54 protein-coding genes and 2 tRNA genes (2 of these 56 running past the window's edge) are annotated in these 57671 nt (G+C 54.8%); 29 read left to right on the top strand and 27 right to left on the bottom strand.

The genetic code is table 11. The annotated features are described in order from the left end of the window. Positions 1–5457, bottom strand: the 5' portion of a protein-coding gene (locus SERAS12_RS17370) for a GH36-type glycosyl hydrolase domain-containing protein (RefSeq protein WP_013813876.1). Its footprint begins 3186 nt before the window's first position; only the first 5457 of its 8643 coding nucleotides appear in the window; the start codon lies at positions 5455–5457; its stop codon lies beyond the left edge, outside the window. Between the two features lie 288 nt (positions 5458–5745). Between SERAS12_RS17370 and menF the strand changes: the two genes are divergently transcribed. From menF to menE, 6 genes are all read left to right on the top strand, one after another. After that, a complete protein-coding gene (menF, locus tag SERAS12_RS17365; RefSeq protein WP_013813875.1) occupies positions 5746–7038 on the top strand; it encodes an isochorismate synthase MenF in 1293 nt (430 codons plus the stop codon). Positions 7039–7290: 252 nt separating this feature from the next. Then, complete coding sequence (gene menD, locus SERAS12_RS17360; RefSeq protein ID WP_013813874.1) at positions 7291–8964, top strand: 2-succinyl-5-enolpyruvyl-6-hydroxy-3-cyclohexene-1-carboxylic-acid synthase; 1674 nt, start codon at positions 7291–7293, stop codon at positions 8962–8964. Continuing rightward, positions 8961–9731, top strand: coding sequence for a 2-succinyl-6-hydroxy-2,4-cyclohexadiene-1-carboxylate synthase (gene menH, locus SERAS12_RS17355; RefSeq protein ID WP_013813873.1), 771 nt, complete (start codon positions 8961–8963; stop codon positions 9729–9731). Before menD ends, menH begins: the two co-directional genes overlap by 4 nt. Before the next feature lie 10 nt (positions 9732–9741). After that, complete coding sequence (menB, locus tag SERAS12_RS17350) at positions 9742–10599, top strand: 1,4-dihydroxy-2-naphthoyl-CoA synthase (protein WP_013813872.1); 858 nt, start codon at positions 9742–9744, stop codon at positions 10597–10599. Next, entirely contained in the window at positions 10599–11582 is a 984-nt protein-coding gene (gene menC, locus SERAS12_RS17345) for an o-succinylbenzoate synthase (protein ID WP_013813871.1), read from the top strand. Before menB ends, menC begins: the two co-directional genes overlap by 1 nt. Next, positions 11570–12955, top strand: a complete 1386-nt coding sequence (menE, locus tag SERAS12_RS17340) for an o-succinylbenzoate--CoA ligase (protein WP_013813870.1) — start codon at positions 11570–11572, stop codon at positions 12953–12955. Before menC ends, menE begins: the two co-directional genes overlap by 13 nt. A 41-nt stretch (positions 12956–12996) precedes the next feature. Here menE and katA read toward each other — a convergent pair whose 3' ends face one another. Next, positions 12997–14433 (bottom strand): catalase KatA, encoded by a 1437-nt coding sequence (gene katA / locus SERAS12_RS17335; protein ID WP_013813869.1) that lies wholly within the window; start codon positions 14431–14433, stop codon positions 12997–12999. A gap of 335 nt (positions 14434–14768) precedes the next feature. On the opposite strand from katA, the gene SERAS12_RS17330 reads away from it, so the two are divergent. Next, positions 14769–15311, top strand: a complete 543-nt coding sequence (locus SERAS12_RS17330; protein ID WP_041416254.1) for a YfaZ family outer membrane protein — start codon at positions 14769–14771, stop codon at positions 15309–15311. Positions 15312–15360: 49 nt separating this feature from the next. Here SERAS12_RS17330 and tyrP read toward each other — a convergent pair whose 3' ends face one another. Continuing rightward, positions 15361–16569 carry a tyrosine transporter TyrP gene (gene tyrP, locus SERAS12_RS17325; RefSeq protein ID WP_013813867.1) on the bottom strand — a complete coding sequence of 403 codons (1209 nt, stop codon included), beginning with the start codon at positions 16567–16569 and terminating at the stop codon, positions 15361–15363. A 242-nt stretch (positions 16570–16811) separates the two neighbouring features. Here tyrP and SERAS12_RS17320 point away from each other — a divergent pair, with 242 nt between their 5' ends. Then, positions 16812–18008, top strand: coding sequence for a nicotinamide mononucleotide deamidase-related protein YfaY (locus SERAS12_RS17320; protein ID WP_013813866.1), 1197 nt, complete (start codon positions 16812–16814; stop codon positions 18006–18008). Between the two features lie 227 nt (positions 18009–18235). Beyond that, positions 18236–18388 (top strand): Hok/Gef family protein, encoded by a 153-nt coding sequence (locus SERAS12_RS17315; protein ID WP_013813865.1) that lies wholly within the window; start codon positions 18236–18238, stop codon positions 18386–18388. Positions 18389–18447: 59 nt separating this feature from the next. On the opposite strand, the gene yfaE is transcribed toward SERAS12_RS17315, so the two are convergent. The 4 genes from yfaE to ubiG all read right to left on the bottom strand — a co-directional run bounded on the left by yfaE (position 18448) and on the right by ubiG (position 23354). Continuing rightward, positions 18448–18708 carry a class I ribonucleotide reductase maintenance protein YfaE gene (gene yfaE, locus SERAS12_RS17310; RefSeq protein WP_013813864.1) on the bottom strand — a complete coding sequence of 87 codons (261 nt, stop codon included), beginning with the start codon at positions 18706–18708 and terminating at the stop codon, positions 18448–18450. A gap of 3 nt (positions 18709–18711) precedes the next feature. After that, positions 18712–19842 (bottom strand): class Ia ribonucleoside-diphosphate reductase subunit beta, encoded by a 1131-nt coding sequence (gene nrdB / locus SERAS12_RS17305; protein ID WP_013813863.1) that lies wholly within the window; start codon positions 19840–19842, stop codon positions 18712–18714. Between the two features lie 68 nt (positions 19843–19910). Next, positions 19911–22199 (bottom strand): class 1a ribonucleoside-diphosphate reductase subunit alpha, encoded by a 2289-nt coding sequence (nrdA, locus tag SERAS12_RS17300; RefSeq protein ID WP_013813862.1) that lies wholly within the window; start codon positions 22197–22199, stop codon positions 19911–19913. Positions 22200–22628: 429 nt separating this feature from the next. Further along, positions 22629–23354 (bottom strand): bifunctional 2-polyprenyl-6-hydroxyphenol methylase/3-demethylubiquinol 3-O-methyltransferase UbiG, encoded by a 726-nt coding sequence (gene ubiG / locus SERAS12_RS17295; protein ID WP_013813861.1) that lies wholly within the window; start codon positions 23352–23354, stop codon positions 22629–22631. Between the two features lie 212 nt (positions 23355–23566). Between ubiG and gyrA the strand changes: the two genes are divergently transcribed. Beyond that, entirely contained in the window at positions 23567–26218 is a 2652-nt protein-coding gene (gyrA, locus tag SERAS12_RS17290) for a DNA topoisomerase (ATP-hydrolyzing) subunit A (protein ID WP_004947160.1), read from the top strand. A 170-nt stretch (positions 26219–26388) separates the two neighbouring features. Continuing rightward, positions 26389–29259 carry a two-component system sensor histidine kinase RcsC gene (gene rcsC / locus SERAS12_RS17285; protein WP_013813860.1) on the top strand — a complete coding sequence of 957 codons (2871 nt, stop codon included), beginning with the start codon at positions 26389–26391 and terminating at the stop codon, positions 29257–29259. A gap of 53 nt (positions 29260–29312) precedes the next feature. Here rcsC and rcsB read toward each other — a convergent pair whose 3' ends face one another. The 3 genes from rcsB to SERAS12_RS17270 are packed head-to-tail and all read right to left on the bottom strand — an operon-like array spanning position 29313 to position 33834. Further along, positions 29313–29963, bottom strand: coding sequence for a response regulator transcription factor RcsB (rcsB, locus tag SERAS12_RS17280; RefSeq protein WP_004947156.1), 651 nt, complete (start codon positions 29961–29963; stop codon positions 29313–29315). Continuing rightward, positions 29956–32658, bottom strand: coding sequence for a phosphotransferase RcsD (rcsD, locus tag SERAS12_RS17275; RefSeq protein ID WP_013813859.1), 2703 nt, complete (start codon positions 32656–32658; stop codon positions 29956–29958). Before rcsD ends, rcsB begins: the two co-directional genes overlap by 8 nt. 21 nt (positions 32659–32679) lie before the next feature. After that, positions 32680–33834, bottom strand: a complete 1155-nt coding sequence (locus tag SERAS12_RS17270; protein WP_013813858.1) for an MFS transporter — start codon at positions 33832–33834, stop codon at positions 32680–32682. An 841-nt stretch (positions 33835–34675) separates the two neighbouring features. On the opposite strand from SERAS12_RS17270, the gene SERAS12_RS17265 reads away from it, so the two are divergent. Then, on the top strand, positions 34676–35794 hold the full coding sequence (locus tag SERAS12_RS17265) for a porin OmpC (protein WP_013813857.1): 1119 nt from the start codon (positions 34676–34678) through the stop codon (positions 35792–35794). A 157-nt stretch (positions 35795–35951) separates the two neighbouring features. After that, positions 35952–36368: a VOC family protein gene (locus SERAS12_RS17260; RefSeq protein ID WP_013813856.1), complete on the top strand. Its 417-nt coding sequence runs from the start codon at positions 35952–35954 to the stop codon at positions 36366–36368. Here SERAS12_RS17260 and SERAS12_RS17255 read toward each other — a convergent pair. Continuing rightward, positions 36362–36940, bottom strand: coding sequence for a TetR/AcrR family transcriptional regulator (locus SERAS12_RS17255; protein WP_013813855.1), 579 nt, complete (start codon positions 36938–36940; stop codon positions 36362–36364). The two genes, SERAS12_RS17260 and SERAS12_RS17255, sit on opposite strands and share 7 nt — an antisense overlap. A gap of 113 nt (positions 36941–37053) precedes the next feature. Between SERAS12_RS17255 and SERAS12_RS17250 the strand changes: the two genes are divergently transcribed. Continuing rightward, positions 37054–37521, top strand: coding sequence for a nuclear transport factor 2 family protein (locus tag SERAS12_RS17250; RefSeq protein WP_013813854.1), 468 nt, complete (start codon positions 37054–37056; stop codon positions 37519–37521). 148 nt (positions 37522–37669) lie between these two features. On the opposite strand, the gene SERAS12_RS17245 is transcribed toward SERAS12_RS17250, so the two are convergent. Beyond that, positions 37670–38110, bottom strand: a complete 441-nt coding sequence (locus SERAS12_RS17245; RefSeq protein ID WP_239440945.1) for a DUF2946 domain-containing protein — start codon at positions 38108–38110, stop codon at positions 37670–37672. Positions 38111–38278: 168 nt separating this feature from the next. Between SERAS12_RS17245 and SERAS12_RS17240 the strand changes: the two genes are divergently transcribed. The 4 genes from SERAS12_RS17240 to SERAS12_RS17225 all read left to right on the top strand — a co-directional run bounded on the left by SERAS12_RS17240 (position 38279) and on the right by SERAS12_RS17225 (position 40415). Next, positions 38279–39700 carry a PepSY domain-containing protein gene (locus tag SERAS12_RS17240; protein ID WP_013813852.1) on the top strand — a complete coding sequence of 474 codons (1422 nt, stop codon included), beginning with the start codon at positions 38279–38281 and terminating at the stop codon, positions 39698–39700. Between the two features lie 58 nt (positions 39701–39758). Further along, entirely contained in the window at positions 39759–40088 is a 330-nt protein-coding gene (osmE, locus tag SERAS12_RS17235) for an osmotically-inducible lipoprotein OsmE (protein ID WP_006317915.1), read from the top strand. Between the two features lie 157 nt (positions 40089–40245). Then, positions 40246–40333: transfer RNA gene (locus SERAS12_RS17230), tRNA-Ser, on the top strand. Between the two features lie 6 nt (positions 40334–40339). Beyond that, a tRNA-Thr gene (locus SERAS12_RS17225) sits at positions 40340–40415 on the top strand. 158 nt (positions 40416–40573) lie between these two features. On the opposite strand, the gene SERAS12_RS17220 is transcribed toward SERAS12_RS17225, so the two are convergent. Further along, entirely contained in the window at positions 40574–41731 is a 1158-nt protein-coding gene (locus SERAS12_RS17220) for an acyltransferase (protein ID WP_013813851.1), read from the bottom strand. 442 nt (positions 41732–42173) lie between these two features. On the opposite strand from SERAS12_RS17220, the gene SERAS12_RS17215 reads away from it, so the two are divergent. Then, complete coding sequence (locus SERAS12_RS17215) at positions 42174–42383, top strand: hypothetical protein (protein WP_013813850.1); 210 nt, start codon at positions 42174–42176, stop codon at positions 42381–42383. A 32-nt stretch (positions 42384–42415) separates the two neighbouring features. Here SERAS12_RS17215 and SERAS12_RS17210 read toward each other — a convergent pair whose 3' ends face one another. From SERAS12_RS17210 to SERAS12_RS17145, 14 genes are all read right to left on the bottom strand, one after another. Then, on the bottom strand, positions 42416–43594 hold the full coding sequence (locus tag SERAS12_RS17210) for a phage integrase Arm DNA-binding domain-containing protein (RefSeq protein ID WP_013813849.1): 1179 nt from the start codon (positions 43592–43594) through the stop codon (positions 42416–42418). Beyond that, on the bottom strand, positions 43594–43812 hold the full coding sequence (locus tag SERAS12_RS17205; protein ID WP_013813848.1) for a hypothetical protein: 219 nt from the start codon (positions 43810–43812) through the stop codon (positions 43594–43596). The genes SERAS12_RS17210 and SERAS12_RS17205 overlap by 1 nt, the downstream gene beginning before the upstream one ends. A gap of 48 nt (positions 43813–43860) precedes the next feature. Further along, positions 43861–44439, bottom strand: a complete 579-nt coding sequence (locus SERAS12_RS17200) for a 3'-5' exonuclease (protein WP_013813847.1) — start codon at positions 44437–44439, stop codon at positions 43861–43863. After that, positions 44436–45317, bottom strand: a complete 882-nt coding sequence (locus SERAS12_RS17195; RefSeq protein ID WP_013813846.1) for a DUF551 domain-containing protein — start codon at positions 45315–45317, stop codon at positions 44436–44438. Before SERAS12_RS17195 ends, SERAS12_RS17200 begins: the two co-directional genes overlap by 4 nt. Next, positions 45314–45880, bottom strand: coding sequence for a helix-turn-helix domain-containing protein (locus SERAS12_RS17190; protein ID WP_013813845.1), 567 nt, complete (start codon positions 45878–45880; stop codon positions 45314–45316). Before SERAS12_RS17190 ends, SERAS12_RS17195 begins: the two co-directional genes overlap by 4 nt. Next, the gene (locus SERAS12_RS17185) at positions 45867–46061 is read right to left on the bottom strand and encodes a hypothetical protein (RefSeq protein ID WP_013813844.1); all 195 of its coding nucleotides are present in this window, start codon (positions 46059–46061) and stop codon (positions 45867–45869) included. Before SERAS12_RS17185 ends, SERAS12_RS17190 begins: the two co-directional genes overlap by 14 nt. Continuing rightward, positions 46058–46357 carry a hypothetical protein gene (locus SERAS12_RS17180; protein WP_013813843.1) on the bottom strand — a complete coding sequence of 100 codons (300 nt, stop codon included), beginning with the start codon at positions 46355–46357 and terminating at the stop codon, positions 46058–46060. Before SERAS12_RS17180 ends, SERAS12_RS17185 begins: the two co-directional genes overlap by 4 nt. Next, a complete protein-coding gene (locus tag SERAS12_RS17175; protein ID WP_013813842.1) occupies positions 46354–46536 on the bottom strand; it encodes a DUF1482 family protein in 183 nt (60 codons plus the stop codon). The genes SERAS12_RS17180 and SERAS12_RS17175 overlap by 4 nt, the downstream gene beginning before the upstream one ends. Further along, positions 46536–47069: a hypothetical protein gene (locus tag SERAS12_RS17170; protein ID WP_013813841.1), complete on the bottom strand. Its 534-nt coding sequence runs from the start codon at positions 47067–47069 to the stop codon at positions 46536–46538. Before SERAS12_RS17170 ends, SERAS12_RS17175 begins: the two co-directional genes overlap by 1 nt. 84 nt (positions 47070–47153) lie before the next feature. Beyond that, complete coding sequence (locus SERAS12_RS17165) at positions 47154–47975, bottom strand: YfdQ family protein (protein ID WP_013813840.1); 822 nt, start codon at positions 47973–47975, stop codon at positions 47154–47156. Positions 47976–48029: 54 nt separating this feature from the next. Beyond that, entirely contained in the window at positions 48030–48401 is a 372-nt protein-coding gene (locus SERAS12_RS17160; RefSeq protein WP_013813839.1) for a hypothetical protein, read from the bottom strand. A 365-nt stretch (positions 48402–48766) separates the two neighbouring features. Beyond that, positions 48767–48922 (bottom strand): DUF3927 family protein, encoded by a 156-nt coding sequence (locus SERAS12_RS26285; RefSeq protein WP_041416246.1) that lies wholly within the window; start codon positions 48920–48922, stop codon positions 48767–48769. After that, positions 48919–49344, bottom strand: a complete 426-nt coding sequence (locus SERAS12_RS17150) for a tellurite resistance TerB family protein (protein WP_013813838.1) — start codon at positions 49342–49344, stop codon at positions 48919–48921. Before SERAS12_RS17150 ends, SERAS12_RS26285 begins: the two co-directional genes overlap by 4 nt. A 320-nt stretch (positions 49345–49664) precedes the next feature. Further along, the gene (locus SERAS12_RS17145; RefSeq protein WP_239440944.1) at positions 49665–50279 is read right to left on the bottom strand and encodes a helix-turn-helix domain-containing protein; all 615 of its coding nucleotides are present in this window, start codon (positions 50277–50279) and stop codon (positions 49665–49667) included. Positions 50280–50367: 88 nt separating this feature from the next. On the opposite strand from SERAS12_RS17145, the gene SERAS12_RS17140 reads away from it, so the two are divergent. The 10 genes from SERAS12_RS17140 to SERAS12_RS17090 form a co-directional block, all read left to right on the top strand. Further along, the gene (locus tag SERAS12_RS17140; RefSeq protein WP_041416245.1) at positions 50368–50628 is read left to right on the top strand and encodes a hypothetical protein; all 261 of its coding nucleotides are present in this window, start codon (positions 50368–50370) and stop codon (positions 50626–50628) included. A gap of 25 nt (positions 50629–50653) precedes the next feature. After that, complete coding sequence (locus SERAS12_RS17135; RefSeq protein ID WP_013813836.1) at positions 50654–51127, top strand: YmfL family putative regulatory protein; 474 nt, start codon at positions 50654–50656, stop codon at positions 51125–51127. Positions 51128–51377: 250 nt separating this feature from the next. Further along, positions 51378–52052, top strand: coding sequence for a phage regulatory protein/antirepressor Ant (locus tag SERAS12_RS17125; protein ID WP_013813834.1), 675 nt, complete (start codon positions 51378–51380; stop codon positions 52050–52052). A 1-nt stretch (position 52053) separates the two neighbouring features. Beyond that, positions 52054–52233 (top strand): DUF4222 domain-containing protein, encoded by a 180-nt coding sequence (locus SERAS12_RS17120; protein ID WP_013813833.1) that lies wholly within the window; start codon positions 52054–52056, stop codon positions 52231–52233. Then, the gene (locus SERAS12_RS17115; RefSeq protein WP_013813832.1) at positions 52230–53327 is read left to right on the top strand and encodes a hypothetical protein; all 1098 of its coding nucleotides are present in this window, start codon (positions 52230–52232) and stop codon (positions 53325–53327) included. Before SERAS12_RS17120 ends, SERAS12_RS17115 begins: the two co-directional genes overlap by 4 nt. Then, positions 53324–53566, top strand: a complete 243-nt coding sequence (locus SERAS12_RS17110; RefSeq protein WP_013813831.1) for a hypothetical protein — start codon at positions 53324–53326, stop codon at positions 53564–53566. Before SERAS12_RS17115 ends, SERAS12_RS17110 begins: the two co-directional genes overlap by 4 nt. Then, on the top strand, positions 53563–54432 hold the full coding sequence (locus tag SERAS12_RS17105; protein WP_013813830.1) for a phage N-6-adenine-methyltransferase: 870 nt from the start codon (positions 53563–53565) through the stop codon (positions 54430–54432). Before SERAS12_RS17110 ends, SERAS12_RS17105 begins: the two co-directional genes overlap by 4 nt. Next, the gene (locus SERAS12_RS17100) at positions 54429–56417 is read left to right on the top strand and encodes a DNA cytosine methyltransferase (protein ID WP_013813829.1); all 1989 of its coding nucleotides are present in this window, start codon (positions 54429–54431) and stop codon (positions 56415–56417) included. Before SERAS12_RS17105 ends, SERAS12_RS17100 begins: the two co-directional genes overlap by 4 nt. Then, entirely contained in the window at positions 56414–57451 is a 1038-nt protein-coding gene (locus SERAS12_RS17095; protein WP_013813828.1) for a DUF968 domain-containing protein, read from the top strand. Before SERAS12_RS17100 ends, SERAS12_RS17095 begins: the two co-directional genes overlap by 4 nt. Then, positions 57448–57671, top strand: partial view of an antitermination protein gene (locus SERAS12_RS17090; protein ID WP_013813827.1) — the 5' portion only. 598 nt of this gene lie beyond the right edge of the window; only the first 224 of its 822 coding nucleotides appear in the window; its start codon is at positions 57448–57450; its stop codon lies off the right edge, out of view. Before SERAS12_RS17095 ends, SERAS12_RS17090 begins: the two co-directional genes overlap by 4 nt.

Genomic DNA, 57671 nt, shown 5'->3' with positions numbered 1-57671 from the left:
ATCGATGACCGGCCCGGCGCTGTTGGTCAACGGCGTATTCTGATACAGCGCCTGCGGGTTGGCCGGGGTCCGGCCACGGCCGATAAATTTGGCGCGATCGGTTTCGAACGAGGTCTGGCTGGAGCGGCCCTGTACCGTCATCATATGCAGCAGCCACGGGCATTTCTCTTTGGGTTCGCGCGGGCGGCGGTGACACAAAATGGCGTCCTGATCCGGCAGCAGTTCGGTCTGAACGAACAAATTGCTGAACGCCGGGTGAGCCAGATCGTTGCCGGCCGGCGCCAGCACCACTTCCGCATAGCTGGTGATTTCGATAATGCGCGGCTGTTTACTGCGGTTCACCAGGGTGACGCGCCGCAGCTCGATATCGTCCTCCGGCGACACCACAACCTGCGTTTTGACCGACAACGACCCCTGACGGCGCTGATATTCGGCGCCGGCATCGTTGAACACCGCGCTGTAACCCTTGGCTGCACCGCCGATCGGTTGCCAGGTGTTGCTCCATACCTCACCGGTTTGCGGATCGCGCAGGTAACAGAAGGCGCCCCAGTTGTCGCAGGTGGCATCTTCACGCCAGCGGGTCAGGGCCAGATTTTGCCAGCGGCTGTAGCTGCCGCCGGCCTGGGTTAGCATCAGGTGATAGTTGGCGTTGGACAGCAACTGCACTTCCGGGATCGGCGAATCCACCCGACTGAACTCACGCGCAATGAAGCTGGCCGGAGTAATGGTGCCTTCATGGGTTTCGAAGTGACGGCGGGTGCTGTACAGCTCAACCGCATCCGGTACCCGTTCTTGCAGCAGCAAGCGTGCCGACTGGAACGCAGGATAATCGGCGAAGCGCGCCACCATAGGTGCATCCAGCAGCAGATGGGACAGGGCAAGGAAGCTCATGCCCTGATGGTGCGCCATATAGGAGCGGATGATCACGTACAGCTGACCACGGCTGAGGCGCGCGGTGGTGTAATCCAGCGCCTCGTAAAACCCGTAGCGGCCTTTGGCGCCATTTTTTTCCAGCGCGACGAGATTGCTGCAAGCGGCATCCGGATCGACAATCAGCGCCATCACCGTCGCGTATGGCGCGACCACCATATCGTCACCCAACCCGCGACGCAGGCCCAGCCCCGGCACGCCAAAGGCATGATACTGGTAGTTTTGATCGGCATCGAAGCCAAAATAACCGGATTCGGAAATGCCCCAGGGCACGCCGCGCTCCTTGCCCCAGGCGATTTGCCGTTCCACCGCGGCGCGGCACATTTGCACCAGCAGGGAGTCGGGGTAGGCCGGCATCACCAGTTGCGGCATCAGGTATTCAAACATTGAGCCGCTCCACGACATCAGTGCCGGCTCATTTTCGATCACGGTAAACAGTCTGCCGAGTGCAAACCAACTGCGCTGAGGCACCTGGTTAGTGGCGATGGCGACGTAGTTGGTCAGCCGGATTTCCGATGCCAGCAGATCGTATTTACTGCTGTCCATCCGGTTCTGATCGCAGTTAAAGCCGACGGTCAGGAAATGGGTCGACTCGTCATACAGGAAGTTGAAGTCCATCTGCGCCATTTTTTCCAGCCGCTGCTGGAGGCTATACAATTGCGTCAGCCGTTCCTGAGCCAATGCGCTGGCGGCGTCAAGCTGGCTTTGCTGCTCTGCGGGCAGCGTCAGTTGGGCCGGCGGATTGGCCAGCCAGTGCAGGCTTGGCACCTGGGTCAACTCGGGTACGTTGTCGCTCAGCCAGCCGAACCACAGCGCCCACTCCGCGCAGAGTTCGTTGAGTTGCTGATGCAGCGCGCCGGCCCAGCGTTTGGTTTCTTCGTCGTGATTCAGCGCCGGTTCCTGCAACCCGTTGCTGTAGTTGCGCATGGCGTTCAGCTCGGCCTGCAGCGCGGCGGGATGGCTGTTTAACGCCTGTTCAAAATGGTTACGCAGCTTCGGAAGATTTTTGTGGGCGGCGTCCCCCCAGTGCTGTTCCAGCAGTTGCAGGCTGTCGCCAAGTCCGGCCAGCACTAATTGCGGGCTGATGACCGGCTGGTGAGCCAGCGCGGGCAGACCGGCGCTGAGCGTCAGCAGGTGCCCGGCGAGATTGCCGCTGTCTACGCTGGAGATATAGCGCGGGTTCAGCGGTTCCAGGGTCCGAGTGTTGTACCAGTTGTACAGGTGACCGCGATAGTGCTCCATGCGGTCCAGCGTGTTAAGCGTCAGCTCAATGCGCCGCAGCGCCTCGCTGAGCGTCAGGTAGCCGAAATCATAGGCGGTGAGGTTGGCCAGCAGCGACAGCCCGATATTGGTCGGTGAAGTGCGGTGGGCCACCACCGGTTCCGGTATCTCCTGATAGTTATCCGGCGGCAGCCAGTTTTCCTGCTGATTAACGAAGGTATTGAAGAAGTCCCAGGTCTGGCGGCTGGTGTGACGCAGAAAGCGGCGCTGTTCATCGTCGAGCGCGGTTTTACTGCGCTGCGGTTGGTGGCTGAGATAACACAGCAGGAACGGGGCCAGGCACCACAGGGTGGCGAAGGGCAGCGTGATAAACAACGCCATCGGGTTATGCAGGAAGCTAAACAGCAACAACGCCGCGCCGGCTACCGGGTTGATCCACATCGCCCGATAAAAGTTTTTCAGAGTAACCTGCTGACGGGCGCTGGATTGAGCGTAGCTGGTCCACTCTTGCAGGTTGCGTTTGCTGATCAGCAACCGCCACAGGGTAATAGCGATCGCTTTCAGGCTGTACAGCGCTTCATGCGGCAGCGTCGCCAGCCGCAGGCCGACCTGAGCCAGCCGATGCAGCGAACCGTTCATCGCCAACTGCAGGTGTTGCAGGAAGGGCCTGCGCGGCGGTTTGCGCACCACATCCTGCACCAGCGCCAGCAGAGTGGGTAGCAGCAGGATGATGGCGAAGACCGCCAGCCAGTAGCGGGTGTTCGGCAGCCAGACGAAACCGCAAAACAGCAGCAACAACAGGCTGGGCGACGTCAGACTGCGGCGCAGGTTATCGAACAGCTTCCAGCGTGACAGGGTGCTCAATGGGTTGGCGGCGCGGGTGCCGTCTTCGGTTTTTACTCGTGGCAGCAACCAGTTGAGCAGTTGCCAGTCGCCGCGGATCCAGCGCGTGCGGCGCGCCACGTCCACCAGATAATTGCTGGGATACTGTTCGTACAACAACACATCGCTCAGCAGGCCTGAGCGGGCGTAGCAGCCTTCCAGCAGATCGTGGCTCAGCACCAGATTCGGCGGGCAGGTGCCTTTGAGGCTGTGCGAGAACACGTCGACATCGTAGATGCCTTTGCCGATAAAGGATCCTTCGCCAAACAGATCCTGGTAAATGTCCGAGGCCATCAACGTATAGGGATCGTTGCCCGGCGTGCTGCTGCACAGTGCTGCGTAGCGGCCCTGGCCGTAACTCGGTATTTCCTCTGCCATGCGCGGTTGCAAGATGGCGTAGCCTTCTACCACCCGCTGTTGACGCGCGTCGTACTGCGGTTGGTTAAGCGGGTGCGCCATGGCGGCGATCAGTTGATGGGCGCTTTCGCGCGGCAATACGGTATCGCTGTCGAGGGTGATAACGTATTTCACGTTTTTCAGTACTTCCAGGCCGGCGCCAACCTGGGTGCAAAAAGCGTTGCCCCGGTTGCGCAGCCAGTCGTTCAGCGCATTCAGCTTGCCGCGCTTGCGCTCCAGCCCCATCCAGACGCCCTGTTTTTCATTCCACTCGCGATCGCGGTGAAACAGGAAAAAGTGGCTGGGGCCTTCACAGGGATAGTGGTCGTTAAGCGCTTCCATTTGCTGGCAGGCATAGGCCAGCAAATTGGCATCGTCCGCTTGCTGCTTTTGCGGTGCATCGTCGAAGTCGGTGAGCAGGGCAAAGTGCAGATGTTTCATCGCGTTGCCCAGATAACAGACCTCAAGCGCGTTGATCAGCTTATCGACGCCGCTTTTGCTGCCGATCAACGTCGGTATCACCACCAGGGTACGGAACTCGGCGGGAATGCCACAGGAGAAATCGAGCCTCGGCAGGGGTTGCGGCGTGCGGCTGCGGGTGGTGACCTCGCTAAGCAGGTTGAGCACGAACTGGCTGACTACCGCCGCCATCGGGAAGAACAGCAGCGCCAGCCCCCAACTGATGCCGGTGCTGTAGGCATGGCGCAGCAATTCCGCACAGATGGCGGTGGTGATCAGGCTCAGGCTGCCTAGCCAGGAAAGTAGCGGTGCCTGATTTAACGCATGGCGCAACCGGGTAATGCGCCCGAGCTGAACCTCCAACTGCTGTTCCAGCTCCGGCCGACCATCGTCAATCAGATAGTAGCCAACGTGGTTGCGGCGTGGATCGCTGGACGGATCTTCGGCCGCCACCCGCGCCATATTCAGTACGTGCTGGGCGACCTGAACCTCATTGCGCGAGCAGTGGCGCGCCAGCATTTCGATCACGTGGCGGTAGTGGTCGCGAGTGTCGAAGTGCATCAACGGGTAAACCCCCGCCGGATCGTCGCGCAGGGTCTGATCGACCTGGCTCATGGTTTCGACAAACTCGGCCCAGTCCATTTCGCTGAGCTGGCGCAGGCCGGAAATGCTGTTGCTGACCGACAGCTGGCTGACGGCCAACTGCTGGTTAAAGCGGTGTATCAGTTCAGCCGAACTCAGGCTGACCTCTGCCAAACGCTGCTCAACCCAGGTGAGCGGCAACGCCAGCATGGTGCCGTGGCCCTGTAAACGACGGACCAGCTCAGCGACAAAGGCGCTGGTGCGTGGGGGGTTGGAGCGCGCCATATCGGCAATGACCACGATCAGGTTAGCCGGATCGTTTTCCGCCGATTCCAGCATTTTGGTCACCCAACTGTCGGCCAGATTGCGTTCCTGTTGGGCCTGCGCCACTTCGACGCTGACGCGCCGCAGATTTTCGATCAGCGCCAGGCGCAGCATGCCGGGCAACGCCCAGAGTTCGCCCAGCGTCAGGTTGGCTTCTTTTTGATAGGCGGCGATATACCGCGTCAGGCTCTCCGCATCCCAGTGGCCGTCGCCGTGCGCAATGGCTTCGGCAGCCACGTCATAAATTCGCGGGCAATTGTGCGGCGCTGCCAGCTGCGGCAGGCCGCGGCCAAAGGTTTTCGGCAGATGATGACGCACGACGCGGATTTGTTCTTCGATCAGATAGTAGTTATCGAGCAGCCATTCGCCGGCGGGGGTCATGCTGGATTTCTTGCCGTTGCTCAACTGGTGGCAGCTTTCCGCCAGAATGCGCTCGTTTTCGTCCAGCCGCTTCAGCAAAAAGTAGGGGGTCTTGCGCGTCGCCAGCTTGTGCGAGCGTGCCAGGCGCTGGCCATAGCGTTCCATTTGGTCGACAGAAAACAGCTCTGCCTTGATGGCGTTACCGTTGGTCTCAGGGGCGTTTTTATTGCGCCGTAACGGCAACGTTCTTATTTTTGCATTTTTGCGTTGTTTTTTTAACCAATTGATTAGTATTTCTTTCACACAAAAGCTCCTTACATCTGACCCAAAGGACAGCCGGTGAAACCGCTGGGAGATCGTGAACATCCTGTTTTTAACGCCGGGCAGATCTGACGTGGGTTCGCAGCAGGCAGGAACATGCTTTCTCAGTATAGTCGTATAATGCCCGGTCGGCCGTTTTTTGAACTGATTGTTTAGATTTAATAAACAGTTTTTTGAGCGTGAACCTTGACTTAATGCCGCTATTTTTCCGCCGTTCAGCCTTGATTTACCGTATAATTCCCTACATTAAGTTTGGTTATTGAGGTGGCCGTGGAACAACTTTCGGGATTGCTGAGGCGATTGCGCCGACAGCTTGAATCCCCTTTTTCCGTAGGGGGCGGTTTCCGCCAGTTTTCCCTTCCCGTGCCCGCATCGTTGGCCGCCACCTTACTGGAGTGGCTGGCGGCGCAGCCGGCATTCCCGCAGTTTTACTGGCACCATCGCGACGGCCATGAAGAAGCGGCAGCCTGTGGCGCACTGCGTCTGTTTACGCAAGCACAAGAGGCGCAGGCATTTATCAGGGCGTATCAGGGCGCGCGCATATGGGGGCTGAACGCCTTTGACGGCGCCGCGCATTTATTCTTGCCACGTCTGGAAATTCTGAGTCGCGAAGGTGAAACCCAGCTAACGCTTAATCTGTTTTCTGAAAGCTCGCTGCGTGACGATGCGGACGCAGCCGGTCGCTGGTTGGAAAAGGTGGTGGCTGCACGGCCAATCGTGCCCTTAAAGGCTGACGTGGGTAAGGTGCAGCATCAACCGGAACGTGCCGGGTGGGAAATCATGTTGCACGAAGCGCTGAAAGCGATCGATCGGCAACAGATGGAGAAGGTGGTATTGGCGCGCAGCACGTTGCTGACGCTGGATAGCCCGCTGTCCGCACCGGCGATGATGGACGCCAGCCGTAGGGTGAATCACCGATGCTACCACTTTATGCTGAGATTTGATGCACATTCCGCATTTCTCGGTTCCAGCCCGGAAAGGCTGTACCGGCGAAATGGCCTGCAACTGCTGACCGAAGCGCTGGCGGGCACCGTGGCCAATCATCCGGATCAACAGCGCGCGCAGGCGCTGGCGCAGTGGTTGCAGGGCGACGCTAAAAACCAGCATGAGAACCTGCTGGTGGTGGACGATATCTGCCAGCGTCTGCAAGGGGGCGCCGGTTCGCTGGACGTGCTGCCGCCGGAAGTGGTGCGTTTACGTAAGGTGCAGCATTTGCGGCGCCGTATCGAAGGACTGCTCAATCGCAGCGACGACGCCGATTGCTTGCAGCGGCTGCAACCGACGGCGGCGGTAGCCGGGCTGCCACGCCAGGCCGCGCGCGAGTTTATTCTGCAACATGAACCTTTCTCCCGCGGCTGGTATGCCGGATCGGCCGGCTATCTTTCTTTCTCCCTCAGTGAGTTTTGCGTTGCGCTACGTTGTGCACAGTTAGAGGAGAAAGGGTTAAGGCTGTATGCCGGTGCCGGTATCGTGGCCGGTTCCGATGCTGCCGAAGAGTGGCAGGAGGTCGAAAACAAGGCCGCCGGATTGCTGACCTTGTTACAGCCGACCAATTCGGGCTGAATTTCCCTATTTATTATCCGGATTTATTGAGCGGCAGAGGCGGCGAGTGTAAACTGCTCGTGATCTTTATGTTTATTTTTTGTTCTAAATCAATAAATTGTCTGCCATAAAGTCACAGGGATATACGGCGTTTTTGCGCTGGCGCAAAAGTCGTAGAGATAACTACTCATATAATACAGAACATAATTTTTGGCACACCGCTAAATGGCAGGTGCTAAAGGCTGATTCTGTTAACCGACTTGTGAGCGAATTATGTCGACAAGTGTTTTTAATCGCCGATGGGCAGCGTTGTTGTTGGAAGCGCTGGCCCGCCACGGAGTGCGGCATGTTTGTATCGCTCCGGGATCGCGCTCTACGCCGTTGACGCTGGCCGCAGCGGCTAACAGGTCTTTTATCTGCCATACCCATTTTGATGAACGCGGGCTGGGCCATCTGGCGCTTGGTCTGGCGAAGGCGTCGCGAGAGCCGGTGGCGGTGATCGTCACTTCCGGCACCGCCGCCGCCAATCTCTATCCCTCGCTGATTGAAGCCGGGCTGACCGGTGAACGGCTGGTGTTTCTCACCGCCGACAGGCCGCCAGAACTGATCAACTGCGGTGCCAATCAGGCGATCCGCCAAACCGGCCTTTATTCCAGCCATCCGACGCTAAGCATCGAACTGCCGCGTCCGACGCCGGATATTTCCGCCAGTTGGCTGGCATCCACCGTCGACAGCGCCATGGCACGCTTGCAGCACGGCGCTTTACATATCAACTGCCCGTTTGCCGAACCGCTGTACGGCGGCGATGAGCAACACTACGCCGACTGGTCGGCGACGCTCGGCGACTGGTGGCAAGGCAGCCAGCCCTGGCTGCGGGAAATGGATCCCCATGCGGTACTGAAACAACCGGATTGGTTCTCCTGGCGGCAAAAGCGCGGCGTGGTGGTGGCAGGGCGCATGAGCGCGCAAGAGGGCGAGCAGTTGGCGCAATGGGCCGCGACGCTTGGCTGGCCACTGATTGGCGACGTGCTGTCTCAGACCGGCCAACCACTGCCCTGTGCCGATTTATGGCTGGCTCAGCCTCAGGCGCAGCGCATCCTGCAAGATGCGCAGCTGGTGGTGCAATTTGGCAGCAGCCTGACCGGCAAACGCCTGTTGCAATGGCAGGAGCAGTGCCGGCCGGAGGAGTATTGGTTGATCGATGATTTGCCGGGCCGGCTCGATCCTGCGCATCACCGTGGCCGCCGTATCCGCTCTGGCGTGGCGCAATGGCTCGAACTGCATCCGGCGCAGCCGCGTTCCCCCTGGGCGCAAGAGCTGTCGCAACTGGCGGATCAGGCTCTGGACAGCGTATCCGGCTATCTGGTGAACCGCTTTGGCGAGGCGCAACTGGCGCACCGCCTGCCGGAGCTGCTGGCGGAAAATGGTCAACTGTTCCTCGGCAATAGCCTGGTCGTGCGGTTGATTGACGCCTTGACCCGATTGCCGGCCGGTTATCCGGTCTTCAGCAATCGCGGCGCCAGCGGCATCGATGGCCTGATCTCTACCGCAGCAGGCGTACAACGGGCTACGGCCAAACCGACGCTGGCGGTGGTGGGGGATCTCTCCGCGCTCTACGACCTGAATGCGCTGGCGCTGCTGCGGCAGTGTTCTGCGCCCACGGTGCTGATTGTGGTGAATAACAACGGCGGCCAGATTTTTTCACTGTTACCGACGCCGGAAGAAGATCGCCAGCGTTTCTACTGCATGCCGCAGGACGTGGATTTCAGCCATGCCGCAGCGATGTTCCAACTGAACTATGCGCGGCCGGAAAACTGGGGGCAACTGAGGCAGGCGGTTGAACAAGGCTGGCGTCAGGGTGGCGCTACGTTGATTGAGCTGCAGGTGCCGCCGAGCGACGGTGCCGAGACGTTACGGCTCCTGGTGCAACAAATGGCGGTGCAATGATGCTGGCGACACGTATTTTACAACGAGGTGAACCGGACCGCCCTTGGCTGATTTGGCTGCACGGCTTGCTGGGTAATAACAATGAGTGGCGGGTCATCGCCGCGCACTGTCCGGAATGGCCGTCTCTGGCGATTGATCTGCCCGGCCACGGCGATTCGGTTGCCGTGGCGTGCCGCGGTTTTGACGATATCAGCGCGCAAATCAGCGCCACTTTGCAGATGCATAACATTGAACGCTATTGGCTGGTGGGCTATTCGCTGGGCGGGCGCATCGCCATGTATCACGCCTGTCATGGTCAAACCGACGGCTTGCTGGGAGTGATTGTCGAGGGCGGCAATCCGGGGCTGAACAGCGAAGAGCTGCGCAGCCATCGCCGTACGCAGGATGCCGCCTGGGCGGAACGATTCCGCCACCAGCCGATTGCCGAGGTGCTGGCGGACTGGTATCAGCAGCCGGTATTTACCGAACTCAGCGCTGTGCATCGCGATGCGTTGATTGCCGCGCGATCCGACAACAGTGGCCCGGCGGTGGCCGACATGCTGCAAGCCACCTCGCTCGGCCAACAGCCTTATCTGGTGCCGCAATTGCAGCAATTGACCGTGCCGCTGATGGTGCTGTGCGGTGAGAATGACCCCAAATTTCAACGGCTGGCGCGCGACGCCGGGTTGCCGTTACGCACCGTGCCGCAGGCCGGGCACAATGCGCATCTGGCTAACCCGCAGGATTTCGTCGCCGAGCTGCAGGCCTTTCTCGTTAACCCTGGTTAAGGAACCGAACATGCTTTATCCGAATGAAGAACTACTGTATGCCGCCATCGACTGGCAGGATTGCTCAGGTGATTTCGAGGACATTCTGTATCACAAATCCGCCGACGGTATCGCCAAAATCACCATCAACCGCCCGCAGGTGCGCAACGCGTTCCGCCCGCATACGGTGAAAGAGATGATGGAAGCGCTGGCCAATGCCCGCTATGACGACGGTATCGGCACCATTATCCTCACCGGCGCCGGCGACAAAGCCTTCTGCTCCGGCGGCGATCAGAAAGTGCGCGGCGACTACGGCGGCTATCAGGACGACAGCGGCGTGCATCACCTGAACGTACTCGATTTCCAACGCCAGATCCGCACCTGCCCGAAACCGGTGGTGGCGATGGTGGCCGGTTATTCGATCGGCGGCGGCCACGTGCTGCACATGATGTGCGATCTGACCATTGCGGCGGACAACGCCATCTTTGGCCAGACCGGCCCGAAAGTCGGTTCGTTCGACGGCGGCTGGGGGGCTTCTTACATGGCGCGCATCGTCGGCCAGAAGAAAGCGCGCGAGATCTGGTTCCTGTGTCGCCAGTATGACGCCGCTGCCGCGCTGGACATGGGCCTGGTCAACACCGTAGTGCCGTTGGCGGACCTGGAAAAAGAAACCGTGCGCTGGTGCCGTGAAATGTTGCAGAACAGCCCGATGGCGCTGCGCTGCCTGAAAGCGGCATTGAATGCCGACTGCGACGGCCAGGCCGGCCTGCAAGAGTTGGCGGGCAACGCCACCATGCTGTTCTACATGACCGACGAAGGCCAGGAAGGGCGTAACGCGTTTAACGAAAAGCGCCAGCCGGACTTCAGCAAATTCAAGCGTAACCCGTAATGAACGCGCCGATCCGCAACGCCGCGGTTTACCGTTACTGCCTGCCGATGGAGGCGGGAGTGGTGCTGCGCAACCAGCGGCTGAAAACCCGTGATGGCCTGCTGATTCATCTGCAGCAGGGCGAACAGGAAGGTTGGGGCGAGATTGCGCCGCTGCCGGAGTTCAGCCAGGAAACGCTGGCCGAAGCCGAACAGGCTGTGTTGGCCTGGCTGCAAGGTTGGCAGGTGGGGCAGTTGCCGGCAGACAGCCCGCTGCCTTCGGTGGCGTTCGGCACCAGCTGCGCGCTGGCCGAGCTGGAACAGCGCCTGCCGCAGCAGGCCGATTACCGCAAAGCACCGCTCTGCACCGGCGATCCCGATGAGCTGTTCGAGGTATTGAGCGCGCTGCCGGGCGAGAAGCTCGCCAAGGTGAAGGTTGGGCTGTATGAGGCGGTGCGTGACGGCATGATCGTTAACGTGCTGCTGGAAGCGCTGCCGGATTTGCGCCTACGGCTGGATGCCAACCGCAGCTGGACCCGTGCCAAAGCCGAGGGTTTCGCCAAATACGTCAACCCGGCGCTGCGCGATCGCATCGCTTTTCTCGAAGAACCCTGCAAAACCCGTGATGAATCGCGGGATTTCGCTTTGGCGACCGGCATAGCCATCGCCTGGGACGAGAGCGTGCGCGAGGCGGATTTTGTGGTGCAGGCCGAACCGGGCGTGGCGGCGATAGTGGTCAAGCCCACGCTGGTCGGCAGCCTGAGCCGCTGCCGGGCTCTGGTAGAGCAGGCCCATGCGGCAGGGCTGACGGCGGTGATCAGTTCCAGCCTCGAATCCAGTCTGGGGCTGACCCAGCTGGCGCGCATCGCGCACTGGCTGACGCCGGCTACCGTCCCCGGGCTGGATACGCTCGATTTGATGCAGGCGCAGTTGCTGCGGTGTTGGCCGGGCAGTCGCCTGCCGTTGCGGGATCTGCAAGCGATGGAATGCCTATGGCGCAGTTGAACGACTGGCCGTGGCGGCATTGGGCGCAGCGGCAACCTCAGGCGACGGCAGTCATTGTCGGGCGACAACCGATTAACTGGCAGGTGCTGCAACGCCAGGTCGATGAGCTGGCAGCCAATTTTCAGCATCAGGGCGTCGAACCCGGTTGCGGGGTCGCGCTGTGCGGCAAGAACAGCTATCCGCTGCTGTTGGCCTATCTGGCGTTGCTGCAGTGCGGTGCGCGGTTGTTGCCGTTGAATCCGGCATTGCCTGTTTCTCTGTTGGAAACGCTGTTGCCTGAACTGGATATGGCGTTTGTCTTCAGTCCGGATCCCTTGCCGGCGTTGCCGGCCGTCCTTATTCCGTTGACCCCGCCCTCTACCGAACCGCGTAGGCTGACTTTGCCCGCTTGGGATCCGCAGCGGCTGGCGACACTGACGCTGACCTCCGGCTCCAGCGGCATGCCAAAGGCCGCAGCGCATAACTGCGCCGGGCATTTAGCCAGCGCAGAAGGGGTGCTGAGGCTGATGGATTTTCAGCCACAGGATCGTTGGTTGCTTTCCCTGCCGCTGTTTCACGTATCCGGCCAGGGTATTCTCTGGCGCTGGCTGGCTGCCGGTGCCACGTTGGTGGTGCGTGATATGTTTCCCTTGGCCGATGCGTTGGCGGGCTGTACCCATGCCTCGCTGGTGCCGACGCAACTGTGGCGGCTGTTGGCGCAGCCGCTGGACGATCTGTCGCTGAAAGAGGTGCTGCTGGGCGGCGCGATGATCCCGGTTTCGCTGACCGAACAGGCAGAGGCGGCGGGTATTCGCTGCTGGTGCGGCTATGGTCTGACCGAACTGGCTTCTACGGTGTGCGCCAAGCGCGCCGATACGCGGCCGGGCGTCGGGTTACCGTTGGTCGGCCGTGAAATTCGGCTGGTGGATGAGGAAGTGTGGATCCGCGCGCAGAGCCTGGCGTTGGGGTACTGGCATTGCGGCGCTTTGCAGCCGCTGGCCGATGAGCAAGGCTGGTTTCATACCCGCGATCGCGGCGAGATGGCGCAGGGCGAGCTGCGTATTATCGGGCGGCTGGACAACCTGTTTTTCAGCGGGGGGGAAGGTGTGCAACCGGAGGATATTGAGCGTGTGCTGACGGCTCATCCGCAGATTACGCAGGTGTTTGTGGTGCCGGTGGAAGATGCTGAGTTTGGCCAGCGGCCGGTGGCGGTGATCGACAGTAAAGGCGTCCTCTCGCTGGATGAATTGCTGACGTGGGCGCAGGGCAAACTGGCCAACTTCCAGCGCCCGACGGCGCTATTGGCTTTACCCGCCGAGCTGAAAGCCGGGGGCATCAAGATTTCGCGCCGTCTGCTTCAGCAATGGGTGACGGAGCAACTTTCAACGGCATAAAAAAGCCGCCCGAAGGCGGCCGTGGCAGCAAACAGGGCCGATTACTTCAAGCCAAGCGCACTGGCGACGCCGGCGCCGTAGTCCGGGTGCACCTGGGTAAACAGATCGACCTGACGGCGTTGGATCTGTTCCGGTACTTGCGACAGTTCACCGGCGATACGGGTGAACATACGCTGGTGTTCTTCGGCACTCAGCAGGTTAAACAGTGCGCGCGGCTGGCTGAAATAATCCTTATCCTCGCGGTGATTCCAGTGATCGGCCGCGCCTTCGATGCTCAACGGCGGTTCGCTGAAGTCCGGTTGTTCCTGGAACAGGCCGAAGCTGTTCGGTTCGTAGGTCGCCCCGTTGCCGCTGTTGCCGTCCACGCGCATCGCGCCGTCGCGGTGATAGTTGTGGAACGGGCATTTGGCGGCGTTAACCGGGATTTGGTGATGGTTAACGCCCAGGCGGTAACGGTGCGCATCCCCGTAAGAGAACAGGCGGCCCTGCAGCATTTTGTCCGGCGAGAAGCTGACGCCCGGCACCACGTTGGCCGGGTTCATCGCCACCTGTTCAACTTCTGAGAAATAGTTGTCCGGGTTGCGGTTCAGTTCGAAGAAGCCGACGTCGATCAGCGGGTAGTCGCCATGCGGCCATACCTTGGTCAGATCAAACGGGTTGTAGGGTGTCTGCGAGGCTTCGTGTTCAGGCATGATTTGAATTTGCAACTTCCATCGTGGGAAATCACCGCGCTTGATTGCGTCTAACAGGTCGCGCTGCGAGCTTTCACGATCTTTGGCGATGATAGCTTCCGCTTCCTCATCCATCAGGTTTTCAATACCCTGTTCGCAGCGGAAGTGGAATTTCACCCAGAAACGCTCGTTATTGGCATTGATAAAGCTGAAGGTGTGGCTGCCGAAACCATGCATGTGGCGATAGGATTTCGGGATACCGCGATCGCTGAAATCGATGGTCAATTGGTGCAAAGATTCCGGCAGATGGGAGAAGAAATCCCATTTGTACACCGGATTGCGCAGGTTGGTGTGCGGATCGCGTTTTACTACGTGGTTAAGATCGGGGAACTTCAGCGGATCGCGCAGATAGAATACCGGCGTGTCGTTGCCTACCAGATCCCAGTTGCCTTCGTCGGTGTAAAACTTCATGGCAAAACCGCGAATGTCGCGTTCGGCGTCTGCTGCGCCGCGTTCACCGGCTACGGTGGAGAAGCGGATGAACATGTCAGTTTGCTTGCCGATTTCAGCGAAGATTTTTGCGCGGGTGTATTGGGTAATATCATGGGTGACGGTGAAAGTGCCGTAGGCGCCGGAGCCTTTGGCGTGCATGCGGCGCTCGGGGATCACTTCGCGGTCGAAGTGGGCCAGTTTTTCCAGGAACCAGACGTCTTGCAGTAGCATCGGCCCGCGTTTTCCTGCGGTGATCACATTATTGTTATCGACAACCGGGGCGCCGGCTGCGGTGGTCAATCCTTTCTTGCTCATCACTTGCTCCTTATCGTATTGCCATTGCGTTAAGACTCGGGTGGCTTAAGCGTTCATCATGATAGTTCTGCCGGGGGTTCTCTCCTGACTTTGATTAATGCCAATACTATTTGTAGATCTATTAGGCGACGGCGGCAAATAGGTCTGAGTTATCGTTGGCGTCGTCAGCGTGAATTTGCCTTTTACTTGCAAAACTTTACAATTATCTGATATCAGAAGGTTTTTTTCGCCCTTATCCCTTAAAGACTCGTTGTGCTTTGGTATAGACTCGTGAACGTATTATTACGGGTTGGCTCATGCCATTCTGAACGGATAAAAAGCGAGAGGGAAAAATGATGATGAAAACTTTGGTCGCGTGCGCAGCCGGTATGCTGTTTGTGACCGGTACGGCGAGCGCTATCGGCCTGTCGGGCGAAGCCGGGCAGCATTATACCAACCTCGGCTTCGGCCAAGACACCGGTAGCACCGGATTGGGGTTAACGGGCAACTGGTCGCGCAGCGATCATGACGGCAACGTCGGTAGCCTGGGGCTGAATTTCGGTCTGCCGTTGGGTACTTTGACCGCTACGGTGGGCGGCAAGGCGCTGTATCTGAGCCCGAAAGACGGCGATAGCGGTGGCGCTTTGGCGTTGGGCGGCGGCCTGGACTGGGCTATCAGCCGTTACTTTAGCCTGCACGGCGAAGGTTATTTCGCACCGGAGTCGCTGACCAGCGGCGTGAAAGCCTATAACGAAGCCAGCGGTGGCCTGCGTTGGAATATTTTCCGCCCGCTCAGCGTAGATGTGGGTTACCGCTACATACAGATGGAAGGGAAGGACGGGCGTCGTGACAACACGCTTGCCGATGGCCCGTACGTCGGCGTTGGTCTGAGTTTCTAACGCAGCAAAAAGGGGGCCGCAGCCCCCTTGTTTCAATAAAAGTCCGCTGTTACCCCACCGCCGGCAGTAGACCACTGGCGATGCCCAGTTGAATGGCAATCACCGTAACCCCGCAGACAAACACCAGTGCCAGCGCCGGCGTGCCGCCCCATACGCGGTATTGCGCCTGATGCCGTTGACGCGCCTTCCACACCAGCATTGACGGCAACAGCAGTGCCAGCACCGCCAACGCAATGGCGGCAAAGCCCAGCGCCAGCACAAAACCGCGTGGATAGAACAGAGCGAACGCCAGCGGCGGCAGGAAAGTGATGGCCCCGGTTTGCAGACGGCCGCGCACGTTGTTCTGACGCTTGCATAAATCGGCCAGGAAATCGAACAGCCCGAGCGCCACGCCAAGGAAGGACGTAGCCAGTGCCAGATCGGCAAACAGATGTACCGCCAACTCTACGTGCGGTGACGCCACCACGTCGCGTACCGCCTGCAACAGGCCGTTTAGCCCGGCTTGTTGCGCCAGGATGCCGACGAAGGTGGTAGAACTGATGGCGCCGAGCGTGGCCAACTGCCAGAAGATATAGGCCACCAGTGGAATGGCGCTGCCGATGATGAACACCCAGCGCAGCTTGCGGATGTTGCCGCCCATATAGTTAACGATGCTGGGCACGCTGCCGTGGAAGCCAAAGGAGGTGAAGATGACCGGGATGGCCGACAGCGCCAGCCCCTGTTCCAGCGGCAATGTCATCAGATTGGTACGGTGAATATTCGGCAGCATCAGACCCAGCATGACGATCAGAAACACCACTTTGGCGGTAAACAAAATGCGGTTAAACAGATCGACCGAATGAGTGCCGATGCAAACCACGCCGCCGGCCACCAGGGTAAACAGCAATACGCCGAGCGTGGTGGGGAAATCTTGTGAGGTCCATTGGCTGATGCTGGCTGCCAGCAGTTCACCTGCACCGCTGATATAGGCGGCGGTCAACGCATACATCAGGAACATCATGCTGAAGCTGGTCAGCCATTGGCCACCACCGCCGAGATAACGTTTCGCCAGGGTACCCAGACCGGTATCTGCCTGTTCATGCTGATAAACCTCCACCAGCAACAGCGCGGTGTAACACATCAAGAGCCACAGCCCGACCAGCAAGGCCAGCGTGACGCCGAAGCCTACGCCGGCCGCCGCCAGTGGCATCGCCAGCATCCCGGCACCAATGGTGGTACCTGCCACGATAAAAACACTGCCCAGAGTGCGATTCTTCACTTTTTTCTCTACCAGCCAAAGATTTGGGAAAATTACAGATAACTAATTCTGAGTGCGGCAGGATAGTTGATTGACTATTTTGTGTCAAACAGGCGTTACGGATGGTGTTAATTTATGTTTACACCTGTGTGGGCCGCTCGGCAGCGCAAAAATGCCTTCAACAGAAATTAACCTGTGATGCATAGTGAAAACTTATTTACGGGCTTCTATAGTGGAATGACTGGAAAATAAGGGAGAGATCAATGTTAAGGGTGGAGATGCTCAGCACCGGCGATGAGGTGCTGCATGGGCAAATTATAGATACCAACGCCGCCTGGCTGGCAGATTATCTGTTCCAGCAGGGCATGCCGATGAGCGGCCGTGAAACGGTGGGGGACAGTCTCTCCTCTCTGATCGAAACGCTGCAGGAACGCAGCCATATCGCTGATGTTCTGATCGTTAACGGCGGGCTGGGGCCGACCAGCGACGATCTCAGCGCGCTGGCGGCGGCTACCGCCTGCGGTGTCGAGCTGGTTGAGCATGCTGAATGGATGGCGCGCATCGAGGCTTATTTTGCCGAGCGCGGCCGGCCGATGGCGGCTTCAAACCGCAAACAGGCGCAGATCCCGGCCAACGCCGAAATGCTCGATAACCCGGTTGGCACCGCCTGTGGTTTTGCGCTCAAGCTGAACAAGTGCACGATGTTTTTCACTCCCGGCGTACCTTCTGAATTCAAAGTGATGGTCGAGCAGCAGATCGTTCCGCGCCTGCGCCAACGTTTTCCCCTGCCGGCGCCGCCGCTGTGCCTGCGTTTAACCACCTTTGGCACCTCGGAGAGCGATCTGGCCGCCGAGCTGGACGGCATGCCGCTGCCGCCGGAAGTGGTGCTCGGCTACCGCTCTTCCAGCCCAATCATTGAACTGAAACTGACCGGCCCGGAGATCCAGCGTGCGGCGATGGAACAGGCGTGGGAACGAGTGCGCCAGGTGGCGGGTGAAAACACCATTTTTGAAGGCACGGTAGGCTTGCCGGCGACGTTGGCGCAGCGGTTAACCCAGCAAGGGTTGAAGCTGGCGCTGAGCGAACAGTTCAGCGCCGGGTTGATCAATCTGCAATTGCAGAGCGAAGGCGCACCGCTGGCCGGCGGCGAGCTGTTGCCGTCGCACTGTGTGGAAACGCTGGAAACCACGTTGGCCCGCGCCCGTTCGCTGGCAGAGCTGGCAGGGGCGCAATTGGCACTGGCGGTCAGTGCGATGAGTGACGATCGGGTGAGCGTTGCGTTGCACACGCCGAAGGGGGGGATCGGCCAAACGGTGCGCTACCGGGCGGCGCGCCATGGTTTGCGTCTGCGGCAGGAATCGGTGGCGATGCTGGCGCTCGACATGCTGCGGCGCTGGCTGAACGGCGAACAGGTGTGCGGCAAAAACGGCTGGCTGGAGATCGTGGAGATTATCGAATAAGGATTCGTTAGATTTAATGATATATCCCTTATTAATCATAATATTATAAGGGGTTATCTTGGTTGGGACAGGCTGTTACAATCGCTGCGGGTGCTTGAGACTGTTCGTCTTGAGCATTGTGTGGCAAGGCGGATAAGTGAAAGCCCCAAACTGACTCTCAATCAGAATGGGGCTGCCCTAACGCCTAGACACCGTTATGGTAGCCCCTTCACAGCAAGGAGGCAAGCATGCGGCTAAAGCATGTGTTTCACTCGTTAACTGTTGTATGTATTACTATTTTGTTATTTATCTGGATGATAAGAGACTCACTGTGTGAGTTGGCCATCTACCAGGAAAATATCACGATTTTGATCAGGTTAGCTTGTGAGGTGAAGCGGTAATCATCGGGCGGGGGAAACCCCGCCTTCTGGTGACCAGGCGCGGTTTCAGGCACCCAACGTCAAATTTCCAGCTCGATATCGGTCAGCGGCATGCAGCAGCAGGGCAGGATCTCGCCGTCATTGATAAACGCCAGCGGCTGTTGGTGATAGGTCACTTCGCCTTTTACCAATTTCAGGCGGCAGGCGCCGCAATAGCCGGATCGGCATTGGTATTCTACCTGCACGTCGTGCAGTTCCAGTACGTCGAGCAGGCAGCTTTCACTTTTCGGGCAGGATAACTGCGTGCCAGCGGCACGCAGTGTGATGAGAGGTGATGCCATCGCTTACAGTTCGAAGTCGCTCAGGTCGTCGGCATGCACTTCCGAGTCGATCTGACCAACCAGATAAGAGCTGACTTCCACTTCCTGCGGCGCAACCTGAACGTTGTCGGACACCAGCCAGGCGTTGATCCACGGGATCGGGTTAGAGCGGGTTGCGAACGGCAGGCCAAGGCCAACCGCCTGCATGCGGATGTTGGTGATGTATTCCACATACTGGCACAGAATGTCTTTGTTCAGGCCGATCATCGAGCCGTCGCGGAACAGGTATTCCGCCCACTCTTTTTCCTGTTGGGCCGCCAGCACGAACAGGTCGTAGCACTGCTGCTGACACTCAACGGCGATTTCCGCCATCTCAGGGTCATCGGCGCCGGAACGCATCAGATTCAGTATGTGCTGGGTGCCGGTCAGGTGCAGCGCTTCGTCACGGGCGATCAGCTTGATGATTTTGGCGTTGCCTTCCATCAGCTCGCGTTCCGCAAAGGCGAACGAACAGGCGAAGCTGACGTAGAAGCGGATGGCTTCCAGCGCGTTCACGCTCATCAGGCAGATGTACAGCTGCTTTTTCAGCGCCCGCAGGTTCACGGTGACGGTTTTGCCGTTGACCTGATGGGTGCCTTCACCCAACAGGTGATAGTAACCAGTCATCTCGATCAGATCGTCGTAATAGCCGGAAATGTCTTTCGCGCGCTTGAGGATCTCTTCGTTGGTAACGATGTCATCGAACACCAGTGCAGGATCGTTGACGATGTTACGAATGATGTGAGTATAAGAACGCGAGTGGATGGTCTCGGAGAATGACCAGGTTTCCACCCAGGTTTCCAGCTCCGGGATTGAGATCAGCGGCAGCAGGGCCACGTTCGGGCTACGGCCCTGGATGGAATCCAGCAGCGTTTGATACTTCAGGTTGCTGATGAAAATGTGTTTTTCATGTTCCGGCAGCGCCTGATAGTCGATACGGTCGCGGGATACGTCAACTTCTTCCGGACGCCAGAAGAAGGACAGCTGCTTCTCAATCAGTTTTTCGAAGATTTCATGTTTTTGCTGATCGAAACGCGCGACGTTAACCGACTGGCCGAAGAACATCGGCTCCAGCAACTGGTTGTTTTTTTTCTGAGAAAATGTGGTGTAAGCCATAAGCCTGAATCCATCGTAACGTGGCTAAATGAAGGGGCCGGAAGAGTTCCGGCCCGCTGTGTCAAACATTAGATCTTGCAGGCGCCGCTTTCGCAGTCGTCATCGCCGCCCTTGGCCGGCAACAAATCTTCCTGCACATCGTCCGCACCGTCACGGGTGTTCTGATAGTACAGCGTCTTGACGCCAAACTTGTAGGTGGTGAGCAGGTCTTTCAACAGCTGCTTCATTGGCACCTTACCGGCCGGGAAACGGCTTGGGTCATAGTTGGTGTTGGCAGAGATCGACTGGTCGATAAACTTCTGCATCAGACCGACCAGTTGCAGGTAACCGTCGTTGTTCGGCATTTCCCACAGCAGCTCGTACTCGTTTTTCAGACGCTCATACTCCGGAACCACCTGGCGCAAAATGCCGTCTTTCGACGCTTTGATGCTGATGTGGCCGCGCGGCGGCTCGATGCCGTTGGTGGCGTTGGAAATCTGCGACGAGGTTTCCGAAGGCATCAGCGCAGACAGGGTGGAGTTGCGCAGACCGGTTTCCTTGATCTCTTTACGCAGGGTTTCCCAGTCGTAATGCAGCGGTTCGTCACAGATCACATCCAGATCTTTCTTGTAGGTGTCGATCGGCAAGATGCCCTGAGAATAGGTGGTTTCATTGAACCACGGGCAGGCGCCCTGTTCCTGAGCAAGACGGTTCGACGCCTTCAGCAGGTAATACTGGATGGCTTCGAAGGTTTTATGGGTCAGGCTGTTGGCGCTGCCGTCGGAGTAGCGCACACCGTTCTTCGCCAGATAGTAGGCATAGTTGATCACGCCGATGCCCAGAGTACGGCGGCCCATGGCACCACGGTAAGCGGCTTTGATCGGGTAGTCCTGGTAGTCCAGCAGGGCGTCAAGCGCGCGCACCGCCAGGGTAGCCAGCTCTTCGAGATCGTCCAGGCTTTCGATGGCACCCAGGTTGAAGGCGGACAGCGTACACAGCGCGATTTCGCCGTTTTCGTCGTTGACGTCATCCAGCGGTTTGGTCGGCAGGGCGATTTCCAGGCACAGGTTGGACTGGCGTACTGGTGCGATCTGCGGGTCAAACGGGCTGTGGGTGTTGCAGTGGTCAACGTTCTGGATGTAGATACGGCCGGTAGAAGCGCGCTCTTGCATCATCAGTGAGAACAGTTCGACCGCTTTCACGCGTTTCTGGCGAATGCTGTCGTCTTTTTCGTACTGGGTGTACAGACGTTCGAATTCGTCCTGATTGGCGAAGAAGGCGTCATACAGGCCCGGCACGTCAGACGGGCTGAACAGGGTGATATCTTCGCCCTTGATCAGACGCTGGTACATCAGGCGGTTCAACTGCACGCCGTAGTCCATGTGACGCACGCGGTTGCCTTCAACGCCACGGTTGTTCTTCAGCACCAGCAGGCTTTCCACTTCCAGATGCCACATTGGGTAGAACAAGGTGGCGGCACCGCCACGCACGCCGCCCTGAGAACAGGATTTTACCGCGGTCTGGAAGTGTTTGTAGAACGGGATACAGCCGGTATGGAAAGCTTCGCCACCCCGGATCGGGCTGCCCAGCGCACGGATGCGGCCGGCATTGATGCCGATACCGGCACGTTGCGAAACGTATTTCACAATGGCGCTGGAGGTGGCGTTGATGGAATCCAGGCTGTCGCCGCACTCGATCAGCACGCAAGAGCTGAACTGGCGGGTTGGGGTGCGTACGCCGGACATGATTGGCGTAGGCAGCGAAATCTTGAAGGTGGAGATCGCGTCGTAGAAACGTTTAACGTAGTCCAGACGGGTTTCGCGCGGATAGTTGGAGAACAGGCACGCGGCGACCAGGATATACAGGAACTGGGCGCTCTCGTAGATCTCGCCGCTGACGCGGTTCTGCACCAGATACTTCCCTTCCAGCTGTTTGACGGCCGCGTAGGAGAAGTTCATGTCACGCCAGTGATCGATAAAGGAGTCCATCTGCTCGAACTCTTCAGAGCTGTAGTCTTCCAGCAGATGCTTATCGTACTTGCCCATTTCTACCATGCGAGTCACGTGAGCGAGCAGCTTTGGCGGCTCGAACTGGCCGTAAGCTTTCTTGCGCAGGTGGAAGATGGCCAGGCGTGCCGCCAGGTACTGATAGTCCGGCGCGTCGCGCGAAATCAGGTCGGCTGCAGCTTTGATAATGGTTTCATGAATATCGGCGGTTTTGATGCCGTCATAAAACTGAATATGGGAACGCAACTCTACTTGAGATACCGAGACGTTATTTAAACCTTCTGCGGCCCAGTCGATGACCCGGTGGATTTTGTCGAGGTTGATGCGCTCTTTACGGCCATCGCGTTTAGTTACAAGCAGACTTTGGTTCATGTGGTTGTCCGTATGATTCCCCCAAGCAGAAGTGTAGTCGCTCTGCTCAGTATGTAAACACTACATATAGGGGTTGTATGTCGGTGAGGTAACAAGATAGTGAGAAAATAGGGCGTTTGCAAGTGAACAAAACCGGCCTATTTTGTGGATAACTTGGGGGTGAAATTTGGCTTCCGGCCGTGAGTGCGCGCTGTGACTGGCGCGACGAGCTTGTCAATAAGCGTGATAAGAATTTCCTTAGATTCACAAAAACGTGATCGTTTGCCGCTTTATTAAACGTTAGAAAAAAACGTGATATTGATCTGATTTAATATTCTTAAAAACTGTTTACAACGGCGATTTTGATCGAAATCGTGAAAATAGGGCATTTATCCCGATTGATATGCGCACCGGATCCGGCGGAGCCAGTCCCGGTGCGGGCTGGGATACTTACCCTTCGTGCTGAGTATGTACCATATAGTTCACATCAACGTTGCGGCCAAGCTTGAAATGGTCAGTGACAGGATTGTAATGCAGGCCAATCATGTGTTTTTCGCGCAGCGGCGTGCCGTCGACCCAGCCGAGCAGCTCAGAAGGGCGGATGAACTTCTTATGATCATGGGTACCCTGCGGTACCATCTTCAGAATATATTCTGCCCCGATCACCGCCATCAACCAGGCTTTGGTGTTGCGGTTAATGGTGGAAAAGAACACGTGGCCGCCCGGTTTCACCAGGTGAGCGCAGGCGCGTACCACCGAGGCCGGATCGGGAACGTGTTCCAGCATTTCCATGCAGGTCACCACGTCATACCTTTGCGGGTTGGCCTGCGCGTGGCTCTCCACCGTTTCTTGCACATAACTAACACTCACGCCGCTTTCCAGCGCGTGCAGACGGGCCACTTGCAGCGGCTCTGCGCCCATATCCAGCCCGGTCACTTGCGCGCCTTCGAGCGCCATGCTTTCTGCCAAAATGCCGCCACCGCAACCCACGTCGAGCACCGTTTTGCCAAAAATACCGCCGGCACGCTGCAGGATATAATTCAACCGCAGCGGGTTGATACGGTGCAAGGGTTTGAATTCACCTTCCAAATCCCACCAGCGTGAGGCCACTGCCTCGAACTTGGCGATTTCCTGATGGTCAACGTTTTGCGTTTGGTTGGATGATTCTGCATTCATGGGCGTGTTTGGCTCCTTGTTCTCGTTGCGCGGATTATACATGTATCGGCGCAGCCCCGTCTGCGCCGATACATTTTTACCGCACATATATGCACAATTTCAGCGAAACAGCGGCGGTTATTTTCCCGTAAAGCGTGCTTTGTGATATAGTTTTACACCTTTGCCACTATGGCAGCGGGCAGATGAATCATTAGTAGAGGGATAGCAGCTCCATGAGCGACCTTGCCAGAGAAATCACACCGGTAAACATCGAAGACGAGTTAAAAAACTCGTATCTGGATTACGCGATGTCCGTCATTGTCGGACGTGCGCTGCCAGATGTTCGTGATGGACTGAAGCCGGTGCACCGCCGCGTTCTGTTCGCGATGAGTGTATTGGGTAACGACTGGAATAAACCATACAAGAAATCGGCCCGTGTCGTCGGGGACGTGATCGGTAAATACCACCCACACGGTGACAGTGCGGTATACGACACCATCGTGCGTATGGCTCAGCCGTTTTCACTGCGCTATATGCTGGTGGACGGTCAGGGTAACTTCGGTTCCGTCGATGGCGACTCCGCCGCGGCGATGCGTTATACCGAAGTACGCATGTCCAAAATTGCTCACGAATTGCTGGCGGATCTGGAAAAGGAAACCGTCGACTTCGTGCCTAACTATGATGGCACCGAGCAGATCCCGGCCGTCATGCCAACCAAGATCCCGAACCTGCTGGTTAACGGCTCGTCGGGCATCGCAGTGGGGATGGCCACCAACATTCCGCCGCATAACCTGTCTGAGGTTATCAACGGCTGCCTGGCTTACATCGATGATGAAAACATCAGCATCGAAGGCCTGATGGAACACATCCCGGGGCCGGACTTCCCGACGGCGGCGATCATCAACGGTCGCCGTGGCATCGAAGAGGCCTACCGTACCGGGCGCGGTAAAATCTACCTGCGCGCTCGTGCCGAAGTAGAAACCGACGCCAAAACCGGCCGCGAAACCATTATTGTTCACGAAATCCCGTACCAGGTGAACAAAGCGCGTCTGATCGAGAAGATCGCCGAGCTGGTAAAAGAAAAACGCGTGGAAGGTATCAGCGCGCTGCGTGACGAGTCCGACAAAGACGGTATGCGCATCGTGGTTGAAATCAAGCGCGATGCGGTCGGCGAAGTGGTACTGAACAATCTGTATTCGCTGACTCAGCTGCAGGTCACCTTCGGCATCAACATGGTGGCATTGCATCAGGGTCAGCCAAAACTGCTGAACCTGAAAGACATTCTGCAGGCGTTTGTCCGCCATCGCCGTGAAGTGGTGACCCGCCGTACCATCTTCGAACTGCGTAAAGCCCGCGACCGCGCCCATATTCTGGAAGCGTTGGCCATCGCGCTGGCAAACATCGATCCGATCATTGAACTGATCCGTCGTGCGCCGACCCCTGCGGAAGCTAAAGCCGGGTTGGTTGCTCAAGCCTGGGATCTGGGCAATGTAGGCGCGATGCTGGAACGTGCCGGTGACGACGCGGCCCGCCCTGAGTGGCTGGAGCCGGAGTTCGGCATCCGTGACGGCAAATACTACCTGACCGAGCAACAGGCTCAGGCGATTCTGGATCTGCGTCTGCAGAAACTGACCGGCCTGGAGCATGAAAAGCTGCTGGACGAGTATAAAGAGCTGCTGACTTTCATCGCTGAGCTGATCTTTATTCTGGAAAACCCCGATCGTCTGATGGAAGTGATCCGCGAAGAACTGGTGGCGGTCAAAGAGCTGTACAACGACGGCCGCCGCACCGAGATCACCGCCAACACGTCAGATATCAATATCGAAGACCTGATCAACCAGGAAGACGTGGTCGTTACGCTGTCGCACCAGGGCTATGTGAAATATCAGCCGCTGAGCGACTATGAAGCGCAACGCCGCGGCGGTAAAGGCAAGTCAGCCGCACGTATTAAAGAAGAAGACTTTATCGATCGTCTGCTGGTGGCCAACACCCACGATACGATCCTGTGCTTCTCCAGCCGTGGCCGCCTGTACTGGATGAAGGTGTATCAACTGCCTGAAGCCAGCCGTGGCGCACGCGGTCGCCCAATCGTCAACCTGCTGCCGCTGGAAGCCAATGAGCGTATCACCGCCATTCTGCCGGTGCGCGAGTATGAAGAAGGGCGTCACGTGTTTATGGCAACCGCCAGCGGCACCGTGAAGAAAACCGCTTTGACCGAGTTCAGCCGTCCGCGCAGCGCCGGCATCATCGCCGTCAACCTCAATGAGGGTGATGAGCTGATTGGTGTTGACCTGACCGATGGCAGCAACGAAGTCATGCTGTTCTCCGCCAACGGTAAAGTGGTGCGCTTCCCTGAAACGCAGGTGCGTTCGATGGGCCGTACCGCCACCGGCGTTCGCGGTATCAACCTGGGTGAAGGCGATGGCGTTATTTCCCTGATCGTCCCGCGCGGTGAAGGCGACATCCTGACCGTAACCCAGAATGGCTACGGTAAACGTACCGCAGTCACCGAATACCCTACCAAGTCGCGCGCTACCCAAGGGGTTATCTCCATCAAGGTGAGCGAGCGTAATGGTCAGGTTGTCGGCGCGGTGCAGGTGGAAACTACCGATCAGATCATGATGATCACCGATGCCGGTACGCTGGTGCGTACTCGCGTGTCGGAAGTCAGCGTGGTCGGCCGTAATACCCAGGGTGTTACGCTGATCCGTACTGCGGAAGACGAGAACGTCGTCGGTCTGCAGCGCGTTGCCGAGCCGGTGGAAGACGAAGAGTTGGACAGCCTCGAACCGGGCGCGGAAGAAGCGGAAGAAGACGCTGCACCGCTGGACGACGCTGACGATGATTCTGAAGCCGCAGATGATGCGGAAGATGACAACGCCTAAGCGGTAAGGGGGCGGCGTGATGCTGACCCCGGATCGTACAGATGCAAACAGGGCCTGGCAGCGATGCTAGGCCCTTTTTCAGTTCTATGGTTTAATTGCCGTGCCAAAATCAGCGATCCCGACTCTGAGGCGAATGCGCTGGCCGCCACTCAATTTTTCATGGTATCCGATTGAAATATTTAGCTTCTTTTCGCACCACGTTAAAAATATCCCGTTATTTGTTCCGGGTGTTGGCGATTATGCTGTGGTCGCTGGGCGCGCTGCTCACAACCTTCTATATCCTGAATATCCTGAACGACAAAGAGACTGACATCCGGCAAGAATACAGCCTGGATTTCGATCAGGCGCAGAGTTATATCCGTCATTCCGCCGATATTATTCGCGATATCAAATATATGGCGGAAAATCGCCTTAACGGTTCTGTCAGCAGTCTGGATATGTTCAGTGGGATATTCCCCGGCAAGAACAGTACGCCGGAGTTTCTTCCGTTGTATCCTGAATCCAACTGTTCGCTTAACACCACTTATCGCAGTTCGCTCAATTCGCTGAGTGGGTTGATCCAGTATTGGAAAGAGAATTTCGTTGCGGCCTACGATCTCAACCGGGTTTTTTTCATCGGTGGCGACAGCCTGTGCATGGCGGAGTTCGGTGGCGGCAATGCCGTGCCTAACCGCGAGAACGTGTTGAAATCGCTGCACGAGCGCATCCTTAAATACCGCAACGCCAAAAATCAGGATAAAGATAATAACCTGTACTGGATCAGCCCAAGCCAACAGCGGCCGGATGTCGGCTATCTGTATGTGCTGACGCCAATTTATATTGGCAACAAGCTGGAGGCGCTGCTGGGCATCGAGCAGACCATAAGGCTGGAAGATTTTGTCACGGCGGGCAACCTGCCGATTGGCGTGACCCTGCTGGATGAGAATAACGAACCGATATTGCGTCTGGCGGAAGGGGAACGCGCTGCCGCGACGCTCGATAGCTATCCGGATGCGCACACCTATTTTGGTTATGATGATAATTACCGCCATCTGATTATGAAGAAGGTGCTCCAGCCTTCCTCGCTCAGCATTGTTTATGCCTTGCCGGTAAAGAGTGTGGTCGAGCGTTTCAAGATGCTGATCCTCAATGCGTTGCTGCTGAACCTGCTGTCGGCCATTGTGTTGTTCACCCTGGCCTGGCTGTTTGAACGTAAAATGTTCCTGCCGGCGGAGAATAACGCCTTCAGGCTGGAAGAACATGAACAGTTCAACCGCAAGATCGTCGCCTCGGCGCCGGTGGGCATCCTGATTCTGCGCATCAGCGACGGCACCAATATTCTGAGCAATGAGTTGGCGCATAACTACATCAATTTGCTGACCCAAGAAGACCGTGACCGCATTACGCGCATTATCTGCGAACAGCAGGTGAATTTTGTCGATGTGATGACCAGCAATAACAATAACCTGCAAATCAGCTTCGTTCACTCCCGCTACCGTAACGAGGATGTGGCGATCTGCGTGCTGGTAGACGTCAGCGCTCGCGTAAAAATGGAGGAGTCGCTGCAGGAGATGGCGGCGGCGGCGGAACAGGCCAGTCAGTCCAAGTCGATGTTCCTCGCGACCGTCAGTCACGAACTGCGAACCCCGTTATACGGCATTATCGGTAACCTCGATTTATTGCAAACCAAGGCGTTGCCGCAGGGCGTTGACCGTCTGGTCAATGCGATGAACAACTCGTCCGGGCTGCTGTTAAAGATCATCAGCGACATTCTGGACTTCTCCAAAATTGAATCCGAGCAGTTGAAGATTGAGCCGCGCGAGTTTTCCTGCCTGGAGGTGATCACCCACATCGCAGGCAACTATTTGCCGCTGGTGGTGAAGAAGCGGCTGGGGTTGTACTGTTTTATCGAACAAAACGTGCCGGAGCGTATTTCCGGCGATCCCGTGCGGCTGCAGCAGGTTTTGTCCAACCTGTTAAACAACGCGATTAAGTTTACCGACACCGGCTGTATCATCCTGCAAGTCTGCACGCGCAGCAGTTATCTGGAGTTCAGCGTTCGTGATACCGGCGTCGGTATTCCGGAAAAAGAAATTACCCGTTTGTTTGACCCCTTCTTCCAGGTAGGCAGCGGTGTGCAGCGCCATTTCCAGGGGACCGGGTTGGGGTTGGCGATTTGTGAAAAACTGATCAATATGATGGATGGCGATATCGCCGTTGAATCAGAGCCGGGGCTGGGAAGCCTGTTTACCATCCGTATTCCGCTGTTTAACGCTCAGTTCCCGATCCCGCAGGCCAGTGATACCTGGCAAGGTAAAACCCTGTGGCTGAGCATTCGCAATCAGCGGCTGGAAAGCTATCTGATGGAGATCCTCGGCGGTTATGGCGCTACGGTGCTGCGCCATCAGGGGCAGGACACCACTGCAGGGGAGGTTATGCTCAGCGACTATCCACTGATGGTCAATACGCCGCTGCTGGCGCAGATTCAGTTTTCCATCGAGCATATTGGCCCGTCGCAGGAAACCCGGCCGGGTTACTGGATGCATAGCACCTCGACGCCGCGCGAAACCTTGGTGTTGCTCAATCGGTTGTTTGGCACCAGCACTGAAAGCGGCAGCACTCTGATGCAATTGCCGTTACCGGTCAAAGCCAGCACGGCGGACAACGGCGATATTCATCTGTTGGTGGTGGATGATCATCCAATTAACCGTCGGTTGCTTTCCGACCAGCTCGGCTCGCTGGGTTATCAGGTGGTTACCGCCAACGATGGGCTCGATGCACTCGACGTGTTGAATCGCAATACCGTCGATATCGTGCTGACCGACGTCAACATGCCAAATATGGATGGCTATCATCTGACCCAGCGCCTGCGCCAGCAGCACTTTACCTCTCCGGTAATTGGTGTGACGGCGAATGCCCTGGCGGAGGAGAAACAGCGCTGTATGGAGGCGGGAATGGATAACTGCCTGTCGAAACCGGTCACGCTGGAAACCCTGGAGCAGACATTGGCGTACTACAGCCAGCAGGTGCGTCGCATGCGCGCCGAGTCGGGGGATGCCTAGAAAGCAAAAGGGCGCGGCATACAATACCGCGCCCTCGGTTAACCGCGAAGGTTTTACTCTTTATCCAGCGGCGCCATGCTGACGGAAGAGAGGTAGTTGAGCAGCGCGATATCGTTCTCGACACCCAGCTTCATCATGGCCGATTTCTTCTGGCTGCTGATGGTTTTGATGCTGCGGTTGAGCTTCTTGGCGATCTCGGTCACCAGGAAACCTTCGGCGAACAGGCGCAAGACTTCGCTCTCTTTCGGTGACAGACGTTTATCACCGTAGCCGCTGGCGCTGATTCTCTCCAGCAGTTTGGAGACGCTTTCCGGCGTGAATTTTTTGCCTTTTTGCAACGCGGCCAGCGCTTTTGGCAGGTCGGTTGGCGCACCCTGTTTCAACACGATGCCTTCGATATCCAGATCCAACACGGCGCTTAAAATTGCCGGGTTGTTGTTCATGGTCAGAACGATGATCGACAATTGCGGATAATGGCGTTTGATGTATTTGATCAGCGTGATGCCGTCGCCATATTTATCACCCGGCATCGAAAGGTCGGTGATCAGTACGTTAGCGTCCAGTTTGGACAGATTGTTGATCAGCGCTGTCGAGTCTTCAAACTCCCCAACGACATTCACCCATTCAATTTGCTCAAGTGACTTCCGGATGCCAAACAGTACGATAGGATGGTCATCAGCAATAATTACGTTCAGGTTATTCATGTTGTTGGCTACCTTGCTGCAGCAGTCTACTGACGAAAAAATCAATCTGACTGATGTTATTCTCGATCTTGAGCGCATCACCGTCTGCGATGTGCTGTTCTAACGATTCACACAGTTGCTTGCCGGGAAGCAGATTTAACATGGCAAACACGCCTTTCAGGCGGTGTGCTGTCTGTGACAGAGCATTGAAATCACTGCTGCCCGCCTCAGTATACAGTTTTTTGACATCATCGGGTACTGTATCAACGAATAGTCCATAGTAATCACTTGATTTCAATTGTTTTTCATAGAGTTGGATGTCATCTGCAGTCAGCGATAGCGCGATTTCTTCCTGTTCCAGCGCGGCCATTTGCTGTTCGATCAGCATCAGTACGGCGTCTATCATTGCCCCACTCAGGTTATAATTTACCCGAATATAACGCTTTTCAAGCTGTTGCCACCCGGCCTCATCGCTGGCCAGTAGCAGGGTATAGTCGTCGGCCCTTTGCGGATTATCGGTCAGCAGCACGTCGTAGTCGCGATTAACCTGGCGGTCGTCGGCAATGATACAGCTCGCGCCATAAGCGTGCAGCAAGGTGGTGACGATGCCGCGGACCTCTTCAGACGTGATGTCCAGCAGCGCAGTCACGCCGTCGAGCAGTTTCTCCTGCGCTTCGGTATCCTTTTTCTCCATTTCCATCGGCACGCGGATGGTATAGCGAGTACCGATGTCTACCTTGCTGCGGATGTCCAACTGCCCGTTGAGCTTTTTGCACAGCTGGTTGCACAGGAAGAAGGTGAGGCCAGATCCATGATTAAAGCGATCCACCAACGTTTGGCTGAGGAACGGATAGTTCAGGTTGCTGATTTCTTCGTTGGAAATGCCCGAACCTGTGTCATTGATATGGAATACCAGACGATCCTGGTGTTCCGGCTCATGGTCGATCACCAGCGAAATCTTGCCGCAAGCGGTAGTGATGATGGCGTAATGGACCAGCAGTGAGATCACTTTGCGCAGCGCGTTGGCGTCACCGATATAGTGCTGTTCGACGTCAAGATTGACATGGTTGAACAACGACAGACCTTTTTGATTGATGGCCGGCAAGGCTTCCAGCAGCAGCTCATCTATCAGAGCGGCAGGGTTGAAAGGCTGGCGTGAAGGCTGCCAGTCTTGGGTTTCCAGGCGGGTAAGCAAGGTGATGTTCTCGATCAACCCCAACACCGATGCCGATTCCTCGACCAATTGGTTCAGCAGCGTCTGTTGCTGTTCCTCATCCGGCTGGGTGCGCAGGCGATCGGCCAGATCGTGCATTTGGCGCACCGGTTGGTTCAGTTCGATACCCAGGTTATGCAGCATCAGTTTACGCGCCTGCACGTTTTTATCATATTCGCGTCGGGCCTGCTGTAGCCTTTTATTCACCATCACTTCCTTGTCCTGATCGTTGAGCAGGAACAGGTAGGTTTCCGGTGATAGCTGACTGCGGAAGATGCGAATTTCGTACACCTCATTGTTGACCGTTGCCTGAATGACGCCGTGATGTTGTTCGGCCATATGGGCGATTTTTTGCAGGCTGAGGTGGGGCAGCAGATGTTGGGCAATTTTATTGCTGGCGATCACCGTATTGCTGGCGAAGCTGTACACCAGCAGGCCGGAAGGCAGGCTGGCAATGATTTCCTGATTCAGCGCGCGTTCGGCCTCGAGTTCAACCGCCATGCTTTCGCCCGGCCGGATGTACTGACGACGAATAGAGTAAATGCCGATCATCGACAGTACCAGCAGCAGCAGATTGATGGCGACCAACCACAGGTTGTTACGCAGCAGATCAATCGCCAGGTTCAGGGCCGAGACGCGGTAAACCACTTTCAGCGGCGCATTCGGCAGCGGAGCGCTGAACTCCACCCAACTGGCGCTGAACGCTACGCTGGCGTTGGTGGTCGTTTCCACCGGAAGAGTACTGTCATCCAAATCGGTATCATCGGGCTGCAGCATAAAGTTGGAACGCGCCATATTAATCGGAATGATGTCGTTAATCGGCAGATCGAAAGCAATGACCGTAGCCAGGTGCCCCGGCTGATTAAAGGTGGTGCGGATTGAAAATGAGTAGGCGTTTTGGAAGCGCTGCTTGCGCAAGCTGGAGAAACTTTCCCGTTCGTCGAGCATGTTGGCCTGTTGCAGCATTTCTGCCCGACGATCCTCCGCCGACGACGTCAGGTAGCTTTCTCTGAAGCGTGAGGCCAGCTCTTTCAGCGGTTGAGTGGTGATCAGGCTCAGGCTGTTATCCTGGCCATTAAGATAATACATGGCATAGTTTTCAGATGTGGCGCCCCAACGGGTATCCAGGTAATCCGAAATTCTGGCGATCATGGCCAGCGTGCTGTCGTCGTGGCTGCCAAAAATCACCGCATCGGTTTTTTTGTGCGGTTTCTCTACATAATAGACGTCCGGGCGTAGCCGGGTTTCCTGCAAGCTGGGATCGGTACTTAAAGAAGAGGCCGTGCCGAACTTATCGTAGATCTGGTAGGTGATATAGCGATAGTTGTCTACGCGCTTTTGCAGGCCGTTGGCGATGCTGTTCAGCGCGTACTTTTTTTCCGCCAGCCAGGCGTTGGTATAGTTGTAGCCATACAGGCCGATGGCCATCGTCAGCAGGACGGTAAATAACAGGAAGCTGCGGGTAATAGTGCTTGAGCTAATCGTCAGTTGTTTGTTTTGCATAGTTGACTGCACATTCCTGAATCAACGGGTTACGGCTCTGGCGCTGGCGGTGACCGCCAGGAGTAATACGGCGACGCAGGCAAAAGCCACCGTCAGGTTGAAGAACTGGGCGATGAAGCCGATCAGCGCCGGCCCGGCAAGAATGCCTGCATAGCCTACGGTGGTCACTGAGGCGATGGCCAGGTTTGCCGGCATATCATGTTGGTTGCCCGCCGCGCTGAACAGGATCGGCACCACGTTGGAAGCGCCCAATCCAACCAGCATAAAGCCAACCAGAGAAATCATCGCGTTGTTGAAGACGATCGCCAGGCTCAGGCCAATGGCCGCGCAGAGGCTGCCGAGCAACAGCACCTTATACCTGCCCAGGGAATTCACCATGCGATCGCCATTCAGCCTGCCGATGGTCATGGTGATGGAAAACAGCGCGTAGCCTAAACCGGCCTGGCTGCTCGCGACGCCGCGCAGGGTCGTGAGGAACAGGGCGCTCCAGTCGAGCATTGAACCTTCCGCCAGGAACATGATAAAGCACAGGATACCGATAAACATCACCCAGCCGCGCGGCATCACGAACAGCGGCCCACCTTCTTCGCCACCGCTCTCGCGCAGTAGATTGCGACTGGCGAGTGCCAGAAGGGCGGCAATGGTCAGTACGATAATCAGCGTTGCCAACAAAGGCGACAGCCCGAGCCACAGCACCACGCTGACACCGCCGGCACCGGCTATGCCGCCGACGCTGAAGAAACCATGAAAGCCGGACATCATCGCCTTGCCGCTGGCGCGCTCGACCACCACGGCTTGCACATTCATCGCTACGTCGATCATGCCGATAGCTGCGCCAAACAGCAACAAGGCCAGCGCCATGCCGCCGGTGCTATCCATCAGCGTCAGCAAGGGTAAATCAATGCACAATGCCAGGCCGGCGAGCAGGATCACCGGTCGGCAACCCAACCTACCGGTCAGATATCCGGTCAGCGGCATGGCCAGCATGGAACCGGCGCCGATGCACAGCAGCAGCAAACCCAGCGACCCATCATCAATACCGATACGTGCTTTGGCAAAGGGCACTAGCGGCGCCCAGGCGGCCATGCCGAAACCCGCGACAAAAAAGGCCAGCCGCGTGGCAATTTGTGCCGGGACACCGGGTTTTTGCTGTTCATTGCACAGGGTAGAAGTCATGTGGGCATCAGAATCTGTTATGGAAGTGCAGGTTGAAAGTAATGGACTGTTTTTATCACAATCCGCGATCCGGGTCGAAAGGATTCGCGCTGCCGTCGGGGGCATCGGCCAGGGGGAGGGCAGCTATAGCGTTTCATCGGGTTGAAATATCATCGACCGTCTGCTTGTTGCAGGGCATTTTTTTCTGTCTGGCAGCCTGATGGGCTGAGCGTATGTCGTGCTGAAAAAAACGCCATTTAAGCAATCGAATACTTTTTAAATAATGCGATTAAACTGTAGTCAAATAGAAATGTTAGCGATTTGTGCTGCAGTTAATTAGGGTAATGATATCGATGGGTTATTATTTATTGGCAAAAAATGCGATTGAAGGGGGATTCTCATCGGTGTGTGAAGAAATAAAAAACCGGCCAGAAGCCGGTCGAAATGGACAAAAATTATCGTATAGATAATGAAGGTAATAATGAAAATAATGATGATAGCGGCGCAATTATAGCGCCAGTTGGTTGAACTGCTTTTGGCACAATGTGCTTATTGTCGATGACTTTTGTATGGCTATCTTTTTTTTCTTATATTTTTGTATAACCACATGATTTTAATTTAATTAATGTATTTTTTATCATTATGTGCTGTATTTGTTTTGTCTGTAATGTTTTGTGTAAGTTCGCGCAGATTTACATCTTGAATCATTTGTTAATTATAATGAAACACTATTGGGTACTTGGTATCATTTTCTTTCTGGATTAATATAATCCCTGTTACCAGAATGGTAATGCACAGTCGTGCTAATAATGCTCAGAAGGGCAGTGGCCATAGCTCGACATAATTAATGAGGATAATAACGATGAAACTTCGAGTACTCTCTCTGATAGTACCCGCCCTGCTGGTTGCAGGTACTGCAGGCGCGGCGGAAATTTACAACAAAGACGGAAATAAACTGGATTTGTTCGGTAAAATCGATGGTCTTCACTATTTCTCCGACAACAAAAATTCCGACGGCGACCAGTCTTATATGCGTTTTGGTCTGCGCGGCGAAACCCAAATCAGCGATCAACTGACCGGCTATGGCGAGTGGGAATATCAGGCGAACCTCAATCGTGCGGAAAGCGAAGATAACAATAACTTTACCCGTGTCGGTTTCGCCGGTCTGAAATTTGGCGACTACGGCTCGCTGGATTACGGCCGTAACTACGGCGTACTGTATGACATCGGCGCATGGACCGACGTTCTGCCGGAGTTCGGCGGTGACACCTACGGTGCGGATAACTTCATGTTCCAGCGCACCAATGGCGTGCTGACCTACCGTAATACCGGCTTCTTCGGCCTGGTCGATGGCTTGAACTTTGCCCTGCAATACCAGGGTAAAAATGACAGCGCGACCGAATCCAATAACGGCCGCGACGTGCTGGCACAGAACGGTGACGGTTATGGCATGTCTGCGTCCTACGATCTGGGCTATGGCATCAGCGCTGCAGCCGCTTACTTCTCTTCCGATCGTACGAACGACCAAAATGGTATGAACGGCAACTACAGCAACATTCTCGGCCGTGGCGATAAAGCTGAAGCTTACAGCGGCGGTCTGAAATATGACGCCAACAACGTTTACCTGGCGGCGATGTACACCCAGTCTTACAACGCTACCCGTTTCGGCAGCAGTGGCAGCACTGTTTATGGCTATGCCAACAAAGCGCAAAACGTCGAAGTTGTTGCACAGTACCAGTTTGACTTTGGTCTGCGTCCGTCCGTGGCTTACCTCCAGTCGCGAGGCAAGGACATCGACCGAGGTTACGGCGATCAGGATTTGATGAAGTATGTTGACGTGGGTGCGACTTACTACTTCAACAAAAACATGTCCACCTACGTTGACTACAAAATCAACCTTCTGGATGACAACAATTTCACCAAAGCCGCCGGTATCAACACCGACAACGTGGTTGCCTTGGGTCTGGTTTACCAGTTCTAAGCAACAGAGTGTGAAAGTGACCACGCGGCCTTCGGGTCGCGTTTTTTTTGCCTGCGATTAGGCACAAATGGATATTTACCCGGCACGGATTGCTATTTCAACACCCCCTTGTGTCACTAAACTCGACCTATATAGATAGACACCTCAGGAGGTTAGTATGGAGCTCAGCATAGATCGGGTTATTGAAACGGTCCTGTATGTGCGCGATATCGAACGCGCCGACACTTTTTACCAACAGGTGTTAAAGCTGCCGGCGATGCTGGCCAACGAGCGTTTTCGTGCCTACAACGTGGGCGAACAAAGCGTATTGCTGCTGTTTATTGAAGGCGACTCGCTTAAAGGCGCACGTTATCCCGAGGGGTATATTCCTCCGCATGACGGCAATGGGCCATTACATATCGGGCTGGCGGTGGCGAAAGAGCAGTTACCGCATTGGGAGCAGCATCTGACGGCTCATGGTATAGAGATAGAAGGGCGGATGACCTGGGAACACGGCGGGGAGAGTATTTATTTCCGCGATCCCGACGGTCACCTGCTGGAGCTGGTGACGCCGGGGATCTGGGCCAATTATTGATCGAGCCAGGCTAGTGCCAACGCCTCAAGCATTCCACTCATCAGCAGCAATGCTTGTTGTGGCTGCTGCTCAATTTGTACTTTGACGATCGCCCCGTCTATCAGCATCGCCAGCATTGCCGCTTGCTGTTCCTGCTGCGGGCCGGCAGGCAGGTGGCGTGCAATTGCGTCAGCCATCTGCTCTTTGTGCTGCCGTGCGATGTTCAGACTTTCCGGCAGCATATCCGCTAATTCCACCGCCGTATTGATAAAAGCGCAACCGCGATAGTGCGGGTCGTTGAACCATTCCGCAAGGCAGGACGTTAAAGCAGACAGCACATTGCCTTGCTTTGCCACATGCCGTTCCAGAGATTGGTTAAACCAGGCCAGCCACTGCTCATGGCGATAGGCTAAAAACGCTGCGATCAGATCGTTCTTGCTGGGGAAGTGCCGATAAAACGTCACTTTTGTTACGCCAGATTCGCTGATGATGCGATCGATACCGGTCGCGCGTACACCTTCACGGTAAAACAGATCGTGCGCCGTCAGCAGGATGCGCTGGCGCGCAGGCAGAATGCTGGTTGTAACAGACATCAGAGCACCTCATAAATTATTTACCGGATTGATTGTAGACAACTCTGTCTACATACGCTAGTTTAATTAAGTAGACAATTCTGTCTACTTAACCCCAAGCCCAGAGGTGAATAATGAGCATTAAACCCCCGTTACCGCCATTTACCCGTGAATCCGCCATCGAGAAAGTCCGTTTGGCAGAGGATGCCTGGAACAGCCGCGATCCTGAGCGCGTATCGCAGGTTTATTCTGTAGATACCCATTGGCGCAATCGGGCTGAGTTCGTTGATGGCCGGGAGGCGGTCTGCAAGTTCTTGCAGCGCAAGTGGGCTAAAGAGTTGGAGTACCGGTTGATTAAGGAACTGTGGGCGTTCGATGGTGCGCGTATCGCAGTGCGGTTTACTTATGAATGGCGCGATGATTCCGGCAACTGGTACCGCAGCTTTGGCAACGAGAACTGGGAGTTTAATCCGGACGGCCAGATGATTAACCGGCATGCCTGTATCAACGATATGCCGATCCGTGAGCAGGAACGTCAATTCCATTGGCCGCTTGGCCGCCGACCGGATGATATTCCGGCCCTGAGTGACTTTGGCTTCTGATTGCGTTTACTGATAATAGGGCCGCAGTTCTGCCTGGCGCGCAGAGATAAGTGAAGGCATTTCAATCTGGAAAATAAAAGTTAATTATGTTTTATGCGGCTTTATTTTAGACGTAATAAAGCCTACCTAAATAAATAAGGCATATAAATTAAAGTGATTGTACTGAATGTGGAAATAACGGTGGAGCGCGTGTTCGATAAAATGGAAAGGTGGCCAGAGTAATAACGAGGTAAATAGCGTGAATAAGACGGGGTGCGTATTGAGGCGGCAGAGGCGGTGCCGCAGGTATCTGGGCCATCAGCGGCGGATTGTGATGTAACAGGCTGCAATAGCCGCAGAGGTCAAAACAGGCGCCGGAGGCCATATCCGCCATGTCGTGGCCCGCGGGCGGGCTTTCCTCTGGCTGATGACTCATCATCACCATATGCTCGGCATGTTCCCCGCTCGTCGGCATATCCATAGTCATCTCTTTGTTATTGATATTATTTTTTGAGAGATGAGAGGAGATGGACGGCGCGATGAAAACCATCAACATAGCGAATAAGCCCAGCCGGGCCAGAGAGCGCATATGTTGAGTGGACAGTTTCACCAGGACGGTCTTCCAGAGCCAGAGGGTAAATGAGTGATGATGACGGTAATTGTGCTCGCATTGTAACATTAATGAGAATTAAGCTAAACAGAGAAGAAATCTGTTTGTTAAATGAAAGTAATTCGGGTAAATTTTGCCATTATTCTATTTAACCACGGATAACCTATCATGTCTGAACGCACTTCTGCGTCGCCTGCGGCTGCGCAGAATATTAATCAGCAGGTAACCACCCGCAGTTGGTTTATTCCGTTGATGATGCGGATTCATTTCTATATTGGTCTGTTTGTGGGGCCCTTTTTACTTATTTCCGCAGTGAGTGGAATATTTTACGCATTGACGCCGCAAGTTGAATCCCGCCTGTATGCCCAACAGCTATTTAACGACAGCACCGGGCCGACACTGCCGTTAGAACGACAGATAACCGCCGCTCAGGCGGTCGCACCGCGGCAGGCTTCACTTTCGGCGGTAAGACCGTCACCTGGCGAAGGCGAGAATACTCGTGTGTTGTTTAACGTTGCGGGATTAAAGGCCTCGGAACGGTTGGCGGTGTTTGTCGATCCGGTGACCGCGCAAACGCATGGCGCAATGATGGTTTATGGCACCAGCGGCATATTGCCGCTGCGCACTTGGTTGGATCAATTTCATCGCAGTTTGCTGTTGGGGGATTTTGGTCGCAATTATAGCGAGCTGGCAGCTTCCTGGCTGTGGATTGCGGCGCTCGGGGGATTGATCCTCTGGGGCGCTCGCAAGCGTAAGCAGACGAGGCAGGGGCGTAAAGGTTTACGTTGGTTGCATGAGAAAAGCGGCGTGCTGTTGCTCATCGGCCTGTTGTTCTTTTCCGCCACCGGGCTGACCTGGTCGCAGTGGGCCGGAGAGAATATCAGTGTGTTGCGACAGCAACTGGGCTGGGCGACCCCCTCGTTGTCTACGGCAGTGGGTGGGCAGAGCGCACTGCCTGCTGATGAGCATGCCGAACACCATGGCCACAGAATGCACATGACAATGGCTGAGCCGCCTCAGGACCGTGCCATGTATGACAGAGCGCTGGCTGTCGCACGTGCAGCAGGCATTGATGCCACCAGGGTTGAAATCAGGCAGCCGGCAGCGGCGGGCCAGGCTTGGGCGGTGATGGAGATAGATCGCAGTTGGCCGACGCAGGTTGATGCCGTGGCAATCGACCCCGCGACGATGGCAATCGTTGATCGGGTCAGGTTCGAACAGTACCCGCTGGCAGCCAAATTGACGCGCTGGGGTATCGATCTGCATATGGGTATCTTGTTCGGTTTGGCAAATGAGCTGGTGTTGGTGGCTTTCGCTGCCGGGTTGGTGGCAATGGTGGCGATGGGGTATTTGATGTGGTGGCGCGGCCGGCCCACACGGTCAGTGCGTAAACCGCGGCACTCACCCTTTATGTTGCTGCGCAAAACACCCAAAGGGCCGCTGTTGCTGATCGTCAGTCTCACGTTGCTACTGGGCGTTTGCCTGCCGGTGATGGGCGTTAGCCTGTTGGCCTTTTTACTGTGCGATCTACTGCGGTTTCTGATGGCGTGGCGACGTGAACCGCACCTATCGACAAAGCGAAGTTTGTAGAAAAGCCTTTCCTCTTCTACACTTAGAGTACAATAAACGTACATTAAGAGGACAAGCCATGACTAATAAGCTGGTTTTAGCCGTTTGCACCGCCGCGACATTTTCCATTCTTGCCGGCTGTACCGCTTATGACAGGGCCGCCAGTTACGTGAAGGAACCTGTGGTAAGCGATGTAAAAGTAGGGATGACTAAACAGCAGGTGCGGGCAATTGCCGGCCCACCGTCTACCTCTGCAACACTGGTTAATGCGCAGGGGACTTGCGACACTTATGCGGTGGCGCCGCGCGACGGTAAAGTGCAAACCTATTTTGTCAGTTACAGCGACACCGGTCATGTGATGAACAAGGGGTATCAGACCTGTTCGGACTACGACTCTCAGCCTAAATAAGCCTCATCTGCGCTGAACAATAAAACCTCGCTTTGGCGGGGTTTTTCATTTTTTAACCGCCAGTCGCATGAAGTTTAAGCAAATGCGCTTTTTGCTGCATTTTTTTTCATGAAACAGTAGACATTTCATAACGGTATCGCTAATATCTGCGCCCATTGGAAGGATGGCCGAGTGGTTTAAGGCAACGGTCTTGAAAACCGTCGAGTGTAACAGCTCCCAGAGTTCGAATCTCTGTCCTTCCGCCAAATTAAGCCGGCTTAGCTCAGTTGGTAGAGCAACTGACTTGTAATCAGTAGGTCACCAGTTCGATTCCGGTAGCCGGCACCATAAAAGAAGCCCCAGCAGAAATGCTGGGGCTTTTTGCTATGGCTACTAATGTCAACGGAATTATGTCTTAGGATGACGAGCTGTTTGGCAGGATACAATAAAAAACCCGGCAGGAAGAAGCGCCGGGTGTGCTGGTTGCATCGATTAAAGGTTTACGGTCAGTCCGTTATAGCAGGAGCGGGACTTTTTGCTTCGCCACGGCTGATAATCGCTTTGCCTAGCTTAATCCCTGGTTTTTCAATAAATTTATATAGCAGGGTCGCTATTCCGTAAGTTACAGGCAGAATGATGGCTGATGCCGAAATAAATCTTATCAGCGCAGGCAGCGCTGCAAACTGGGTGTTTGACAGAAGGAAAGCAACGACGGGGATTACGATTAGCAGATGCAATAGATATACAGAGTAAGATACATCCCCCATATATACGCTGGCTTTGTTCGTCAGTATCCAGCGAGGAAGACGCAGCGCCTTTGCCCAAGTGCTGTCTTCATTTCGTGGCCATAGGATAGTAACCATCATTAAAATCAAGCCAATTTGGGCAAACAAATGGTACACGTTAAAGTCGTTTGGTATATAGATGCCAACGAGAACTGAAACCATAGCGAAAATAACATACCACATACTCTTTCCACGTATGGCTTCCGCAATAAACATGCCTGCTATGAACAGGTTAAGTTTTATCAGAATCATTGAAGGCATTGGGAATGCGGAAAAATAGTTTGGTAACAGATACTTGGCGACTAAACACACGATGATGACGGCGAAGCAGCCCCGGGCGAAGCCTAGTTTCATTACGGCTAACATGATGAAGGGGAACAGGAAATAAAACTGCATTTCCAGGCCGATACTCCAGTCTGGCAACACGGTATTAAAGGAAAAATGGGGCAGGAAACCGAAAGTAAACGTTAAATGGGTAAGAATATTTAAGAATGAAGAGTCACTATAGCGTGAGCTGTTAGTTTGAGTTTCGCTGTAAAAGTGACCAATTATGTCGCGTGCCTCACCGAAATAATGACCAAATCCAATCGCTACAATCAATAGTACGTAGTAAAGCGGGGCAATACGGAAGAAACGGCGTAGCCAAAATTTCTTGAAGGTCGCACTTTCAGTCCAGGGTTCTTTCTCTTTACGCTCCACATAATTTTTAGCCATCAGGTAGCCAGAGAGTAAAATGAATAGATCAACCCCGATTGCTGGGTCTGAAAGGATAGGTAAATGAAAACTGGTTAATATGCAAATATGGCCCAAAACGACCCATAAAGACGCCAGACCACGTAACCCTTCCAGCTCCTGCGACCATTTCTTAACAGGTTGCATTGGCAAGCCCCTCTGAACAATATTTCATTAACAACTCCCCATATTCAGGTGAATTTTTGTCAGTATAGCATGGCATATTTAGATAGTTTACAGGGGCAATGTCTGAATTTGGTACTGACTATAGTTATGTCGATGGGTTTGCCTGGGGCGCGTTACATACAAATCGCAGGCATAAAAAAACCAACCGCAAAGGATTGGTTTTTCTAGGGATATTTGGTCGGCATGAGAGGATTTGAACCTCCGACCCCCGACACCCCATGACACCGACACTAAACAGCTGAAAGCCCCGCCACGCCTGACTCTCCTCTGTTTTGACTGTTCATACAAACAGTGCATTTCTCGCCAAAATCGGCCTATATACATCAATAACTTAGACACGGTATTGCCATCATTTTTTTTCCGTTATAATTCCAAAACGTTAACGCTAAATGAGGATGGCTACATGCCAAGGAAAAGCCCTAACCAGTTGCACTGGGAGTCTGTTGAGCGACAACAGCTTGTTGATGAATACAATCGCTTTTTGCAGGAAAATGGTTATGAAGATAACTCAGAGAATGCAACTTTGTTTGTAAATCGTAAGGGAATGGTAGGGATGAAAGCCAGGGATACAATCGAGTCTCTTGCTGGTTCACTTCCACCTTTTTATGATTGAACAAGAATTGGGGGGATTCCCCCCCAATTTGACTATCCTACAGAGATTTCTCCATGCGGTACGACGACCCAGTCAATGTGATTCTGGGTATAAATCTTGGTGGATTTTGCATCGCTGTGAGCCATACGCCCCTGCGGATCTATCCCTTGGTTGTCGAACAAGTGTGCGGCTAATGCCCGGATCTCGTGGAACGTTGGGCGCTCTTCCATTTCTAAATGATCGGATAACCCAAGCTGATCCCGCAGCTTTGAAAATGAACGGCTAAGATAGTCAGGCGCTACCTGGGTAGGGTGCGCGACTTCTTTGCTGCGTTTTACGTTACGTTCTGGGATGCGGTGTACTATGTATGGGCTGGCCACATTGTCTCGACTGTCGTCAATAATTCGCTTCAACTCATCCCCGATCGGAATCGCTACATGCGAGGCCTCTTTTTTCTGCACTTTCTGGCGGTGGATATAGAGGGTGCCGTGAATGCCATTTAACGGTTGGTCCAACCATACGCAACCGCAAACGCCGTTTTTAGGCTCCCGGATAGAATACCGGATCCGTGAAACCTCAAGCCGGGCATGGGTTGTCTGTAATGCTAAATCCATGGCTGTTCTTAACCATGGGGCTGCTGCTCTGCGAATGGCCATAAAATTGTCGAATGACAAACGCTGTCTTTTCTTCTCTTCAACCCTGCGCATTTTCTTCCGGGTGGCAGGGTTATCCAGCATCAGCGATTCATCGACCGCATAGCTGAACAGCTTCTTCAGAAAACTTACTTTACGGTTTTGCACGTTTGCAGATGAGTCAGCGTGGTATTCCTTTATATACGCGTTGACGTGTTCCAGCTCGATATCGCATGCTGGGATCTTGTCGAAAAACTCTTTCACACGGGTCGCATCGTTATTCCAGTCATCCCGGGTGCTCTCGGACGGTTGCTCATCTTCTATCGCGCGCGCCATAATGCGGTCGACGTGTTCAGCGAAAGGCAACGCCTCACCTTGAATTCCGCCAGATTCCCGGATCAGCGAGTCGATAGATACTGACGTTTCAGGGCGCATCCTGTTGTTATATTCACGTGCGATAGCAATCGCCATAGCCCGATCACTACCGAGTGATTTGCGCTTCCCGGTTACAAGAGTGAAGCGATAAACGCCCGTCGCCTTATCAAAATAGAGTAAATCCGGAAGATGCCGATTTTCCCGTCGGCGCGGGCGGGCAGCCATTACGACTCCCTGATCAGTTGATTAACGGCGTGGGAAACTTCGGATTGAACTCCCCAACGCTCTGATGAATAAACCCATGACATACCGTCTATTACCCTTCCTCGAAGTTGTCCGTGCTCAATCCAACGTTTAACGGTACGTTTATCAGGGATTGAACCCTCTTCAAATTCACGCTTTAGCCACTTGCTGGCGCGCATCAATTTGTCTTCATTCGCCATGGTTTTGTCTCCACACGATAGAGGCCCGCTGCAACGGGCCGGTAAGAATTACAGCTCGGTCGGTTGCTGGTGGGGGGCCAGTAATCGCTGGTGGATTGCCGACACATACCGCGCCTGGTGAATGGCATCAGCCAACGCATTATGACGTTCGCCGTCGAATGGCAGATCACGTTTCGGGTCAAAGCCAATCTGCCGGCCGAGGCTCACCATAGTGCGCACGTCCAAATCGTTGTACCAGTTCCAGCATGGCGCCACGCCGCAACGCTCATATGCCCCACGCAGGATGACATTATCGAAGGCGGCACCGTTGCCCCAGACTTTCAGGTACTTCGGCTGCTGGCTGCTGAGAGCAACAAAACTGGAAAGGGCATTGAGGGTTTCAGCTATCGGTTTCGCCTGGTCATTGGTGATCGCCGCCCGGGCCTCGCTGCTTTGCATCAACCACCAGTTAATGGTATCGCCATCGGGAACGGCGCCGGCGGCCAGCTCACTGACTAGATTCACCGCGGTATAGAACTGCGGGCCCAGTTCACCGGTAGTGGGGTCGAAGAACACAGCACCGATCGCCACGATTGGCGCGTTGGGCTTGTTGCCCATGGTTTCCAGGTCAATCATCAGGTTGTTCATTGTTTTTCACCTTGTATTGGCGCTGCTGGTAATGGCATCCAGTGGGTTACCGCACTGTCGCACCATTCACGGTTTCGATTTATCCAGATGCAAACACGTTGCTGAATAACGCTGGGCTCTTCTTTGCCAAACCAGCACCAATAAGCGCCGTCGGCATCAGGCGTTTGTTCGGTGCACGCTATCCAACTATCCGGGATTTCCGGAGAGTTCAACTTGTAATCCTGGCTTACAGGTTCACGGCGCATGTGAAAAACATGACCGTTGTCGCATTTGTATGTGCGATTACCTTGATGATCTGCGTCATGCCCACACATATCACAAATCATTACCGGCTCTACATTATCGGTGGCGTCACCAACATGGCTCAGCATTGCGGCGCGGCAGGTTACAATGGCTTCTTTTGCGCGGCTCCATGCCTCATGGTCGCGATCGGAAATACGGATAACCTCAGTCATTACTTCCAACAGATCGCTGGTCACTGCTGGCGCTGGCTGAGCGGTGAACAATTCACCTCTTTCCGTTTCTTCTCGATGGTCTGTCTTCGCCCAAAATGCCAGGACTTTACGACCCTCTCCCTTGTACGGGGCAAGCCATTGTCCATTAAGCTTTTCGAACGAAATGCTGATTGGAACCTTTCTCACTGCGTTACCATCCAGAATATCAGCGGGCATGCGCAGCAACGCGGTGGTTTCCATGGCAGGGTCGAGCGTCTGAAGTTGCCCGATCAACTGACCGACAGTTTTCGGCGATCCCCATACCACCGGCTGCGCCTCCCGGGTAGCCAACAACTCGGCAGCGATTTTTTCAGCCTCACCCCATCGCAGGCTTGGTGATCTGCGCTCTGCGATTTCACGCAGTCTTTCAGTTGTTAGTTTCATGCCTTCGCTCTCCCATAATCTTCAAGTTTTATGTTTGTTCGGAAAGTGAAGTTTAACCAGCGGGTCACCGTGCTCTGGTTAACTTCCATCTTCTTGGCAATCTCCCGCTGTGTGATCCCTTCATCGTACAGATGTCGCGCCAATTCGACTTCGTGATCCGTAGCTTTGCAGCTCGGGTGGTGCTCTCCCTGCGGTGTACCTGCCCCGATGCCTTTGGCATGCGCAATGGATGCTACCGACGATTCCGTGCGACCCAGGTGCTGAGCCATTTGTTTATAGGTCAGGAGCTGTGCGTTACGCCGAATAAATGCCAGCTCTTGAGGTTCATAGGATCTCCACGTTCTGGGCAATTGGATTCCCAACTTTGCCGCTTTCTTGCTTACGGTCGCTGGATTTAGTCCGAACATCGTTGCAAACTTCTTCGCCCCTATCTGTGGGCCTAACCGGTACAGCATCGCCGTGCGCATCGGGTGCCAGCGCTGCTGCCGAACCTTCCCTTCGGCCCAATCGCTCCAAACTACTCGCTTTATGTTGGGATATAGATTCCGTTCATTTGCTGGCATCACGCACCTCCACCTTGCCTATGAACACCGCGCGCGATGGCGACCAGTCGCAATATGTGTCAGTTTCAACGTGACCGAAAATTGCCTTGCATCGGCGAATGTGCGCACAGTCTCCGCACGTATTACCTGCAGGAAGCCTCATCTTGTCCGGATCGGTTGGGTCAAAGTTGAGCTCTTTCATTTGGCCTCCCGGGACTTAGCCAGCCACTCACGGTTTTTGCGGCAGATCTGTGAAAGCATATTCAGCTCATTGAGAAAGCCGCACATACCTTTAGCGGTTCGACGGATGCCAACCTTGTTGGATTTGCCAACTGAACGACGAGCTTTGCGCTGTGCCTTGCGGTTGTGCGCATTGCACACTTCAATCCAGCGATCTTTTCCCCGGTTTTTGTAAGGTGCCCACGCCTTGAGTTGGCGCGACGCTTGTTCGATGCGATGTGCTTTTTCCAAAGCGTCAAGATAGGTCGCTTTACTCATTTGTCCCCCTGGTGCCGTGCCGGAATAACTCCATCAACCGGCAGGCATTCATACTGCGGTGGTAACTGCTGCTGGTGGATATCCGCCAGGCAGTTGCTTTGATCTGGATACACCCAGCCTTGCGGCACGAATTCGCACGGCTGGTACGTGTAACAGACGAGCAGGAACAGGCCGAACATCACGCAGTCCTCTCGCCGGTAAGCTGGTGGAATCGCAGCATGAACATTGTGCGGGCCTGAATTGGGTTAACGGGGGATACCAAGATATCTTCCGATGGCTGGATCCCGTCGAGCATTGGCCATGGGGTGCCGTCGTCCAGTTCCAGATCCCGGCGTTCTGTGGCCAACAAAATGAGGTCAGCGAGTTTGACGATAGGGCTAATGGTTGCAGGCAGATCGAATTTTTGGCGGATCACAAAATCGATACTATTTTCGATGCCGCGATAATCTGGGATAAGTGCTTTCAGTGGTGACGGAATATCTTTGCAATAGGCCTCATGAGCATCATGTAATAATGCCTCTAATGCATATTCTTCCGGTACGATTTGACTCACTAAAACGCAATGTTGGGCGACGCTATAAAATTCAGGCAAGTGCCCAGCAAATCGGCATTCATGGGATAAGGCTTGCGCTGTATCCTCAATGCAAATACTTTCTTTGGTAGGGTTTTTATAATCAAAACGCTTTCCAGTGAATGTTTTAATCCACGACATAAATATTTCTCCACACAGTTTTAGGCAACACTTCACCAAATACCCCATTGCTGGGGTATTTGAGGCTGCATTACAGGGGGTTAATTAAGCTTTAAATTTACCAATGAAGGATTCGACTTCAACGCCATCGAATTTATTGATCAGCAGGTCACGGAATTCAGCGGCAATTTCTTCCTCCGCTGTTTCCAGCTGAACAATTCGCAGCACCAAGATCGGCTTGTCGCTGGTGATAATGCTGTAGCGCAATTTGAAGGGGCGTTCGCCCAGGCCTTCATAAGGTACGCATTTGAATTCGAAGGCCGCCGGCATAACGTCTTTGCTCTTGGCTTCAACGCTTTCCATCAGCGAGCGTTTGCCACTGAAATCGTTCTCTTCATGATCGGAGGTTGAGATTGACTCAATGGTGATGCGGCGAACGGCGCCAACAGCCTGCTTGATATCCAGCACAGTGCCGTCAGCATCAAAGGCCAGCAGGAAATCACGGTTATCTTCCAGCCATTCAGCCAGTTCTTTCTGGCCCTGTTTGCGGCCGTTGATCTCCAGCAGGCCAGTGAATGGCGCTGTTTTCTTCAGGGTAATGGCCGCTTTGTTGTCGGCATGGCCTGGGTTATCCAATGTGCCCAGATTAAAGATGGTTTCGGCCTGCATGCGATCGGCATCGATGAAGCAGCGTACGCCTGCACCAGCGTATTCCGAAGAGTATTTAACGAAGTCTTCAATGCTGGTAGTGGCCATGTTTCCACGGAAGCGGTAGCGGTTTACGTTGAAACCCTCCAGGCTGTGGAGATCAACATCATTCGGCAATACAGCTACAGGACAATCGGTCAGTTCCACATTCTTGAGTAACGATGCCGAAAGAGTGAGGTTTTTAATTTGTTCGATGGCAGAGCCGTCTAATTGAGACATAAATATAATCCTATCTATTAATAAAATGACTGTGTTAATGAAAGTGTCGGGGTATTACTGGGCGACGCGCAATTTACCGTCGGTCTTTCCGTCAACAGTAAATAACTGGCCTTGGTCTTCTTGCAGGATTGTTAACTTGCCACCTTTGCCAACGTACATTGGTGTTTCGGTGGTGTCTTCTTCTGAAACTTTCCCGCGCGGAGTAGGGGTAACAAATTTAAGCTGATGCTTAATACCGACACGTTTCTCTTCGACTGAATTGCTTAAGCGGTCAAGGTCAAGGGTAATAACGAGTTTTCCCTTACCGCCATTATTAAGAACACCCAGCGCCGTAGCGTTTAAAGCTGCTGAGATTTTATTCATAAACACACCGGCATCCAGTTCGCCCAGAAAGTCCGGTACGTTGGTCTTGCGGTCTTCACTCATTGAATACTCCTCACACGAAGCGGCGAACGCCGCGGTTTTCTCCACACACCTGGTAGCGCACCGGTACAGGGTTTTTATACTGTGCAAATAGAAAAATTGATCTGTCCAGTGCGCTACCTGATGTGTAAAAAAGGGCGGCCAGCCTACGAACATTATCTTCACCTCCGAGGGGTAGAAGCTCGGCGTGGCCGCCAAAGACTACACACAGCACTAACATGGTTGTGGTGGTCGACGGACAACGCCCCGAAGTCCGCCAGCCAGATCCACAACGGTATGCTCACTCATGAGTTAGGATCCTCCACCGCTCCCAGAACTGAGGGAAAGGGCGAGTGAGCATGCCGTTGTGCGCCCCGCAGGGCGCGGTATTACTTTTTGGTTTTCAACATCGGCCAGGCTATGGCCATGATCCCTGCAACCAGCACCCCATCAGCAACCATCGACATCAGACGGCTGGTGAAGTCGACTGCAACGACCAGAAACAACAGCAGGCCGATGCCAACCCACCGCAATTTGGTAATCACAGGTACTGATCCAGAGACAGCTGCAGGGCTTGGGCAATTTTCTTCAGCTGCTTTTCTTCTTCATCACCGATGCCATCGTTATCGGCGACATCCAGGCACAGACACAGAACGTCGACGGCATCAGGGGTACCAGCCACATCTTCCAATTCACGCAGCGCCTGAGCGTTTGCACTGCGCGGTGACGCTTCATAACGAGCACGGATATTGCTGCTCATCTGGGCAATCTCACCGGCGAACGGGGCGAAAGCCGGCAGGGCGCTGATGGTTTTCTCCAACACCGAAATTTCTTTCGCGTCACAGGTGCCATCGGCATAGGCGATCGAGTAGGCGCCCCATACGGTTGCCTCAACGGCATCGCGGTTTTCCATTTTCTTGACTTCAACAACCGCTTTGCGGGCTTTCTTCTTGAAAATACCGAACATGTGAATTCCTCTTTGACTGGTTAAGAAACTGCTTACTGAGTATTAGAGTTTCGACTCTCTGAATTGAAGAGGTCGCGATATGAGGAAACTATAGACTGTCGCGATTTGCGGAGCAAGAGAATTTGGCAAAAAATTTGTAAACCTCAATAATCAAGTGTATAAATATACAGTATGTGTTGTTTTGAATGTTTTTAATCAATAACTTAAAAACAAGTCGTTGGTTTACGGGGGGAATTCATGGCGATGTTCGAACTCAAGCGAGTTGGAGGAGGGCTGTACGAAAAGGTTACCCGCGAAGAACGATCCCCGCAGGTCAAATGTCAGTTGCGAATTTTTCTACTTAGGAAGACTACGACGCCGATCATTTCAACGCCTGCACCTATCTCTATTAAAGGAACACGTTGATCATCTACACCTAGAAATTTCTTTCCAGCAACCTCTAAGTATTTAAAGACAGAGATCTCATCCTGGACTTTTGCAACAACGAAGTCTTTTGATACTGGGGATAATTTGGCGTTAACAATAACTCTTGTTCCAGATGGTGCCACATCACATCCACTATCTTTTTCAATAATATACGCGCGATTGTTTAGCCCAACGTCTGCTGGAGCGGTTACCATTCCATCTGTCTGACCGTCTTTGTTCCATAGGGGTACAAGTACCTCATCCCTAGGAGTGATTTGCTCAGTAGGTCTAAAATCTTCAGGCTCCCCAAAAAGTAACCACCGCGAAGAAACTCCCAGTGCCTTAGCAAGCATACTGATCTCATCGAGTTTCGGTTCTCTATCACCGCTCAACCAACCACTAACAGTTGACCTCCCTCTGCCAATTCTTTCAGCAATGGCTTCGTGAGATACCTTTTGTTGAGCGGCCAAATCTCTGGCTCGTTCGTACCAATGCATAAATAAATTACCTATCTGGTTACTTTCTAACATGGTCGCACATCGCGGAATCTCGTTCTGTTGACTATTGAAGAATTTATGCGGATACTAACTCCGAGATTTGCGACCATGAGAAAATAAAATGACCCCTTTATTGAAATTCAAGCAAGAGAAAAAACTAACTCTCAAAGAGCTTTGTTTGCTGTTGGGAGAAGCCACCGCCTACGAGAAGGCTTTAGGTGATGTGGTTAATGGAAAGCGCCAGGTTCCTGTGGCGAAGGCTATGAAATGGGCTGAAAAGACAGGAATCCACCCACATAAATTGAGGCCTGATATTTACAAAGTTAGCCATTTTCCGAACAAGTTTAAAGCTCGGGCAAAGATTATCCCAGCTGTTCAATGAACGTAACTACCAAAGGAAAAACAACATGGTAGAGCCAAATTTGAAAGATGTAGTGAAGGGCATGTGTAAGGCGGTAGCTGGTGGCCGATCGGCGATGGCCGGCGCACTTGGTATGTCTGAGACGGCTTTTAACAACAACCTGTACGAGAAGAACGGCTGCCGTTTCTTCGAGATCGGGGAGTTGGAAGCAATGGAGGATATTTCCGGCACCAACCTGCTGACCGAATATTTCGCGCGGCGCCGCGGTTTGCTGGTGGTGGAGATCCCAGCTCTGGAAGAACTGGACCAGGTGGAGTTGTTCAGCAAAAGCATCCGCACCGCCGCGCACCGTGGCCATGTTGATCAGATTATTCAGACGTCACTTGCTGATGGAGTCATTGATGAGAAAGAAGCTGCCCAGATTATGCGCTATCACACAAAGCACCTGCAGGCGCGTGATGCAGAGGTTAGGGCTGTGCTGGCGCTGTTTGGCAAAAAAGCCAAATGTCAGAAAGGTTGACGCCCAGAGGTTGCAGCCGCTGGGCGTCGGGGTGCGAGTAAATCAGTGTGTGGAGAAATAATCGCATGAGCAATTTAACCAGAAATTCAATGGTGCCGCAAATCCGCTGCCGTGCAATGGCTGGCGGTAAATCTGCGTCGCCGTTCCGGTATGAAGTAAATGTAATGGGTCGGTGGATTGCCAGCAACTACCAGTTTGCGCGCTGGGTGGTAGATGGCGGCAAGTGGCTGGCGCGTGAGCGGGAGGATGTATGAATACCATGATCACTTCGGCAAATCGAACCATGAGCAGCCGAGAAATCGCTCAGTTGGTTGAGTCCCGCCATTCTGACGTCTGCACCACCATTGACCGTTTGGTGAAACGTGGCGCGATATCGGGGTATGCGGCAATGCCGTACACCCACCCCCAGAACGGTCGACAGTACAGCGAGTACCAGGTGAACAAGCGTGACAGCTATGTTGTGGTTGCCCAGCTATCACCTGAGTTTACAGCCCGTTTGGTCGACCGGTGGCAAGAGCTGGAAAACCAGACCTCTGTCCCACAGTCACTTCCTGAGGCATTACGCCTGGCCGCCGACATGGCAGAGCAGAATGCTGCCCTGGAGCAGAAGGTGCAGGATGACGCTCCGAAAGTGGCCTTTGTCGATCACTACGTTGATGCCAGCGGTGCCAAGAGCCTGCGTGAGACAGCCAAAATCCTGAACATGCCAGAGAAGGCGATGATTGAGGCACTGATCCGCGATCGGGTGTTGTTCCGCCAGTCCAATAATCTCCTTCCGCATTCGCAACGTCAGCGAGAGGGGCTGCTTACTGTGAAAACGGGCACCTCTGACCATTCAGGCCATGCCTATACGCAAACACGCGTGACGCCACGCGGCATTCAGTGGATCGCTGAGCGTTACGCCTCTGAGCTGATGGTGGGCTGATATGGCGAACTTACTTATTCAGGCTGGTTGCCATTACCGCGATCGCAATCACTCAGTGGTTCTGGTGCACAGCACAGATCCGGAGCGCGAGACCGTCACCTACAGCCCGGTAGGGCAAGAATGGGCGATCACCACGCCGATGATTATTTTCCGGTCACGATTTATCGGGTTTGACGTATGAGCAGAATATTTGAAGTTGTTCAGGCTATGTCTGGGCAGAAGAACTGCATTGTGATCCCAGGCCCGTACTTGGACTTCTTTGCCAGTGATCAGCAGTCCTTTGCTTTGGCCGCCGTGCTTAATCAGCTGGTGTTCTGGACAGGGAAGTCATCACAGGACGATGGCTGGTTTTACAAAACGCATGAAGAGCTTGCGGGTGAACTGCGCGGGGTCAGTGAAGACCAGGTACAGCGCGTTGTCAGCAAACTTCGCAAGAAGTATTTGCCGGGTGTTATTGAAGTATCTACCCGTAAGGTAAATGGCACACCGAAGAACCATTACCGTATCGACGGCGACAAGCTAATTGCTCTGATATTCCCGCCAGCAGTGGAATCCGCAGAATCACGGAATGGAAAACGCGAAGTTACGGAATCCATTACGCAGAATCACGGAATGGAAAACGCAGAAGTGCAGGAACAACGCCGCGATTCTACGGAATCCTATCTCTATACAGATCATTACTCAGATCAGAACAAACAGATCATAAAACCTGTTGGTCAACTGGCTGAGCCAGCCGACCCGCAAGCGGATGATTCTTTGAAAATCGATTATCAGGATGTGTTGAAAACCTTCCACGACACGCTGCCTGAATTGCCACAGGTTATCAAAGTGACCGAAGCCCGCCGCAAAGTGCTGCGCAAGCTGTGGAAAGAGTACGACCTGAACATCGAGAAGTGGGGCGCTTACCTGCGCTACATCGCCAAGAAGTGCCGCTGGATGCTCGAAGACCGCCCGGATACAACCAGTGGCAAGACATGGCGCAAGAAGGATTTCGATTACCTGATATCCGAGAAATGCTACCTGTCGGTCAAGGAAGAACGCGCTAACGATCTGCCAAAAGTCGAGAGACTGGACACCACCGCCCGGGATGATGCTTACCTGCGGATCGTGACTCAGCGCCGTAAGCCGCGCAATGAGGTAGAGACTATTGCACAGCGCCTGGCTGGTTCCTTGGGCCGTATGACTGACTACGACGCCCGCAAGGCATGGGTAGGTATTTGGGCGAATGCAGTGGCTCAGGCCAGCGAGAATGACTTGGGGAGGTTGGCAGGATGAAACCAGCAACGCATCAAATTTTAGGCGTCACTGTATTCCCGCTGGTGGCCGTGCTGCAACAGGTTCGCCGCTGGTGGTCATTGCGGTATTTGCGCGGGTATTGGGCTGATGATCAGGATCTACGCCGTATCGCCCGGGAACGTAACTGGGGGCGCGTACTGACCCAATTCAACATCGAGGCGCGTTATCGCTTCATCAAGCTGCTGGCCACCGCTGAACAGCAAAGGGGGATCCTGTGAGCAATTATTGTGAAAGCCTCGCCACTTTACGTGAGCAACCGGCCCACCAGCTGAAAGAGGTTGGCGATCAGTGGTGTACTCCCGACGACCTGTTTTGGGGGATTAATGCGATGTTCGGCCCACTGGTGCTGGATCTGTTCACCGACGGTAATAACAGTAAGTGTCCGGCATTCTACACGGCGGAAGATAATGCCCTCACTCAGGACTGGTCAGCACGGCTGGTGGAACTGCACGGTGCTGCTTTTGGCAATCCGCCATATTCCCGCGCCCAGCAGCATGAGGGGCAATACATCACCGGTATGCTGCACATCATGGCGCATACGATGGCTATGCGTGAGCTGGGCGGCCGGTACGTTTTCCTGATTAAGGCCGCAACATCGGAAACTTGGTGGCCTGAGCAGGCAGATCATGTTGCTTTCATCCGTGGGCGTGTTGGATTCGATGTACCGAAGTGGTTTGTTCCGGCAGATGAAAAGCAAGTGCCCACCGGCGCATTCTTTGCTGGCGCGGTCGTTGTATTCGATAAAACGTGGAATGGCCCGGCCACCAGCTATGTGAGCCGCACCCAGTTGGAGAATATGGGTGAAGCCTTTATGGCGCAGATCCGCCGCGAGGCCGAACGCCTGGCACCACAAATCCAACCCCAAAATATTCCAGAAAATATTCTGCCGGAAACCGCCAATACCGTGTGGCCACAGGAAGTAAATTTCCTGTTTGACCAAGTGACCACAGCCAGCAGCCTGCCGGCGCACCTGCAGAACAAACTGCGCAACCACATCAACCGCCTGAAGTTGGAGGGCGCTCCAGAGGCCGCCATTATCCAGGCCGCAACCACTTTAACCGCCGCAATGGGAGCCACAGCATGAACCGTGAACTGATAGTAGATAATTTTGCTGGTGGTGGCGGGGCGAGCACCGGCATTGAGATGGCCACTGGGCGCAGCGTTGACATTGCGATCAACCACGATGAAAACGCCATTGCGATGCACGAAACCAACCACCCCGAGACGTTGCACTACTGCGAATCGGTCTTTGATATCGATCCGGTAGCGGCGACCGCCGGGCAGCCAGTTGGCCTGGCATGGTTTAGTCCAGATTGCCGTCATTTCTCAAAAGCGAAGGGCAGCAAACCGGTTAAGAAGGAGATTCGCGGACTGGCCTGGATTGTGATCCGATGGGCACTGGCGAAGCGCCCGCGCGTGATGATGCTGGAGAACGTCGAAGAGTTTAAAACGTGGGGCCCGCTGCTGACCGCCGAAGACGGAACAGAGCATCCAGATTCGACGCGGGCTGGTGAAACCTTTGCTGCCTTCATTGGCATGTTAACAACCGGCGTTGCTGCAGATCATCCGGCGATTGCTGAGTGCTGCGAGGTGTTAAACATCGATGCGGCCAGCGACGATGTGCGCCGACTGGTTGCCGGCCTGGGTTACGTTGTCGATCATAAGGAATTACGCGCCTGTGATTTCGGCGCGCCGACTATTCGCCGCCGGTTCTTCATGGTCATGCGCTGCGACGGGAAGCCGGTCGAGTGGCCAGTTGCGAGCCACGGGGATCCTAAATCACTTGATGTGCAGAGTGGTAAGCTCGCTCCGTGGCGCGCCGCCGCAGAGTGTATCGACTGGTCAATTCCATGCCCGAGCATTTTCGAGCGCAAAAAACCGCTGGCAGAGAACACCCTGAAGCGCATTGCGCGTGGTATTCAGCGCTTTGTGATCGACAGTTCTACCCCGTTTATCGTGAAGTGCAACCACACCAGCACCAAGACAACCTATGACTGTTTCCGTGGCCAGTCGCTGAAGGATCCATTGCAGACGATCACAAAGACCCACGGTTATGCGCTGGTTACCCCGCACGTCACAAAATTCAGAACCGGTGCCACCGGTCAAGAATGTGATGAACCGCTTTCCACCATCACTGCAGGTAGTTCGGATCGCCCGGGTGGCAATGGGCATGCTCTTGGAATGGTTGAGGCAAAACTGGCTCCGTTTATTGCTGGTGCCGGCGGCTCTGAATACCAGGCAAAACCACGCAGCGCAGATCAGCCGATGCACACCATCCTGAAGCAATCGAGGGCTGCATTGATTGCGCCGATCATCGCGCGTATCGGTCAGACAGGTTTCGGCGGCGACCGCCTGGCCTATGAAACAGGCAAGCCACTGACGACCGTCACCACGAAAGCAGAGCATCTTCTTGTGGCCCCAATCATTGCCCGCCAATTTGGCAATAGCGTCGGTCATCGCGCTGACGAGCCAAATGGCACGATCACTGCGGGCGGCGGTGGCAAAAGCCAACTGGTTGCAACATTCCTGGCGAAACACTTCGGCGGCAATTACACCGGCCCCGGCGCTGATCTTGCTGAACCGGCGCACACAGTGACGACTGTCGACCACCATGCTCTGGTTACGTCAAACCTGATCAAATTCCGTGGTACCTGCAAGGATGGCCAGCCGGTGACTGAGCCCATGCCAACCATTACCGCCGGCGGCCTGCATATTGGTGAGGTTAGGGCATTCCTGCTGAAGTATTACGGCAACGAAAAGGAAGGGGTTAGCCTCACAGATCCGCTGCACACCGTCACCACGAATGACCGTTTCGGCCTTGTCACTGTAGAAGGCATCGATTACCAGATCGTTGATATCGGTATGCGTATGTTGCAGCCGCACGAACTGTACGCTGCCCAGGGATTTCCGTCCTGGTACATCATCGATCAGGACTATCGTGGCAAGAGGTACGCCAAGGATAAGCAGGTAGCACGCTGTGGTAACGCTGTGCCGCCACCATTTGCAGAGGCGCTGGTGCGTGCCAACTTGCCAGAGCTGTGCGTTGAGCGCAAGGAGGTGGCCGCGTGAGGATGTTACTTACCTCTTACCTGCAGCGTGATCTGGGTGTGGTACTGCTACGCCCAGGTAGCGACTTGCTGCATTATTTCAGCGGGCGCAGCCGTCTGCTGATCGCGAGTGAGCCGGAAGAGTTAAAACCGCTGCCTTCCGGCCTGCTGCCAGCAGTAGATCAGAGCCTGGCGGCGGATCCGCGGTTGTCCTCTTTCTTCCAGAATGAACGGGTCATAGATGCAGCTGGTGGTGTTGCAGGCCTGAAAGAGTGGTTGATGCGCAGCACAGAATGTCAGTGGACCACCGGCGACGATTACCACCACCATAATATGGACATCCTGAACTATGACGGCCGTCCGGTCCGCTTGTGCTGGCACCATGAGCACCGCCTGCGGGAGCAAACGTTGCCGGAGCTGGATGCTATCGCTGCGCAGAACGTGGCGGAGTGGGTAGTTTACCGCGCCCGCTCTCATTTTATGTTTGGTGAAGACCACCAGCTGAGTCTGCCAGAATTGTGCTGGTGGGCTGTATTGAAGCAGGTGTCCGATCTGTTGCCTGATGCGGTAGCCCGCTTTTCCCTGCGCCTTCCACTAGCCACTATCCCAACGGGAACGCGCAAAGAGGCCGATATCGTGTGGGAGAAAGCCCCACAGGCGATCATTAACGAATACGTGGAGAAGGTGAAACCGGCGCTGACCGTTGATGTCGACCCCGAGCCACCAGCCGGTTTTATGCTGCTGCCCAAGCTTACCCGCTGGGAGTGCGAGAAATACACCCAGTGGGTGAAGTCACAGCCATGCTGCTGTGGCTGCAAACGCCCGGCAGACGACCCGCACCACATTATTGATCACGGGCTCGGCGGCACCGGCACCAAACCACATGACATTTTCACCATCCCCCTGACCCGTGAATGCCATGACGAGCTGCATGATGATGTGGCCGCATGGGAGGCCAAGCACGGCAGCCAGTTATTCCACCTGGTGCGCACGTTGAACAAGGCATTTGGTATTGGGGCGATCAGCACGGCAAACAAGCGCGGGGCAAAACGATGAATCTCGAATCAGCACTGAAACACTTCAGCCCTAAAAGCCTGAATATTTCCGACTCGTCCAGAGCCACGGCGAGCGAAGCATTAACGGGTACTGACATCATGGCAGCGCTCGGCATGGTAGAAGCCAAGGCAGTATTTGGCATGGCACTTTGTCTCGGCAAGTATGGTGTCAGTGAAGAGGATCGCCAGCGGTCGGTTGATATGCTGACTCAATTTGCCAG

The organism is Serratia sp. AS12 (genome assembly GCF_000214195.1).
GTDB lineage: Bacteria > Pseudomonadota > Gammaproteobacteria > Enterobacterales > Enterobacteriaceae > Serratia > Serratia plymuthica.
This window is presented reverse-complemented; position numbering and strand designations above follow the sequence as displayed.

Coding starts and splice junctions, on each gene's coding strand:
- menD (WP_013813874.1), top strand. CDS start 7,291: ATGTCGACAAGTGTTTTTAATCGCCGATGGGCAGCGTTGTTGTTGGAA.
- menH (WP_013813873.1), top strand. CDS start 8,961: ATGATGCTGGCGACACGTATTTTACAACGAGGTGAACCGGACCGCCCT.
- menB (WP_013813872.1), top strand. CDS start 9,742: ATGCTTTATCCGAATGAAGAACTACTGTATGCCGCCATCGACTGGCAG.
- menC (WP_013813871.1), top strand. CDS start 10,599: ATGAACGCGCCGATCCGCAACGCCGCGGTTTACCGTTACTGCCTGCCG.
- menE (WP_013813870.1), top strand. CDS start 11,570: ATGGCGCAGTTGAACGACTGGCCGTGGCGGCATTGGGCGCAGCGGCAA.
- katA (WP_013813869.1), bottom strand. CDS start 14,433: ATGAGCAAGAAAGGATTGACCACCGCAGCCGGCGCCCCGGTTGTCGAT.
- SERAS12_RS17330 (WP_041416254.1), top strand. CDS start 14,769: ATGATGAAAACTTTGGTCGCGTGCGCAGCCGGTATGCTGTTTGTGACC.
- SERAS12_RS17320 (WP_013813866.1), top strand. CDS start 16,812: ATGTTAAGGGTGGAGATGCTCAGCACCGGCGATGAGGTGCTGCATGGG.
- SERAS12_RS17315 (WP_013813865.1), top strand. CDS start 18,236: ATGCGGCTAAAGCATGTGTTTCACTCGTTAACTGTTGTATGTATTACT.
- yfaE (WP_013813864.1), bottom strand. CDS start 18,708: ATGGCATCACCTCTCATCACACTGCGTGCCGCTGGCACGCAGTTATCC.
- nrdB (WP_013813863.1), bottom strand. CDS start 19,842: ATGGCTTACACCACATTTTCTCAGAAAAAAAACAACCAGTTGCTGGAG.
- nrdA (WP_013813862.1), bottom strand. CDS start 22,199: ATGAACCAAAGTCTGCTTGTAACTAAACGCGATGGCCGTAAAGAGCGC.
- ubiG (WP_013813861.1), bottom strand. CDS start 23,354: ATGAATGCAGAATCATCCAACCAAACGCAAAACGTTGACCATCAGGAA.
- gyrA (WP_004947160.1), top strand. CDS start 23,567: ATGAGCGACCTTGCCAGAGAAATCACACCGGTAAACATCGAAGACGAG.
- rcsB (WP_004947156.1), bottom strand. CDS start 29,963: ATGAATAACCTGAACGTAATTATTGCTGATGACCATCCTATCGTACTG.
- rcsD (WP_013813859.1), bottom strand. CDS start 32,658: ATGCAAAACAAACAACTGACGATTAGCTCAAGCACTATTACCCGCAGC.
- SERAS12_RS17270 (WP_013813858.1), bottom strand. CDS start 33,834: ATGACTTCTACCCTGTGCAATGAACAGCAAAAACCCGGTGTCCCGGCA.
- SERAS12_RS17265 (WP_013813857.1), top strand. CDS start 34,676: ATGAAACTTCGAGTACTCTCTCTGATAGTACCCGCCCTGCTGGTTGCA.
- SERAS12_RS17260 (WP_013813856.1), top strand. CDS start 35,952: ATGGAGCTCAGCATAGATCGGGTTATTGAAACGGTCCTGTATGTGCGC.
- SERAS12_RS17255 (WP_013813855.1), bottom strand. CDS start 36,940: ATGTCTGTTACAACCAGCATTCTGCCTGCGCGCCAGCGCATCCTGCTG.
- SERAS12_RS17250 (WP_013813854.1), top strand. CDS start 37,054: ATGAGCATTAAACCCCCGTTACCGCCATTTACCCGTGAATCCGCCATC.
- SERAS12_RS17240 (WP_013813852.1), top strand. CDS start 38,279: ATGTCTGAACGCACTTCTGCGTCGCCTGCGGCTGCGCAGAATATTAAT.
- osmE (WP_006317915.1), top strand. CDS start 39,759: ATGACTAATAAGCTGGTTTTAGCCGTTTGCACCGCCGCGACATTTTCC.
- SERAS12_RS17220 (WP_013813851.1), bottom strand. CDS start 41,731: ATGCAACCTGTTAAGAAATGGTCGCAGGAGCTGGAAGGGTTACGTGGT.
- SERAS12_RS17215 (WP_013813850.1), top strand. CDS start 42,174: ATGCCAAGGAAAAGCCCTAACCAGTTGCACTGGGAGTCTGTTGAGCGA.
- SERAS12_RS17210 (WP_013813849.1), bottom strand. CDS start 43,594: ATGGCTGCCCGCCCGCGCCGACGGGAAAATCGGCATCTTCCGGATTTA.
- SERAS12_RS17205 (WP_013813848.1), bottom strand. CDS start 43,812: ATGGCGAATGAAGACAAATTGATGCGCGCCAGCAAGTGGCTAAAGCGT.
- SERAS12_RS17200 (WP_013813847.1), bottom strand. CDS start 44,439: ATGAACAACCTGATGATTGACCTGGAAACCATGGGCAACAAGCCCAAC.
- SERAS12_RS17195 (WP_013813846.1), bottom strand. CDS start 45,317: ATGAAACTAACAACTGAAAGACTGCGTGAAATCGCAGAGCGCAGATCA.
- SERAS12_RS17190 (WP_013813845.1), bottom strand. CDS start 45,880: ATGCCAGCAAATGAACGGAATCTATATCCCAACATAAAGCGAGTAGTT.
- SERAS12_RS17185 (WP_013813844.1), bottom strand. CDS start 46,061: ATGAAAGAGCTCAACTTTGACCCAACCGATCCGGACAAGATGAGGCTT.
- SERAS12_RS17180 (WP_013813843.1), bottom strand. CDS start 46,357: ATGAGTAAAGCGACCTATCTTGACGCTTTGGAAAAAGCACATCGCATC.
- SERAS12_RS17175 (WP_013813842.1), bottom strand. CDS start 46,536: ATGTTCGGCCTGTTCCTGCTCGTCTGTTACACGTACCAGCCGTGCGAA.
- SERAS12_RS17170 (WP_013813841.1), bottom strand. CDS start 47,069: ATGTCGTGGATTAAAACATTCACTGGAAAGCGTTTTGATTATAAAAAC.
- SERAS12_RS17165 (WP_013813840.1), bottom strand. CDS start 47,975: ATGTCTCAATTAGACGGCTCTGCCATCGAACAAATTAAAAACCTCACT.
- SERAS12_RS17160 (WP_013813839.1), bottom strand. CDS start 48,401: ATGAGTGAAGACCGCAAGACCAACGTACCGGACTTTCTGGGCGAACTG.
- SERAS12_RS17150 (WP_013813838.1), bottom strand. CDS start 49,344: ATGTTCGGTATTTTCAAGAAGAAAGCCCGCAAAGCGGTTGTTGAAGTC.
- SERAS12_RS17145 (WP_239440944.1), bottom strand. CDS start 50,279: ATGTTAGAAAGTAACCAGATAGGTAATTTATTTATGCATTGGTACGAA.
- SERAS12_RS17140 (WP_041416245.1), top strand. CDS start 50,368: ATGACCCCTTTATTGAAATTCAAGCAAGAGAAAAAACTAACTCTCAAA.
- SERAS12_RS17135 (WP_013813836.1), top strand. CDS start 50,654: ATGGTAGAGCCAAATTTGAAAGATGTAGTGAAGGGCATGTGTAAGGCG.
- SERAS12_RS17125 (WP_013813834.1), top strand. CDS start 51,378: ATGAATACCATGATCACTTCGGCAAATCGAACCATGAGCAGCCGAGAA.
- SERAS12_RS17120 (WP_013813833.1), top strand. CDS start 52,054: ATGGCGAACTTACTTATTCAGGCTGGTTGCCATTACCGCGATCGCAAT.
- SERAS12_RS17115 (WP_013813832.1), top strand. CDS start 52,230: ATGAGCAGAATATTTGAAGTTGTTCAGGCTATGTCTGGGCAGAAGAAC.
- SERAS12_RS17110 (WP_013813831.1), top strand. CDS start 53,324: ATGAAACCAGCAACGCATCAAATTTTAGGCGTCACTGTATTCCCGCTG.
- SERAS12_RS17100 (WP_013813829.1), top strand. CDS start 54,429: ATGAACCGTGAACTGATAGTAGATAATTTTGCTGGTGGTGGCGGGGCG.